The 45,596-nt window shown below is 35.7% G+C and carries 52 protein-coding genes and 1 pseudogene; 23 read left to right on the top strand and 30 right to left on the bottom strand.

The genetic code is table 11. The annotated features are described in order from the left end of the window. On the top strand, positions 1-2,284 hold a 2,284-nt coding region (locus tag CDA10_RS11890), incomplete at its 5' end, for a glucose/quinate/shikimate family membrane-bound PQQ-dependent dehydrogenase (RefSeq protein ID WP_089605810.1). A gap of 82 nt (positions 2,285-2,366) precedes the next feature. Here CDA10_RS11890 and CDA10_RS11885 read toward each other — a convergent pair. The 8 genes from CDA10_RS11885 to CDA10_RS11850 all read right to left on the bottom strand — a co-directional run bounded on the left by CDA10_RS11885 (position 2,367) and on the right by CDA10_RS11850 (position 7,695). Continuing rightward, positions 2,367-2,771: an NUDIX hydrolase gene (locus tag CDA10_RS11885; RefSeq protein ID WP_089605809.1), complete on the bottom strand. Its 405-nt coding sequence runs from the start codon at positions 2,769-2,771 to the stop codon at positions 2,367-2,369. A gap of 4 nt (positions 2,772-2,775) precedes the next feature. Beyond that, positions 2,776-3,945 carry a low temperature requirement protein A gene (locus CDA10_RS11880; RefSeq protein ID WP_089605808.1) on the bottom strand — a complete coding sequence of 390 codons (1,170 nt, stop codon included), beginning with the start codon at positions 3,943-3,945 and terminating at the stop codon, positions 2,776-2,778. Between the two features lie 196 nt (positions 3,946-4,141). Further along, complete coding sequence (locus CDA10_RS11875; RefSeq protein WP_089605807.1) at positions 4,142-4,606, bottom strand: YybH family protein; 465 nt, start codon at positions 4,604-4,606, stop codon at positions 4,142-4,144. A gap of 375 nt (positions 4,607-4,981) precedes the next feature. Then, the gene (locus tag CDA10_RS11870; RefSeq protein WP_089605806.1) at positions 4,982-5,323 is read right to left on the bottom strand and encodes a YegP family protein; all 342 of its coding nucleotides are present in this window, start codon (positions 5,321-5,323) and stop codon (positions 4,982-4,984) included. A gap of 285 nt (positions 5,324-5,608) precedes the next feature. Then, complete coding sequence (locus CDA10_RS11865; RefSeq protein WP_089605805.1) at positions 5,609-5,953, bottom strand: zinc ribbon domain-containing protein YjdM; 345 nt, start codon at positions 5,951-5,953, stop codon at positions 5,609-5,611. 87 nt (positions 5,954-6,040) lie between these two features. After that, the gene (locus tag CDA10_RS11860; protein WP_089605822.1) at positions 6,041-6,394 is read right to left on the bottom strand and encodes a DUF488 domain-containing protein; all 354 of its coding nucleotides are present in this window, start codon (positions 6,392-6,394) and stop codon (positions 6,041-6,043) included. Positions 6,395-6,537: 143 nt separating this feature from the next. Next, positions 6,538-6,990 carry an SRPBCC family protein gene (locus CDA10_RS11855; protein WP_171333990.1) on the bottom strand — a complete coding sequence of 151 codons (453 nt, stop codon included), beginning with the start codon at positions 6,988-6,990 and terminating at the stop codon, positions 6,538-6,540. 336 nt (positions 6,991-7,326) lie between these two features. Further along, positions 7,327-7,695, bottom strand: a complete 369-nt coding sequence (locus CDA10_RS11850; RefSeq protein WP_089605803.1) for a ribonuclease E inhibitor RraB — start codon at positions 7,693-7,695, stop codon at positions 7,327-7,329. A gap of 221 nt (positions 7,696-7,916) precedes the next feature. Here CDA10_RS11850 and CDA10_RS11845 point away from each other — a divergent pair, with 221 nt between their 5' ends. Then, positions 7,917-8,441 (top strand): ribosomal protein L7/L12, encoded by a 525-nt coding sequence (locus CDA10_RS11845; RefSeq protein WP_089605802.1) that lies wholly within the window; start codon positions 7,917-7,919, stop codon positions 8,439-8,441. Between the two features lie 10 nt (positions 8,442-8,451). Here the strand turns inward: CDA10_RS11845 and CDA10_RS11840 are convergent, their stop codons facing one another. Continuing rightward, complete coding sequence (locus tag CDA10_RS11840; protein WP_089605801.1) at positions 8,452-9,462, bottom strand: metallophosphoesterase; 1,011 nt, start codon at positions 9,460-9,462, stop codon at positions 8,452-8,454. A 103-nt stretch (positions 9,463-9,565) separates the two neighbouring features. On the opposite strand from CDA10_RS11840, the gene CDA10_RS11835 reads away from it, so the two are divergent. Then, positions 9,566-11,188 (top strand): phospholipase D family protein, encoded by a 1,623-nt coding sequence (locus CDA10_RS11835; RefSeq protein WP_407640376.1) that lies wholly within the window; start codon positions 9,566-9,568, stop codon positions 11,186-11,188. 24 nt (positions 11,189-11,212) lie between these two features. On the opposite strand, the gene CDA10_RS11830 is transcribed toward CDA10_RS11835, so the two are convergent. Next, on the bottom strand, positions 11,213-12,025 hold the full coding sequence (locus CDA10_RS11830; protein WP_089605799.1) for a lysophospholipid acyltransferase family protein: 813 nt from the start codon (positions 12,023-12,025) through the stop codon (positions 11,213-11,215). 486 nt (positions 12,026-12,511) lie between these two features. Between CDA10_RS11830 and hflX the strand changes: the two genes are divergently transcribed. The 5 genes from hflX to CDA10_RS11805 all read left to right on the top strand — a co-directional run bounded on the left by hflX (position 12,512) and on the right by CDA10_RS11805 (position 16,281). After that, positions 12,512-13,843: a ribosome rescue GTPase HflX gene (gene hflX / locus CDA10_RS11825; protein WP_089605798.1), complete on the top strand. Its 1,332-nt coding sequence runs from the start codon at positions 12,512-12,514 to the stop codon at positions 13,841-13,843. Positions 13,844-13,886: 43 nt separating this feature from the next. Continuing rightward, positions 13,887-14,258 (top strand): hypothetical protein, encoded by a 372-nt coding sequence (locus tag CDA10_RS11820; RefSeq protein ID WP_089605797.1) that lies wholly within the window; start codon positions 13,887-13,889, stop codon positions 14,256-14,258. 9 nt (positions 14,259-14,267) lie between these two features. Continuing rightward, a complete protein-coding gene (locus CDA10_RS11815; RefSeq protein WP_089605796.1) occupies positions 14,268-14,936 on the top strand; it encodes an LrgB family protein in 669 nt (222 codons plus the stop codon). 90 nt (positions 14,937-15,026) lie between these two features. After that, positions 15,027-15,473 (top strand): DUF2147 domain-containing protein, encoded by a 447-nt coding sequence (locus CDA10_RS11810; protein WP_089605795.1) that lies wholly within the window; start codon positions 15,027-15,029, stop codon positions 15,471-15,473. Between the two features lie 358 nt (positions 15,474-15,831). Then, positions 15,832-16,281, top strand: a complete 450-nt coding sequence (locus tag CDA10_RS11805; protein ID WP_089605794.1) for a DUF2147 domain-containing protein — start codon at positions 15,832-15,834, stop codon at positions 16,279-16,281. Between the two features lie 88 nt (positions 16,282-16,369). Here CDA10_RS11805 and CDA10_RS11800 read toward each other — a convergent pair whose 3' ends face one another. Continuing rightward, on the bottom strand, positions 16,370-17,221 hold the full coding sequence (locus tag CDA10_RS11800) for a glycosyltransferase family protein (protein WP_089605793.1): 852 nt from the start codon (positions 17,219-17,221) through the stop codon (positions 16,370-16,372). Between the two features lie 220 nt (positions 17,222-17,441). Here CDA10_RS11800 and CDA10_RS11795 point away from each other — a divergent pair, with 220 nt between their 5' ends. Next, on the top strand, positions 17,442-17,894 hold the full coding sequence (locus tag CDA10_RS11795) for a DUF2147 domain-containing protein (RefSeq protein ID WP_089605792.1): 453 nt from the start codon (positions 17,442-17,444) through the stop codon (positions 17,892-17,894). A gap of 217 nt (positions 17,895-18,111) precedes the next feature. Here the strand turns inward: CDA10_RS11795 and CDA10_RS11790 are convergent, their stop codons facing one another. The 3 genes from CDA10_RS11790 to pdxA are packed head-to-tail and all read right to left on the bottom strand — an operon-like array spanning position 18,112 to position 20,770. Continuing rightward, positions 18,112-18,969, bottom strand: a complete 858-nt coding sequence (locus tag CDA10_RS11790; RefSeq protein ID WP_089605791.1) for a symmetrical bis(5'-nucleosyl)-tetraphosphatase — start codon at positions 18,967-18,969, stop codon at positions 18,112-18,114. Then, on the bottom strand, positions 18,970-19,782 hold the full coding sequence (gene rsmA, locus CDA10_RS11785; protein WP_089605790.1) for a 16S rRNA (adenine(1518)-N(6)/adenine(1519)-N(6))-dimethyltransferase RsmA: 813 nt from the start codon (positions 19,780-19,782) through the stop codon (positions 18,970-18,972). A 19-nt stretch (positions 19,783-19,801) separates the two neighbouring features. Continuing rightward, complete coding sequence (pdxA, locus tag CDA10_RS11780; RefSeq protein ID WP_089605789.1) at positions 19,802-20,770, bottom strand: 4-hydroxythreonine-4-phosphate dehydrogenase PdxA; 969 nt, start codon at positions 20,768-20,770, stop codon at positions 19,802-19,804. Between the two features lie 551 nt (positions 20,771-21,321). Between pdxA and rplM the strand changes: the two genes are divergently transcribed. Both rplM and rpsI read left to right on the top strand, forming a co-directional pair. Further along, on the top strand, positions 21,322-21,750 hold the full coding sequence (gene rplM, locus CDA10_RS11775) for a 50S ribosomal protein L13 (protein WP_002117832.1): 429 nt from the start codon (positions 21,322-21,324) through the stop codon (positions 21,748-21,750). Positions 21,751-21,762: 12 nt separating this feature from the next. Next, positions 21,763-22,149 (top strand): 30S ribosomal protein S9, encoded by a 387-nt coding sequence (gene rpsI, locus CDA10_RS11770; protein ID WP_004829853.1) that lies wholly within the window; start codon positions 21,763-21,765, stop codon positions 22,147-22,149. A 124-nt stretch (positions 22,150-22,273) separates the two neighbouring features. On the opposite strand, the gene CDA10_RS11765 is transcribed toward rpsI, so the two are convergent. After that, entirely contained in the window at positions 22,274-22,714 is a 441-nt protein-coding gene (locus CDA10_RS11765; RefSeq protein WP_089605788.1) for a hypothetical protein, read from the bottom strand. A gap of 124 nt (positions 22,715-22,838) precedes the next feature. On the opposite strand from CDA10_RS11765, the gene CDA10_RS11760 reads away from it, so the two are divergent. From CDA10_RS11760 to CDA10_RS11735, 6 genes are all read left to right on the top strand, one after another. Then, on the top strand, positions 22,839-23,492 hold the full coding sequence (locus CDA10_RS11760; RefSeq protein ID WP_089605787.1) for a glutathione S-transferase N-terminal domain-containing protein: 654 nt from the start codon (positions 22,839-22,841) through the stop codon (positions 23,490-23,492). 26 nt (positions 23,493-23,518) lie between these two features. After that, the gene (locus tag CDA10_RS11755) at positions 23,519-23,959 is read left to right on the top strand and encodes a ClpXP protease specificity-enhancing factor (protein WP_089605786.1); all 441 of its coding nucleotides are present in this window, start codon (positions 23,519-23,521) and stop codon (positions 23,957-23,959) included. 15 nt (positions 23,960-23,974) lie between these two features. Continuing rightward, complete coding sequence (locus CDA10_RS11750; RefSeq protein ID WP_089605785.1) at positions 23,975-24,634, top strand: hypothetical protein; 660 nt, start codon at positions 23,975-23,977, stop codon at positions 24,632-24,634. Positions 24,635-25,092: 458 nt separating this feature from the next. After that, positions 25,093-26,076, top strand: coding sequence for a hypothetical protein (locus CDA10_RS11745; RefSeq protein WP_089605784.1), 984 nt, complete (start codon positions 25,093-25,095; stop codon positions 26,074-26,076). 14 nt (positions 26,077-26,090) lie between these two features. Then, a complete protein-coding gene (locus tag CDA10_RS11740) occupies positions 26,091-26,624 on the top strand; it encodes a GTP-binding protein (protein WP_089605783.1) in 534 nt (177 codons plus the stop codon). Between the two features lie 2 nt (positions 26,625-26,626). Beyond that, entirely contained in the window at positions 26,627-27,046 is a 420-nt protein-coding gene (locus tag CDA10_RS11735) for a roadblock/LC7 domain-containing protein (protein WP_171333991.1), read from the top strand. 55 nt (positions 27,047-27,101) lie between these two features. Here CDA10_RS11735 and CDA10_RS11730 read toward each other — a convergent pair whose 3' ends face one another. The 7 genes from CDA10_RS11730 to CDA10_RS11700 all read right to left on the bottom strand — a co-directional run bounded on the left by CDA10_RS11730 (position 27,102) and on the right by CDA10_RS11700 (position 31,720). Further along, entirely contained in the window at positions 27,102-27,953 is an 852-nt protein-coding gene (locus CDA10_RS11730) for a GGDEF domain-containing protein (RefSeq protein WP_089605781.1), read from the bottom strand. 683 nt (positions 27,954-28,636) lie between these two features. Further along, complete coding sequence (locus CDA10_RS11725) at positions 28,637-29,089, bottom strand: hypothetical protein (protein WP_089605780.1); 453 nt, start codon at positions 29,087-29,089, stop codon at positions 28,637-28,639. Positions 29,090-29,372: 283 nt separating this feature from the next. Next, a complete protein-coding gene (locus CDA10_RS11720; protein ID WP_089605779.1) occupies positions 29,373-29,834 on the bottom strand; it encodes a hypothetical protein in 462 nt (153 codons plus the stop codon). A 171-nt stretch (positions 29,835-30,005) separates the two neighbouring features. After that, on the bottom strand, positions 30,006-30,707 hold the full coding sequence (locus CDA10_RS11715; protein WP_089605778.1) for a hypothetical protein: 702 nt from the start codon (positions 30,705-30,707) through the stop codon (positions 30,006-30,008). Between the two features lie 65 nt (positions 30,708-30,772). Continuing rightward, positions 30,773-31,042: a hypothetical protein gene (locus tag CDA10_RS11710; RefSeq protein WP_089605777.1), complete on the bottom strand. Its 270-nt coding sequence runs from the start codon at positions 31,040-31,042 to the stop codon at positions 30,773-30,775. A gap of 42 nt (positions 31,043-31,084) precedes the next feature. Next, positions 31,085-31,375 (bottom strand): hypothetical protein, encoded by a 291-nt coding sequence (locus tag CDA10_RS11705; RefSeq protein WP_089605776.1) that lies wholly within the window; start codon positions 31,373-31,375, stop codon positions 31,085-31,087. Positions 31,376-31,417: 42 nt separating this feature from the next. Then, entirely contained in the window at positions 31,418-31,720 is a 303-nt protein-coding gene (locus tag CDA10_RS11700; protein ID WP_089605775.1) for a hypothetical protein, read from the bottom strand. A 305-nt stretch (positions 31,721-32,025) separates the two neighbouring features. Here CDA10_RS11700 and CDA10_RS11695 point away from each other — a divergent pair, with 305 nt between their 5' ends. Further along, complete coding sequence (locus tag CDA10_RS11695) at positions 32,026-32,379, top strand: hypothetical protein (RefSeq protein ID WP_089605774.1); 354 nt, start codon at positions 32,026-32,028, stop codon at positions 32,377-32,379. 73 nt (positions 32,380-32,452) lie between these two features. Here CDA10_RS11695 and CDA10_RS11690 read toward each other — a convergent pair whose 3' ends face one another. The 6 genes from CDA10_RS11690 to acnD all read right to left on the bottom strand — a co-directional run bounded on the left by CDA10_RS11690 (position 32,453) and on the right by acnD (position 38,309). Further along, positions 32,453-33,031 carry a DUF4126 domain-containing protein gene (locus CDA10_RS11690; RefSeq protein WP_089605773.1) on the bottom strand — a complete coding sequence of 193 codons (579 nt, stop codon included), beginning with the start codon at positions 33,029-33,031 and terminating at the stop codon, positions 32,453-32,455. Positions 33,032-33,151: 120 nt separating this feature from the next. Continuing rightward, positions 33,152-33,295 (bottom strand): zinc ribbon-containing protein, encoded by a 144-nt coding sequence (locus tag CDA10_RS11685; RefSeq protein ID WP_075316410.1) that lies wholly within the window; start codon positions 33,293-33,295, stop codon positions 33,152-33,154. A gap of 109 nt (positions 33,296-33,404) precedes the next feature. Continuing rightward, the gene (locus tag CDA10_RS16830; RefSeq protein WP_157909357.1) at positions 33,405-33,569 is read right to left on the bottom strand and encodes a hypothetical protein; all 165 of its coding nucleotides are present in this window, start codon (positions 33,567-33,569) and stop codon (positions 33,405-33,407) included. Between the two features lie 124 nt (positions 33,570-33,693). Then, positions 33,694-33,828 (bottom strand): hypothetical protein, encoded by a 135-nt coding sequence (locus CDA10_RS17110; RefSeq protein ID WP_267284019.1) that lies wholly within the window; start codon positions 33,826-33,828, stop codon positions 33,694-33,696. Positions 33,829-33,994: 166 nt separating this feature from the next. After that, positions 33,995-35,566 (bottom strand): hypothetical protein, encoded by a 1,572-nt coding sequence (locus CDA10_RS11675; protein WP_089605772.1) that lies wholly within the window; start codon positions 35,564-35,566, stop codon positions 33,995-33,997. Between the two features lie 136 nt (positions 35,567-35,702). Then, entirely contained in the window at positions 35,703-38,309 is a 2,607-nt protein-coding gene (acnD, locus tag CDA10_RS11670) for a Fe/S-dependent 2-methylisocitrate dehydratase AcnD (RefSeq protein ID WP_089605771.1), read from the bottom strand. A gap of 237 nt (positions 38,310-38,546) precedes the next feature. On the opposite strand from acnD, the gene ygfZ reads away from it, so the two are divergent. Beyond that, entirely contained in the window at positions 38,547-39,269 is a 723-nt protein-coding gene (gene ygfZ, locus CDA10_RS11665; protein ID WP_089605770.1) for a CAF17-like 4Fe-4S cluster assembly/insertion protein YgfZ, read from the top strand. A 69-nt stretch (positions 39,270-39,338) separates the two neighbouring features. Next, positions 39,339-41,369: an AAA family ATPase gene (locus CDA10_RS11660; protein ID WP_089605769.1), complete on the top strand. Its 2,031-nt coding sequence runs from the start codon at positions 39,339-39,341 to the stop codon at positions 41,367-41,369. 44 nt (positions 41,370-41,413) lie between these two features. Here the strand turns inward: CDA10_RS11660 and CDA10_RS11655 are convergent, their stop codons facing one another. Together CDA10_RS11655 and CDA10_RS11650 are read right to left on the bottom strand one after the other, a co-directional pair. Then, positions 41,414-42,592, bottom strand: coding sequence for a PQQ-dependent sugar dehydrogenase (locus CDA10_RS11655; RefSeq protein ID WP_089605768.1), 1,179 nt, complete (start codon positions 42,590-42,592; stop codon positions 41,414-41,416). A 375-nt stretch (positions 42,593-42,967) separates the two neighbouring features. Further along, positions 42,968-43,213 carry a hypothetical protein gene (locus CDA10_RS11650; RefSeq protein WP_089605767.1) on the bottom strand — a complete coding sequence of 82 codons (246 nt, stop codon included), beginning with the start codon at positions 43,211-43,213 and terminating at the stop codon, positions 42,968-42,970. A 152-nt stretch (positions 43,214-43,365) separates the two neighbouring features. On the opposite strand from CDA10_RS11650, the pseudogene CDA10_RS11645 reads away from it, so the two are divergent. The 3 genes and pseudogenes from CDA10_RS11645 to CDA10_RS11635 all read left to right on the top strand — a co-directional run bounded on the left by CDA10_RS11645 (position 43,366) and on the right by CDA10_RS11635 (position 45,570). Continuing rightward, positions 43,366-43,702, top strand: a pseudogene (locus CDA10_RS11645) (low molecular weight protein tyrosine phosphatase family protein). Between the two features lie 114 nt (positions 43,703-43,816). Then, complete coding sequence (locus tag CDA10_RS11640) at positions 43,817-44,524, top strand: DsbC family protein (protein WP_089605766.1); 708 nt, start codon at positions 43,817-43,819, stop codon at positions 44,522-44,524. A 227-nt stretch (positions 44,525-44,751) separates the two neighbouring features. Then, the gene (locus CDA10_RS11635) at positions 44,752-45,570 is read left to right on the top strand and encodes a tetratricopeptide repeat protein (protein ID WP_089605765.1); all 819 of its coding nucleotides are present in this window, start codon (positions 44,752-44,754) and stop codon (positions 45,568-45,570) included. The last annotated feature ends 26 nt before the right edge of the window (positions 45,571-45,596 follow it).

Here is a 45,596-nt window from a genome sequence, read left to right as displayed (position 1 = left end):
AGCATACTTTTTGATACACCACCCAGGTTTATTCTTCATTGCGACAGCAATTTTATTGCGTAAGTTAAACAGCACAGCGTTATTGGTCTATGCGGCATTGGTACTCGGAACAGTTGTTTGGGGACTCTGGGAAGTTGGTTCAGACTTCTTTGCACTCGCACCTCGTTTAGATATTTTAGGTGTGTTTGGCTTATGGTTACTCATTCCAGCAGTGACTCGTGGCTTCGATGCTAAAAATGCCAAAATTGCGTTATCTGGTACTTTGGCAATTACCATTGCTGTGATGGTGTATTCTATTTTCAATGATCCACAAGAAATTCGTGGGACATTATCAAGTAACCAACCTACACCTGCCGCAATTGAAGGTATCGCAGATGGTGACTGGCCTGCTTATGGTCGTACTCAATCAGGTTTACGTTATTCTCCATTGACTCAAATTAATGAAAAGAACGTAAAAGATTTGAAAGTGGCTTGGGAATATCACACCAAAGATTTTAAAACAGATAAAGACTCTGGTGAAACCACCAATCAGGTTACGCCGATTAAAATCGGTAATAATATGTACATTTGTACAACACACCAAAAACTGGTTTCACTTGATCCAGTAACAGGTAAAGAAAAATGGGTTTTTGATCCAAAATTAAAAGCAGATCATACTTTCCAGCATTTAACTTGTCGTGGTGTTTCATACTATGATGCAGCCAACACTGTTGGATTTGCAGCAAGCTTACAAGCTAAAAAATCAGCATCAGCAGAATGTCCACGTAAAGTTATTTTACCTGTGAATGATGGTCGTATCGTTGCAGTCAATGCCGATACAGGTAAAGCATGTAGTGACTTTGGTCGTAATGGGGAAGTAGATTTACAAAAAGATATGCCTTTCCCTTATCCGGGCGGTTATATCCCAACCTCTCCTCCTGTGGTTACAGGTACAACGATTATTATCGCGGGTTCAACCACTGACAACTATTCAACAGAAGAACCTTCAGGTGTTATCCGTGGTTATGATGTGAATACTGGTGCATTATTATGGGTATTTGATACAGGTGCGGAAGATCCAAATAAGATTCCTGCTCCGGGTCAAACTTATGTACAAAACTCACCCAATGCATGGGCTCCACTGGCTTATGATGCAAAACTTGATATCGTCTATGTTCCTACAGGTGTAGGTACACCCGATATTTGGGGTGGTAACCGTACAGAATTGCATGAACGTTATGCCAACTCTATGCTTGCGCTAAATGCAACAACAGGTAAATTGATTTGGAACTTCCAAACAACCCATCATGATTTATGGGATATGGATGTACCGTCACAACCGACCCTTGCAGATATTCAAGATAAGACTGGACAAACTGTTCCCGCAATTTATGTCTTAACTAAAACGGGTAATGCATTTGTTTTAGACCGTCGTAATGGTAAAGCCATTGTTCCAATCAATGAAAAACCAGTACCACAAACTGTAAAACTTGGCCCACAAACCAAAGGTGAACGTTATTCACCAACTCAACCTTTCTCAGATTTTGATTTAGCACCAAAAGAGAAATTGACAGATAAACAAATGTGGGGTGCAACCATGTTTGACCAATTGATCTGTCGTGTGTCATTCCATAAATTAAATTATGACGGTATTTATACGCCACCTTCTGAAAACGGTACGTTGGTTTTCCCAGGTAACTTAGGTGTGTTTGAATGGGGTGGTATGTCGGTCAATCCTGATCGTCAAATTGCCGTAATGAATCCAATTGGCTTGCCATTTGTATCTAAGTTGATTCCTGCCGATCCAAATCGTGCAAAAACAGCGAAAGGCGCAGGTACCGAAGCGGGCGTACAACCGATGTACGGCGTACCTTATGGTGTAGAAATCAGTGCTTTCTTGTCTCCATTTGGCTTGCCATGCAAACAACCTGCATGGGGTTATGTTGCTGGTGTAGATTTGAAAACACACAATGTGGCTTGGAAACGTCGTATCGGGACGATTCGTGACAGCTTACCGGGTATTCCATTACCTCCATTTAAAATGGGCGTTCCAATGTTAGGTGGTTCGATATCAACTGCAGGGAATGTGATGTTCGTTGGTGGTACACAAGATAATTATATCCGTGCTATCAATGTCAGCAATGGTGATGAACTTTGGAAAGGCAGATTACCTGCGGGCGGTCAAGCAACACCTATGACTTATGAAAGTAATGGCAAACAATATGTTGTCATTATGGCGGGTGGTCATGGTTCATTTGGGACGAAAATGGGTGACTCATTAGTTGCTTATGCATTGCCAGATTAATCATCAAACTGATCATTACAAAATAAAAAACAGGTCTTTATGACCTGTTTTTTATTGCTTCTATTTCAACAATGCATTCTAACTAAAATGCTCTACTCTGCACCTGTCCCTCAAAAGCCAAACAATCTTCAACTCGAATTCTTTGTACAGATGATAACTCTGCCAAATCAAACCAACAGTATTCAGAATGCTCATCACTCAATTGAATGATTTGCCCTTCTGTAATCTGACAGCGGAAAATAAAAGCATGTGAGTTCACAGTTGAATGAAAATAGACCCCTGATAAATATTCAATAGAAATATCACAACCCAACTCTTCAAAACATTCACGAACTAAAGCTTGGTGAATGGTTTCCCCTTGATCCAAACCACCACCGGGCAAGCCCCATGCACAATCTGCATAGGTTGCCTTCAAGTGTAGAACCTGGTTATTTGTATTGAAAATAACAGCATGCGAACTTAAACGATAAAAGTCGTGGAACCCCATCAGCTTACTTCGCTAAAAGACATTTTGAAAGAATTAGACGCAGTGCATAAACAACGGCAATTGCAAAAACACTATAACCTAAGCTATGAATAAACAGAGGAATACAGAGTACAATGGCCGCTGACACTGGATAAATCCATTTCCTAAATCCTGAAAGATGATAAATATCCTGCAATAACCACAAACATCCGCTATAAACAACGAGAGAAATCGCAATGAAATAAGCAACCAGTTCTGATGAAACTTCCGCTTTATGTGAAACAACATCGACTGCTGCTGCCAAACCTGCACCTAAAGCAGCAATACTCACAAAAATAAAAAAGTGACCGTAGCCCCAAATAAATGTACGTTTTTTACTATTTAAATGTTCGACAACACTATGGTCAAAATAAGCCCACCACATCGTAAACATTATTAGCAAGCCTCCTGCTGTCAGAAACCAGAGCTCTTTACCAAAGAGTGCATTATTCATGGCATCTGAAATTGCAGCAAAGCAACCAATGATGGATTCACCTAATACAATAATGGTTAATAAACCATAACGTTCTGCAATATGATGACGATGCCACGGCGTCATATCATTCGTTTCAGCAAAAACGGGAATACTTAGCTCTAGCAATGCTAGTAATGCAAATAAATAGATTGTGAAATTAATTGGACTAAATTGGAAAAATAACCACAAAATTTGAACAGCGATAATACCAAAGGCATATTTTAATGCGATCTGCTTGCGCTCAGGGTCATGCTTAGCGGCACGAAACCATTGTGTGACCAAAGCCAATCGCATAATCACATAACCAATGAAAATCATGTCAAAATTTTGTTGTTCGAAAACTCGTGGAATACCAGCAGCGACCACCAATGAACCCGAAATTTGGACAAAGGTCATGACACGATAAAGCGCATCATCATTATCATAAGCTGAGGCAAACCAAGTAAAATTCATCCAAGCCCACCACAGTGCAAAAAACACAGCAAAATACAGTGTTAAACCTTGTGATAGATGATTTTCAATAATGCTGTGATGTAATTGTTGTCCTGCTGTAGCAATCGCAACGACAAAAATTAAATCGAATAATAATTCTAGCGGTGTTGCAGCACGATGAGACTCTTGCGGATTTCTCGCATTTAATGGTCTAAGCCATCCGAGCTTTGAGAACTGTGAGTTTGGCATTTTGTTTTCTTTATGAGATTATTTTCATGATTTTTTCAAATCTTGGCGCTTCATACAAGCCCCTAACAGTGTTTAAATGACCTCATCTCTAAATTTTATTGTATTTATTTCAAATTCCCGTGATTTATACCCAATCCTCCACCTCAAAGACGTTTAGATTTTATCCTTGAGAGGAGAGTTAGTATTTGAATAAAATTTAAATCACCAGTCTCAATTTTGGACTATCTTTTAAAATAATGGCTTTTCCCGTCATCATATCAACGGGCATTGAAATATGTTGATGCACGACCAACCATTGACCTTGTTGCTTTTTCAAACATAGTGTCGTGCGACACCAAGGCATTTTTACTTTATCTTTCAATAGATTATTTTCAATTTTAGAGTGACAGTGTAGAACTGCTAATTCATCTGATGCATAAATTTTAATATCACGACGAACAATCTGCACATTTGCATTAAAATATGGGCTGAATTTTTCCCATTCTTGTTTATATGCACTTATACCATCTAATTGAGTACTCACATCAAACATGCTGATATCAGCAGCACAATGATCAAGCAAATGATCAACCTGCTGACCAATGATAGCATCATCCCATTGCTTAATTTGTGATAATACTTCGTCAACAATCTTTCGATTACCGTCAATTTTAATTTCCATTCAAAAGCCCATTCTTTTTATTTGTGATGCAATTAACATTATATTATCATTATGATAATTAATTTGTGCATTTTTTTAACGATATCCAACAAATGTTTTATTTGTTTAACCGATACATCTTCTCAAAACTTTTAAGTCGTGGCTTCATTTAAAGATGAAAAAACAACCACAATAATTTTATGATTGATTCAATTCTTTATAATTATTATCAAAGATTGTTGTCAAAAAATGGACAGAAATATTAGGCTTAGAAGCCTAAATCATTTTATAAGATGAAAGTAAAATGAACCTTTTCAAAACCTTTGCTTCAAAACCTTTGTGCTTCAAAACTAAAAAAGCATGTCAAATGACATGCTTTCGTTCTATAGATCTTAATTATACATCTAATGTTAGATCTTTAATTTTCTCTGATGGACCATTCTTCTTTACAGATTCAATGCCGTTATCTCGTGCAGCATCCCCTGAATAGAATTGGCTTGTCCCAATAATTTGATGGTTTGCAGCTTTTAAATTGAAATAAGGCTTTCCATTCTTCGCTTCTAGACGATCATATCTTGCATCATCTACGCTATTTTTTTGTACTGAAGCAATCCCATTCGTCGCTGAAGCTTTTGCTTTATATAGCTCGCTGGTCAGAATCACCTCTCCATTTCCAGCTTTTAACACAAAACGATATTGTTCGTCTTTTGCCTGACTAATTTCATACCATCCCGACATGTTCATTACCTCTTCATTATTTTCAGTTTTTGTATTTCACAGCGTTGTATTGGATATAAATTACGCCACTTGGTTAAAATATAAATGATTTGCTCAGCTTCTAAAGCATATTTTATTGTTTATAAATGTAATTTTAATAATGTGGATATTTTGGTCATTACTTCAATGGATTTTAGATTTACAGCGAAGAAAAAACAAATCTTTAAATATAGAGCTCAATAATTTGATTGTAAATCAAAGCTCAACATGATGAATCATTGAGCTAGAGATGATCAGCTACAAAAATTACGCTTTTTTAACAAACTCAGATTTCAATTTCATTGGGCCAATGCCTTCAATTTTACAATCGATATCATGTCCATCGCTTGAATCTACAAGTAATCGAATATTTTTTACTTTAGTACCCACTTTCACAACGGATGATGAGCCTTTTATTCTTAAATCTTTAATGACCGTAACAGTGTCGCCATCCAGTAAAATATTACCAACTGCATCTTTAATGATACTGGTTTCCTCAGCTAGTGCAGGCTCCCCCACTTTCCATTCATGTGCACATTCAGGACAAATCAAAACACCATGGTCTTCATAAGTATATTCAGAACTACATTTAGGGCAATTTGGGAAAGACATAAAAACCTCAAAAATAATCAAAACACCATCATAGCATTTTTATATTTTTCATAAAGTTAAATCACATATTTTTGTTAAGGGATTTTACTATTTATGCTGCTGTAAGACTTTGATCAGTACCGTTACATGGCTATGATCTATATTTTTCACTGCCGAAATTAAGGTCACCGTTTCTTTTTCTGAGATTGCTTTTAATTCTCCTAATGCAGTGGAATCATTGGAAAGTTCTGCTTGGTATTTTTGCTGGAATTCATCCCAACGCCCCTCCATGTCTTCGTGATACCATTTTCGAAGCTCATTTGACGGAGTAATGTCCTTCGCCCACCAATCAATTTGAGCTGTTTCTTTTTTAATTCCTCTTGGCCAAAGGCGATCTACAAGAACGCGCTTTCCATCCGACTCAGATATTGCCTCATAAATTCTCTTGGTTTGGATCGTCATGTTGACCTCACAATTACTTTTATTATCATTGAGCATCTAAACTGACTTTCCCCAAACAATTTACCCTTGTTGAGAAAAGTCTTATATCACTCTGTTTTAACTTTAATTAAATAGATCTCTATATCTATCCACTTTTATTCTGCTTACTGATCAGGAATCGTTGGATTGACCAATAAGCCCAATAACTGTAATGACTCTTGCCAACCTAAATAGCAAGCTTCGACAGGAATGACATCGGGAATACCAGACTGGGTAATATTCACTTCTGTTCCGACTAATACTGCTTTTAATTCAATAATAACTTCAATTTTCCCAGCTAATTCAGGGTTATCAAATTCATCAAAATAACGAATGCGCTGGTTAGGAACCAACTCTTCATAAGTCCCCCCAAATGAATGGGTTGTTCCTGTAGAAAAATTGGTGAACGACATTTTATAAGAACCGCCCACCGTAACATCACTATGATGTACTTTAGCCGTAAACCCATGTGGAGGCATCCATTTGACCAATGCATCAGGATCTAGAAATGCCCGATAAACACGTTCAGCAGGTGCACTAAAAACTCGATGTAATTTTACAGTACTCGTCATGTTCAAATCCTTGAATTTTATTTTTTTAACGAAGTTTCAGTGTACTGCTCGCTTAAATTTTATCTGTATATTTTTTATTTCATATTGCATTATTAGCTCTTAAATTTGAGTATAAAAACCATTAGATATTTTTATGATTTAAGTATTGCTATTTATCATTTTCTTTTAGCATCAGTAATAAGAAATTTACCATAATTTTAAATTTTTCAATGGTCTAAAACTTAGATGATAATGATTAAATCATTTATTTTTAGGATGGTATTGACCAATTTACAGTCAATACCATCCCTGTTATACCATCCAAAATCCGATTTAAAATTTTAAGGCAAATATACAAATGACCTATTCATCTTCGTCGTCAATATCAAATACATAAGCGGTACAACCCCAACCATCGTATTCACCTTCAAATTGTTCAGCGATTTTAGTAAACCATTGTTCTAAATCGGTAATATCTTCATGTTCTGGCATTAAATTGACATATGCTGTAATCACCCATTCATTCGGCTGAATTTCCTCATCTAAATATAAGGAAATTTTTTGCTCTTCGAGTAAGAGATGAATGGCACACTTTTCCGCAAGTTGTTGTGTTTTGAAATACATAGAAAATTCAATTTCATGAATTTCTTCTAAATCATCACCATCTTCTTGCATTTGCCAAAGTAAATTACCGTTATCGTCTTCAGGAAATTTTTCATAATCACGGGTCATAGCCTCGCCCTCTCTAGGTTTTGGTCGTTTGTTTTAGGTGTACTGAATTTAGACTAACAATGTTTCATGACAGTTTATGAATATTCATTATTCATAGACAAATTACTACTTTTATTTAGCCTAATTTTGTAATTATTATTGATTGAAACTCTACTCTACCTCTGATATATAACAAATTTGTTGTGAATCAGCCAAGACTAACCCAATTAAGAGTATTTGTGATGACATTATTTTCTGAAAGGCAAAAACAGGACATTCTTTTACTTATTCAGCAAAATCGTAAAATTGAAGCGATTAAATGGGTTGTAGATCATTCAGATCTTGGATTGAAAGAAGCAAAAGATTATGTAGAGAATTTAGCAGAGAATCCAAATCATACAACGACTCAAAGTTTAACAAACTCATCAATATCACCCATTCATGCTCAAGAGATTCATACACTCATTCAACAAAATCAAAAAATTGAAGCGATTAAGTTGGTAAAAAAATACTCAACTCTAGACTTAAAGGATGCTAAAGAATTTGTAGAAAATTTAATGACACAGCCAAATTTAGCAAATTTAAACAGCTTAGAGAATATCAATACACTTCATCCGCGTGCCACTGAATCTACAACTATACGGCATACAGCAACGACTCAACCCATGGGTATTGAAGATCAAAGTCGGAAAAAAAGATCACCTTTAATTATATTGCTCATCATCGCTGCTGTTGCAGTCATTATTTATCAAATGATTGGTCGTTAAAATAGTAAAATTAACTTAATTCAATAATATCAATGGTTGGTGGCACTCTAAAACGAAAAGGTACGCCTACCATACCTGTACCGACGCTAACAAATACATCTGCATTTTCATGCTGATACAGTCCTCGTTTATGTCCCAAAATAGACACTTTCTTCATCACATAATTGGTAAGCCAAGGCAGTTCAACTTGCCCACCATGAGTATGCCCTGACAGCATCAATGGACGGGTAGACAATTGTGGCACCATATCTACTGTATCGGGATTATGTGACAAAATTAACCATGGTTTATCTTGAGGAAGTTCAGGCATATAGCGCATATCAGCTTTACCTGCCCATAAATCGCCAATACCAATCAAACGAAATTCATCAAACTCTACAATTTTGCCTTCAATATCCATGACATCATTGATTTCTAATGCATGCGCTAATAATGTCTGAATAGGAGGTCCTGGATACTGTTCGTCATGATTACCATTCACTGAATAGACTGGTGCTTGGATTTCTTTTAGTACAGCTAATTCTTCTGCTAATTTATTTTCAGGTTCATAGGTCCAATCCCCTGCAACCACGACAAAATCTGGTTGTTCCAAATTTACTTTTTTGACAATTGTTTTCAGTTGGCGTTCATGTCCAGAAAAAAGCCCAATATGTAAGTCGGCAAGTAATACAACTTTGATTGGTTTCTGAAAGGGTTTGCTTCGATCAAATTGATATTCTAGGCGTTTTACATGTACTGTATGTGGCTCAATAAATCGAGCATAGATGAGTAAACCACTGAGTAAAAAAGTAAATATACTTTCGTGCAGAGAAAAGATTTCAATCCATCCTGCATAAATGCTAAAAAAGAACAACGGAATTAATAAATAAGATAGGTAAAATGCTAATAAATGGACAAAAGACTTGAAAGGATGAATGGTTTCGGTTCTTGACTGGCTTAACCATGCTTGAGAAATTCCCCAAATTGCAAGCAAGATAAAGCTCAAATAAAACATTGAGGTAGCATTAAAAGTCATGAACATATTCAATCTCTCAGGTATTTAACACCTGTCATCTCTTATTTATCTTTTCGGTCTTGCCAATTATACTCTTAGTCAGAGAATCGCAGAAAACATTATGGAACAAATGCTCAATCACAATACGCAAATACAGCAAAAGTATTACATAGGAAAGTTTCATTCCAAAGTTTTATTTACGCTGAGTACTTGTTTCATCTTAAGTTTATCTGCATGTACAACACTACCCAAACAACAAAATGTACAGCCTGAATATGCCTATGATATCGACACACACGATACCTCTCTTGCTCAAATCATTGCGCCATTAAAAGAACAGAACCCTGATTTGACAGGCTATCATGTACTTTATGATCCACTTGAAGCAATTGCAGCTCGAATTCACTTAATTGAAAAAGCCCAGAAAACTTTAGATTTACAATATTATATTTGGGACAATGACAAAATTGGTTCATTAGCGCTTTATAAAATGATTGAAGCGGCTGATCGAGGCGTAAAAATTCGATTGCTGATTGATGATAATAATGCAGGAAAAATGGAAGGTGTTTATTTAGCACTGGATCAGCATCCGAATATCGAAGTTAAACTCTTCAACCCGTATCGTTTTAGAAGTATGCGTCCCATAGACATGGTACTTGATTTAAAACGCATCAACCGACGTATGCATAACAAAACATTTACTGCCGACAATCAAATTTCCTTGATTGGTGGGCGTAATATGAGTAATCAATATTACAATGTAAGTGACAGTTACCAGTTTTCTGATGTAGACGTAATGTTAGTGGGACAAGCCGTAGATGACATTACGCATTCATTTGACGAGTATTGGAATCATAGCTACGCATATCCTGTTCGAAATATCGTCAATCATAATGCCTACACACTGCGTTATGACAATTTAAAAGAGCAATTAGCCAATCATTATCAAGAAATTACGACACAGAATTATTTAAATTTAAGCAATCGCACCCACGATTTTGACCAATGGTTGAATCATAATATTCAATTAGATTGGGTTAAAGCCGAAGTCGTTAAAGACTCTCCAGATAAAATTCAAGCAAAGGCAAAAAAGGAACAGCACCTTAACTTTCAAATGGTGAAACGGTTGGAAAATCCAACTGAAAATGTTGACCTTATTTCCGCTTATTTTGTGCCACAAAAAGAAGGTGAAAATAAACTGATTGAACTGGCAAAAGAAAAGGTAAAAGTTCGTGTATTAACCAATTCTTTTAAAGCCAATGACGTCGCTTTAGTTCATGCTTTTTATGCGAAATACCGAGATAATTTACTTAAAAATGGCGTCGAACTTTATGAGTTTTTACCTGCCGTTTCAGAGGAAAATTTATATGCCAATTCTAAAGAAATTTCTAAAAAAACCAAAGTCAGTTTAAAAGGGTTGAGTCGTTCAAGTTTGCATGCCAAACTCATGGCGATTGATAATAAACAAGTCTTTATTGGTTCTTTTAATTTTGACCCTCGCTCTGCCAATTTGAATACCGAGATCGGCGTCATTATTAACAGTCCGCCTTTAGCCAATGCTGTCCATAAGACGATGGATGAGAATCTGAAAAAGTATGCTTATAAGCTCGTTTTAGACTCACAAGATAATATCAATTGGCTTCGAACAACGCCGCAAGGCATCATTACATTAAAAAAAGAACCAAAAATGAAATGGTGGCAAAAAGCAGGGATCAAAGTTATTTCATGGCTACCGATAGAAGGCTTTATGTAAGCCTTCTTGATGGGAATTGGAGCATTAGTCCACTAAAACTTCTTTTTGTAAATCTTCCAAACCTGTTTGCATGGTTTCTTGTACCAGTTTAGTTAAGCTTTCTACACTATGTCCCTCAGTAGAAATCTCAGGAAAGGCTTTTAAATGTGCTGTTACTTTTGGCATTTCCAAAACTGCTTGGATATGTCCAACGAAAGTTGTATCTCCAATAAAAGGTACAACAGTGTCTAATTGGCCATTTTTATTGACATAACAAATCACACAGACCTGCACTGGTCGATTTGCTTCAATTGCAGCACCTAAAATCCGACCATGTACTTTTTTAATCTTTGTACCATCCGTTGTTGTCGCTTCGGGAAAGAATAAAACAGGAATATCTTTACTCAAAAATTCAGTAATTTGCTCACGAATACGAACAGAATCGCCTGAACCACGTTTAATGAATAAAGTCCCCCCACCTTTTGCAAGTTTTCCAAATATTGGCCATTTTTCAATTTCAGCTTTCGCCAAAAAGAATACACGTGCACCAGAACCTAGAACTGCAATATCTAACCAAGAAATATGATTACTCACCCACAATGCTGGTTCACGAGGAATGTCACCATGTAGACGTATTTCGACATTGAAAACATCACATAAACGTCGGCAAAAATATTGAACATAACGCGTATTATTCGGATTATTGGGGTCTTTATAAAGTTGATGGCGATAAACCAAATAAAAACCTTCAGAGATAGCCGTTGTACCTGTGATAATTTTCTTACTGTATAAAAAAAGTTTAGATAACACACTTAAGTTCGATGAATTTGACTTTTTGCTTGTTTGTTGTTGAGTCATAGACGCTCACTAAACTGACTATATTTCATATTAAACCGACACTATTGTATACGCATATACATAAAGTTGCATTGATCATAAAAACATAAGCAATAACTTACTCAACACCTATTTTATACGTTTGACGCAACCGATAAAATTGAATATAGAGCAACCTAATGGTCTCAATGATCAATGCAATTTTATGCATTTATTCATATTCTATCAAAAGTAATCTTCTCTGTAGATCAACTGTTATTTATCTTTGCTCAACAATAGGAGAAATATCATCATGTATTTAAAAAAGTATTAAGAACTTGGAATCGATTAAATTTTCAACCGCCTCGTTTCCAAGTCAGCACACTTCTTGGTTATGTGATTTTATATTGTGGCTTTTTGGTTTTAGTCTCCAAATTGTTTATTGCAATTCTTTAACAGTGAATGAGGATTTAAAGACGAATATACCTTAGAATGACACTTCGCTTACGCTTCTGAGTTTTAATATCTGTGGAATCTTTTGATCAGCGTCAAGGTGGTGAAAAAACCATTTTAATCAGTGTAAATGTACAAATGTTAGACGATTTGGACGCTGAAGAGTTTCGACTGTTGGCCAAATCTGCTGGCGCAGAAATTTTTGAACATTTAACAGTTCAACGTGTCAAACCCGATGCTAAGTTTTTTATTGGCACAGGTAAAGCAGAAGAAATCGCAGAGCGTGTAGAAAACGAAGAAATTGAACTGGTCATTTTTGACCAAGCACTCTCCCCTGCACAAGAGCGTAATTTAGAACGGATTTTAAAATGTCGTGTAATTGACCGTACAGGCTTAATTCTCGATATCTTTGCGCAACGCGCGCGCACCCACGAGGGCAAACTTCAAGTTGAACTTGCCCAATTAGATCATCTGTCTTCACGCCTAGTTCGTAGCCGTAGCAATTTAGATAGTCAAAAAGGTGGTATTGGATTACGTGGTCCAGGTGAGACACTGCTAGAAACGGATCGACGTTTATTACGTATCCGTATGGAACAACTTAAAGACCGTCTTGAAAAAGTCCGTAAAACACGTACCCAAGGACGTGCTGCTCGTCAAAAAGCCAATATTCCGACCGTATCCTTAGTTGGCTATACCAATGCTGGGAAATCAACTCTATTTAATATTTTAGCAAATAGTGATGTTTATGCTGCGGATCAGCTTTTTGCCACACTTGATCCCACACTTAGACGTTTAGATTGGGATGGTATTGGAACACTGGTTCTGGCTGACACTGTTGGTTTTGTGCGCAATCTCGCTCATTCTTTAGTCGAATCTTTTAAGGCAACTTTAGAGGAAACCCTAGAGGCAACATTACTCCTACATATCATTGATTCAAGTAGTCCTGAGATGATGGAGCAGATTGAAGCCGTAGAAACAGTATTAAATGAAATTGGTGCAGATATTCCAACCTTAAGGGTTTATAACAAAATTGATCAGTCTGGTGAAGAAGCTAAAATTATTTATGCAAAGCCACATCAACCTGAACGTGTTTATGTATCAGCCCATACAGGACAAGGCTTAGACTTACTTCGTAAAGCAGTACATGAATGCTTAATGGGGCGAATTCAAAATTTTGAACTGCTTTTAAAACCTGCTTATGGAAAATTGCGTACCCAACTTTATGCCTTAAATGTGATTCAATCTGAACATTATGATGATGAAGGAAACTTACATTTACAGGTTGCAATGGCACCACAAAAACTGGAACAACTGATTAAACAAGCACATTTACCTATTGATGAAATCCTTGGAACTCAATCACAGCAGTTTAAAAGACCTTTAGAAGAATTTGAAATCAAACGCTAAATCGGTTAAAACGTGAAAGGTCAAATTTTAAATATCAATACGCATGGATCAGTTAAAACGCATAGATTGGCAAGCATGGATCTTCACCATAGGAATCATTATCTTTTTTCGTGAAGCTTCAGTTTGGGTCATGTCACAATTTAATCATCCAGAATTGGGAAATTTAACAGGTTTATTAAGCCTTCTATTCTTTCTGATCGTATGGCGTAGATTCAAAAAAATCCCGCCTCGATTGGTCGATACCAATAATAAATTGATGAAAGAAAGCGGATTTGCTTTTTTACCCATCTGTGCGGGTTCACTGATTATGCTTGTCAGTATGGGAAAAGAAATTCCCTTATTTCTTACAGTGATGTTTATCAGTACGCTGATTCCTTTGTGGATTTACGCCAAAATGGCAAAAAAGTGGTTATAGGTGATTGATATGTTCAGTATTCTTGCCGGTTTTATCATTACCCTAATTGCTTATCTTGCAGCAAAACCAGTCAATAAAAGATTTCCACAAGTGCCATTATTGGTGATTGCGATGTTCTTCGTAATTGGGCTTTTGATGATTTTTAAAATCCCTTATGAAAAATATAATACTGCGATGAATGGTTTATTTAGCCACCTTTTAGGCTATGTTACAGTTGCATTAGCCATCCCTCTAGCTGCGATGCGCTATGATGATTTACCGCTTAAAGCTATGGTGGGAATCCTTGTATTTGCCAGCATAAGCGCAGTCGCTTTACCTATGAGCCTAGCCTACCTACTGCATATGTCTGAACCCACAATCATGGCATTTGCAACACGTGCTGTAACAACACCGATTGCGATTAATATTGCAAATTTATTGCACTCACCAGTCACTTTGGTGATTTTGATTGTCATCTTATCTGGTGTAATCGGCGCTGCATTTTCATCACTTATTTTACGGAATATTAATGATGAACGTGCATCAGGCTTAGCTTTGGGACTCGCTGCTCACGCAATTGGAACAGCACAGGCATGGCAACGTGGAGCCGTTGCAGGTCGTTATGCAGCCTTTGGTATGGCAGTCAATGCTGTATTCACTGCGATCTGGTTGCCAACCTTTATTCTTTTTATAAAATAAGTGTGATTTACTATACATTTCAAAGGATTGCATTGAATTGTTATTCAAATTAAGATAAATCTTTCCCCCATTTTGATAAGGAATGAATAAATGTGGTCGAATAGATTTATTTTAGGTGTTTTCTTTTCAGTGCTAAGCTGTGGCAGCATGGCTAAGGATATTACAGGCATTTGGAAAAATATCGATGATAAAACCGGTTCATCTAAAGCGGTTCTAGAAGTTCGTAAAGAATCCAATGGAACTTATACTGGGAAAATCATCAAAGTTACACCTTTACCAGGTTATACACCAAAAGAAACCTGTGTAAATTGCCCAGCACCTTATACAAATAAACCGATTTTAGGCATGGATGTCCTAAAAAATCTAAAACAAACGGGTGAAGAAAATTATTCTGGTGGCAAAATTATTGATCCGCTGTCAGGTAAAATTTACTCGATGAAAGCAAAATTAAGTGCCAATGGAAACCGCTTATCTTTACGTGGATATATCGGTGTTTCAGCACTTGGACGTAGCCAAATCTGGATTCGAGAAAACTGATTGAATTAAAGATTTTGACTAAATAGAAATTATTTAGTTTCCCCCTGAAAGCCCATAATTTATTTATGGGCTTTATCATTAGCCAGTTATCATTTTAATGGAGTAGAAAAAACTTCCTTTTATTATTTGAATAATTGCAGATAATCTGATTAGAACTTACACATTTTTAAATTGATATTTTATAAAGACTAGACAATTTTTAACCTTTCCTTTCAAACCAAAATCCTGTAAATATATTAGGCATGCATAAGAAGAAACTTGCTTATGTTTAATATTTCAGCTTACTCATATATAAGTGCTGAAATAACAATAGAAATAATAAGTTATATGTGATCACTTAAAAAAATTAGGGGAAAAAATGCGATCTAAATTTAAATTCTTAACATCAATAGCAATGCTGTGTTTGTGTCAATTGTCCTTTGCAGAAGATATATCTGGCTTATGGCAAAGTATCGATGACAAAACTGGCGCGCCTAAAGGTATTGTAAAAATTAGCAAAGATCCAAATGGCACCTATGTCGGCACCATTACAAAAGTGACACCACGTATTGGCTATAAACCAAAAGAATTTTGTGTGAATTGTCCTGCACCATACACCAATAAACCCATTATTGGCTTAAACGTTATTAATGGACTGAAACATAAAAATGGGGACAATTATGAAGGTGGTAAAATTCTAGATCCCAACTCAGGAAAAATTTATAGTTTAAAAGCCAAACTCTCTTCAAATGGCAAAAAGTTGGTACTCCGAGGTTATATTGGCATTACTGTATTAGGCCGCAGCCAAACGTGGATTAGAACATCTTAATTCACAGTAAGTTTCGGTAATATTCATAAAAAAGCTGTTCCCTAGAAGGTACAGCTTTTTTATTCTTTGAATCAATGAAAGTTTTATTCTAGCTGTCTTGAACTAGGTGATTTAAACCATTCAGTGTCATCGCTAGACCTTCTTTTGCAGGAATGGCTCGACTTAAATTGGTTTGCAAACTTTCAGCAAAATTTCCCTGATATATTTTCATGCCTTGATGAGTTAGGTTTGAAGTTGCGTCGATAAAAATCTTACCCCCAAGTTTTTCCCACAAGCGGCAGAAACCATAATCCTCAGATAAATAACGTCCTGTTTCAGGGTCAACCATCACATCAAATAAACGATAATGCAAACCTTTATTTTCAACGCCAACCGAGTCAGGGGTATATTTTAATTCAGGATAAGCCTGCATCATTTTTTCAAAGACAGCTCTTTTGATCACCATAAAACCTGTCGGCGCTTCACTCATCTCAATAAAGCCATTTTCCAAAACAGTGAGATTTAAATGATCTGCATCACCTTGCACTCGCGCATTAACAGTATATCTTTGATAATTCGCTAGAAACTCACTAAAAGTCATCCCTTGTGGTAAACCTTCCACTGGCCACTCTTCTCTTTTGAGTGGATATACACCCGCAGCAATATCGTAATCGGATTGTAATAGACGGAAAGCCGCATCTGGTGTAAAGCCAATATCCGAATCAATCCAAAATAAATGCGTCCATTCAGGGTTTTCTAGAAAAGTGGCTACACAATTATTTCTTGCACGGGTAATTAAACTTTCACCTTGCATCAATAAGTATTGTGTCGACATTCCGATTCGATTCGCTTCATGTAAAAAATTTAATAATGAAATGACATAATTATGAAAAAATTTACCATCATGGCTGGGCGTTACAATCAGTGGATAAATCATTTTTAATTGTTCGGTAGATAACATCTTTTCTCATTTTCCATGATTTTATATCCCACTGAATTTAATCTAAATCATTCAACGATTCAATATCATCTCAAACTAGTCTTTCAATAAGAGTTTGCAATTTTCCTCAAAACAACCATTTGTAAATCAAATTTAATAAAACATGCATTTTATCGTGATTTATTTTGCATTTTTAATAAAATGTGCTAATTTTTATACAAAAATCATAAGAGATACTTAAATGAATAATTATGCAAAAGTTATTTTTATTAATACGATATTTGGCTTATCTATACAAAATAGTTTTGCCCAAGATATTGTCGGCATTTGGCAAAGTATCGATGATAAAACCAACGCACCTAAAGCTTTAATTGAAATAAAAAAGGATTCATTGGGTGAATACTTTGGCACCATTATCAAAGTCACACCAAGTGCGGGTTACAAGCCACAAGAGTTTTGTACTAAATGCTCAGGTACACTGAAAAACAAACCTATTTTAGGCATGACCATTTTTTCTAAAGTAAAAGAAGTCAAACCAAATCAATTTGGGAATGGGCAAATTTTAGATCCACTTTCGGGTAAATTTTATAAAGTGAATATCAAATTGAGTTCAAATGGCAATAATATTCGAGTGCACGGGTATATTGGAATTCAAGCAATCGGTAGAACACAAACATGGGTTAGAGAAAAGTAACCAAAAAACGCTAAATGGGCATTAAAAATAGGTAAATACGGATGTTACGGCTTTAAACATTAGTTCAACTCACACTTAAAAAGTGTCATAAAAAACAATACAAATGGCTTAAAATAAGAGCACTATTCCGAGGGTGATCAATCGCATTTCGATCATCAAAATGCAAAATACCCAATGAATTCATTGGGTATTAATTTGCACGAGATATCGAATAATTTTAAAACGAGCTAAACATTGGATTATCGACACTGAAAATTTCTTTATTTTCAAGTCTGTAAGCAATCAATTGATGCCCCCAAACACAGCCACCATCTACATTTTGGATTTGAGCATTAATCGTTTTACCTTCTAAGGCAGCCCAATGTCCAAAAATAATTTGATGCGTTTTAGCTGTTTCAGATTCAAATTCAAACCAAGGTTTAAAACCTTCAGACATCGGCTCATCCAAAGCATCTTTAAAACTAAACTCCAAACGACCATACGCATCACTTAAACGCATCCGCGTCAGATAATTGGTAATACAACGCAATCGATCATTCCCAGTTAAATCTTCTGCCCATAACGCAGGCTCAGTGCCATACATCGCTTTTAAGAATTCATCTAAAATATCAAAATCATCACTTCTCAAAACAGCTTCAACTTCTTGAGCCAGTTCAGCAGTTTGCTTTGCATTCCAAATACATGGAACACCAGCATGAGTCAAAATAGTTTGATCATTTGGAAATAAACATAAAGGTTGCTTGCGTAACCAATCAATCAAATCATCACTTTCAAGTGCATGAATGACATCATCAATTTTGTCTTTATCTTTGGCTTTTTTGATACCACGTGCCACAGCCAATAGATTCAGATCATGATTGCCCAAAACCGTTGCTGCCACACCATGATCTACTAACTTTTTGATAAAGCGTAATGCCCCTACAGAATTTTCACCACGTGCCACTAAATCCCCTGCAAACCAAATAAAATCTTGATCTGCATCAAACTGGATTTTTTTGAGTAAGGCTTTAAGGGCTTCAAAACAACCTTGCACATCCCCAATGACATAATTATAGCGAATATTCTTATGGGTCATTTAAGCCACCATTTGATCAGACAATGCAACAAACTGAGCCAAACTTAAGGTTTCAGGGCGTGCCATTGGATCTACACCTGCTTTTTCAAAACCATCTTCTACCAACATTCCTTTTAAGCTATTACGCAAGGTTTTACGACGTTGAGTAAAGACATGTGAAACCAAACGCGCCAAAGCTTTTTCATTTTTAGCCACAATCGGTTTATCTGCATACGGTTCTAAGCGGAACACCGCAGAGGTGACTTTTGGAGGTGGGTTAAATGAACCCGGTGGTACTTCAAATAAGAAAGTAGGTTTACAGAAATATTGAATCATGACCGATAAACGACCATATTCTTTGCTATTTGGAGACGCCGTAATTCGATCTACAACTTCTTTTTGCAACATGAAGTGCATGTCTTTTACTTTTCCGCCAAATTCCAATAGATGGAATAACAATGGTGTAGAAATATTATAAGGTAAGTTACCTACAACACGTAAAGGACGGCCTTCTTGAAATAGTTCAGTAAAATCATATTTCAAAGCATCTGTTTCAATAATGGTTAAACGCTCAGGATGTGGTACACGACCTGGTAAGCCTGCCGCTAAGTCACGATCCAACTCAACCACGGTTAAAGCATCACATTCACCAATCAAAGGTGATGTTAATGCTGCCAAACCCGGGCCAATTTCAACAATATTATCGCCTGAACGTGGCGCAACAGAACGTACAATTTTGGCAATTACACGTTGGTCATGTAAAAAGTTTTGACCAAAACGCTTACGCGTATGATGCCCTTCATCTTTTGGGTTTAAGGCATTAATTTGATACATAAAAAAGTTCCAACGTGAATTAATTGCGAGCAAGATCAAGTGCTAAATCGACAGCAACATGCAAACTTGAACCTTTTGCAAGGCCAGTACCTGCGAGGGAGAGCGCTGTTCCATGATCGACTGATGTCCGAATAAATGGCAAACCTAAAGTAATGTTAATGGCTTCACCGAATCCTTGAGATTTTAACACAGGTAAACCTTGATCGTGATACATCGCTAAAACGGCATCTGCATTTTTCAAATTTTCAGGGGTAAATAAGGTATCTGCTGGCATACTCAAACTCATATCAATGCCTTGCGCACGATAATCTTCCAATACAGGATTGATGGTATCAATTTCCTCATATCCCAAATAACCACCCTCTCCCGCATGTGGATTTAAACCACAAACCAAAATGCGTGGATGGTTGATTTTAAATTTAGTTTTTAAATCATGAATTAGAATATCAATGACTTGATGCAATCGCTCTTTAGTGATCGCGTTTGCAACATCACGTAAAGGTAAATGTGTGGTCGCTAATGCAACTCTTAATGTTTTAGTTGCCAGCATCATCACAACACGATCTACACCAGCATACTCTTGATAATATTCAGTATGACCACTGAAATGAATTCCTGCATCATTAATCACTGACTTTTGTACAGGTGCCGTTGCAACACCGACACTTTTACCTGACATGGCATAATCAGCAGAACGGCGCAATTGCTCCAAAACATAAGCTGAATTTTGAGGATTTAATTCACCAAGAATGACATTTTGATTGACTGGCACATGCTCCACATAAAGTTCACCGTGGGCAGAAGATTCGTTTTGCCCGCTGTATTCAACAAACTCTATCTTCAGTTTTAAAATTTCTGCACGTTGTTTCAGCATCTCGAGATCGGCCAAAACCACGATTGGGCGCTCATCGATACGGTCAGCCAAACCTAAACAAATATCTGGGCCGATTCCTGCGGGTTCACCACTGGTGATATATAAAGGAAGCATGACTAACCTTTTAAATATGTTTCAAGATAACTAGTGTACCTAATCTAAGAAATTATTTTTGTACATTATCATTTTTAGCATCGAAATCGTTGTGAGAATAAGCCATTTAAATAAGCTATAAAAATCACAACATAAATTATAATCCAATTATAAAAAGCACAAAAACAGTGATTAGAAAACGTCGTGATAACCAAAGGAATAGCACAATAAAAGAAAGAGCCTTATCACTACTCTTATCTGTATTTATTCTAATCCCCCCACGCAAGGGCTATTGACCCGTGGTCTTTTACTCAACGTTAACCGAGAATATAAGCCATCGATGAAATATCAACAACGCCCAATCATTTGAAATTTCACGAATATCTTTTAATCAAAAAAATGATCATAACGCATAAATAAAGTACTAGTTAAATATTAAGCAGTCGTCTATAATTTAGCACCTGAAATTCTATATTTCGATTGTGATTCTATTCATTTTCAGATAGAATTTGCTCTCCTTTTTGTTTGGACAGCTTCCATAGTCCAAACCAACTATAATAGGTAGTGGTTTAATGAAAACTCTCAGCGCTAAGCCTGCTGAAGTTCAACACGACTGGTACGTTGTTGATGCTTCTGGCAAAACTTTAGGTCGCCTTGCGACTGAAATCGCTCGTCGTTTACGCGGTAAGCACAAAACTTCTTATACTCCGCACGTTGACACTGGTGACTACATCGTTGTTATCAATGCAGAGCAAGTTCAAGTGACTGGTAAAAAATCACTTGATAAGAAATACTATCGCCATACTGGTTTCCCTGGTGGTATCCGTGAGACTAACTTCGAGAAGTTAATTGCTCATAAACCTGAAGCTGTTCTTGAAAAAGCAGTTAAAGGTATGTTGCCAAAAGGTCCTCTTGGTTATGCAATGATCAAAAAAATGAAAGTGTATGCTGGTACTGAGCATCCGCATGCTGCGCAACAGCCACAAGTTTTGGACATCTAAGGGATACTGCACATGGCTACTAATTATGGTACAGGTCGCCGTAAGACCGCAACTGCACGTGTTTTCCTATCAGCTGGTACTGGTAAACTCGTAATCAACAATCGTACTCTTGAACAGTACTTCGGTCGTGAAACTGCTCGTATGGTTGTTCGTCAACCACTTGAGCTTTTAGACGTAACTGAAAAGTACGACCTTTACATCACTGTTGCTGGTGGTGGTATTGGTGGTCAAGCAGGCGCAATCCGTCACGGTATTACTCGTGCATTGATCGCTTCTGATGAGACTTTAAAACCTGCTCTTCGTCAAGCTGGTTTCGTTACTCGTGATGCTCGTGAAGTTGAACGTAAGAAACTTGGTTTACGTAAAGCTCGTAAACGTCCTCAATTCTCTAAACGTTAATTCGTTTACCGAATCGGACAAAAACCTCGGAATTTTCCGAGGTTTTTTTATATCTTATTTTTCTTCAGAATTATTTATCAATATTTTAGTCGCATCGATTACTTTTTAGTTTTAAACGTTATTTCTATTGATCTCTGTTTGAACAATCCATTGTCGCATCAGCAGCACTATCCATACCGATCTGTTCGGTGATGATGCAATCATTTTCTTGATATGTACCTACCTCTTTCGATTTAGAGAATTGATGATCTTTCGGAAGTGGTGCATCGCACGGCTCATCTGTCTTTTCATCAACCATTTTCACGGGCCCATCATTATAAATTGTGACCTTACATCCCTTCACTATGTATTCTTGTTTTATTCCCCCATACATTTCATCCTCTGGCACTGCTGCTGCAACATCACAAGCTTGATCAGCTATACATGCAGCATCTACAGTAGAAACAGCAGCTTGAGCTTCTTCTACATGATCAGCTGATTGCTGCTTTTTCGCATAGGCATTTGAAATATTCATCATTAAAAATACAATAACGATTGATTTCATTAAATTTTTCACTGAACTCATGATTACACCCCAATTTTGAATTCTATTTTTAGATTGATACTTATCATAAACATATTAAAGTTAAGATGATTTTATTGTCTATTTTTAGTATTCTACTCTATTCACTTAACCAAGTTTTTGGAATATGTCAGTCGAAAATGCACCTCAGCAAGGGATTACGTTGTATAGCCACGAGGATGACTTTCGTTCACACTGGATTAGATTTCTACTCACCGAAAAACAGATTAAACATCATTTAATTATTGTTGAAGAAGATGATGAGGATTTAGCAAGTTTAAATCCATACAATCAACTCCCAATGCTCATTGAAAATGACTTAAAGCTTTTTAATACTGCAATTATTTCTGAATATATCGATGATCGTTATCGACAAAATAAGTTATATGCGGATGCTCCTGCTCCACGAGCAGAACAAAGGCAATATATTTGGCGTTTAGAACAAGACTGGTTAAGACTTGCAGATATTATGCTACGCCATCCCGATACTTTAGATGTCGCTGCAAGTAAAAAGGCACAAAAGCAATTAAGAGATACCTTAATCTCGCTCACACCACTTTTTCAGCACTATCCTTATTTTATGTCTGAAAACTTTACAATTTTAGATTGCATGTTAGCGCCAATTTTCATACGGTTAAAGCATATGGGTATTGAGTTGCCTAAACAGCAATGCCGTCCAATTTTTTTGTATTGTCAGCGGATTTTTGCCCGACCGGCTTTTTCAAAGTCAATGACTTTGCGAGAGAAGAACCGATATAGTGAATTTTTGACAACGCCTTAGATTGCAAATCAATAGAGTATTTTCGAATGTCTGAACAAGAGTTAAATGTAACCCCCACTCGACCATATCTTGTACGTGCAATTTATGAATGGATTTGTGATAACAATTTAACACCTTACCTGTTGGTCGATGCGACCAAACCCTATACCGATGTGCCACAACAGTTCGTACAAGATGGACAAATCGTTTTAAATATTGTCCCTCATGCTGTACACATGTTAAATATGAGCAATGAGGCGGTAACTTTCTCTGCTCGTTTTGGTGGAGCATCTAAAGATATTTATGTACCTCTGAATGCTGTATTAGGATTATATGCACGTGAAAATGGACAAGGTTTATTCTTTGATCCTGACGAATATGCCAATGTGCAAATGGATGAAGATGCTTTAAAATCAAATAGTAGTGAACCATCAGAAACCACTACAGATACACCCAAGAAAAAACCAAGTTTAAGAATTTTAGAATAGAAAAAGGAAAATCAGATGGCTTTTGATCTCGTACAATACTTTGCTGAGCAGATTAAGATTCAAAAGCCTCAGCTCTTATCTCAATTGGAGCCTGAGCAACGTAAGATTCATATTGAAGAAATCAATGCGTTGACTCTAGGAAAACTGATCAGTTTGTGGCGTCAAAATGATGATGCGTTGTATCAAGAAATCCTATCGCAAGATCATCTTCATACCCAAGAAATTGCTCGGCATCTTACAACATCCAAACAAAATCTATCCAGTTTAGATAAGTCTCTACTTGAATCAGCTACGACTGAAATTCTCGAATTACAAATCGCTGAATTGAAACAATTAGATACAGCAGGAAGTTTAGGTAAAAGAGGCTTACGAGAACTGGTCATTGGTCAAATCGAACACTTGTCAGGGCAAGCTAAAGATTGGGTTTGGTCAACAAATGAACTTGTAGAACTGATTGGCTCTCAACCTGTCCTCGAAGAAGAGGTATCATTAGAGGAAACGATGAAAGAGTTTAATCAAATGGTCAATGTTCAAAAAACTGATGCTCACACAGATCACCATGATGCTGTTAATGTACAAACAGTTCATCCAACTTGGGCAAAAATTGCAGAACCAATCGTTGCATTGGTCGTTTTATATATTCTTTATGAAGCAGCAACCAAGATTTTTGCTTAAAACTAAAGTTTTAATCGATAAACTATTAAAAGCGGTCTCTATGATCGCTTTTTTTCATTAAGAAACTACTTAAGTAAATATAACTATTACACGTGATTAAAATCACCAATATAATCAGAATATAGAGTTTTAATACAAAATTTTCATCAAAAATTAAAGCATACTTAATTTGTATTTTATTATATCAAATAACTAATCAATTTAATGTCAACAGCTTGTAGATTTCTGATAATAAGCAATGTTAATTTAAGACAAGAAAAAAGATAAACTATTAATATTGCATTAATAATTTATTTAAAAAAATAATGGTGGAGGTAATAAAATAGTCATATTTACCAATATTTGAACAAAAACCGTATAAGTTAATTTTATTAAAAAGAGCAAATTTGCAATTAATTTTACTAAACAATTTTAGTTAACATACACCTTGGAATTTTTAATCAAAGATAAGTGGTATTATGAACAATCAATGTATCAATATCGCAATCTCGGGCTTAGGTTTAACCACCTCAGATGAACTCAAAATAAGGTTGAGAAAACTCTTGCCCAATAATATTGGTATAAATTGGACAAATATTTCCGATCAAAACATAAACTGCATTTTAATTAATGAGCATTTCTTTGAACATGATAATATTCAAAATATTATTCAGAGTAAAAAAATACCTTATTTAAAAATTTCAAAACATAGTGATCAAGATGGAAGCACTGACGAAAATTTGCTGTGCTTTCCCATCAATGATGAACTTACACTCAAAGATTGGGTCAATATTAAATTACTCAATCACTCCTCCAACCAACCTGAACAAAAACCAGCGCTTATACTTGATCATATTGATACTGATTTGAAAGTTGCTGTGGATGCTAAAGAAATAGATTTTTTTACTAATATTTACCAACAAGACATTCGTAAAATCCTGATTAATGATCAATTTGGTACTTTGGCCATTATTGATCATCATGCACATTTAGCATGGTTGGAGCCAACACGTGAGGCTTATAGAACTGATCTTTCCATACAATATACAGCAGCGAATACTACAGACTTTATTAAAGTATCTCGTAAACAACATCACAATTTAGAAAACTGGTTATTTAATTTAATTTGGCAAAACCCAAATATAATCACGATTCCGTCACAAGATAAATCTTATCGTTTAAAGTTTTGGCCTCAACCGAATATGGCTGATAAAAAAATATTATTGCAACTTTCTGGATGTTTTATTTTAGGTGCAGAAATACAACACGTTGCGAATAAGTTAAATATTTCGGTTCAAACTGTACAACATTTTATTGCTGCAAATTTCGCCATCAATAATGTTGAAATAATTCCAACTAAAGATTGTCAGTTTAATAAACCCTCTGAAACAGAAAATCAAACTGAGAACCAAGGTTTTTTAAAAAGTTTTTTTGGAAAATTAAAAAGTAGATTTAAATTCTAATATTGAGGCTCATCATGATTATTCAAAAATATAAAATTGTTTTTGCTGGCTCAATGGGAGCTGGTAAAACGGAAGCCATAAAATCATTATCCGAAGTTCCAGTCCTTGCAACAGAGGCATTTAATACGGATGACCATAGCCACAAAAAACTCAACACGACGGTTGGAATCGATTATGGTGAAATTACTTTAGACGATGGCAATAAAGTTGGACTCTATGGCACGCCAGGTCAAGGTCGTTTTGATTTTATGTGGGGTGTGATTTGCAAAGGTGCAATTGGAACCATCGTACTGATTGATCACAGTTTGGAAACACCATTAGAGGAATTAAATTATTATCTAGATACCTTTAGGCAATACAGTGAAAATATTGTGATTGGGATTACCCATATTGATGAAGCTATAAGCATATCAACACATCAATATAGACAATCACTCATGGATAGAAATTTAAATTTTCCTATTTTCTTTATCGATGCACGTAAAAAAGCTGACGTTTTATTACTACTAGAAACACTCATTATCTCTTTAGAAACAAAGTATTTATAGGAATCTTTATGATCAATGCACTTGAAACACGTACAGCCCCAGCTACTTTGGTTGCATTTGCCAAAACACAGATTCAACACATCCTAAGCAATGTGAATAATATTGAATTCATCATGATCTGTTCAACGGATGGTTTTGAATTAGCGTCAATCAGTAAACGTCACCAGTTCCACTCCAGCAAACTTGCTGCTGTGAGTAGTTCAATTTTGGCAATGGTCAGCGCTTTTTTAGGGGAAATTAATTTAACAGGTTGTCAAAGTGTGACTTTAGATGCTGAAAATGGTAAAGCCATTTTGACCTCAGTCCCTTGTGTAAAACACCCGATGATCATCGTTACACTCAGCTCAAGAGATGTATTGCTCGGGCAACTTTTGTATCATTTAAAAGAAGCAAGCCAAGCAATTGTGCAGCAAGATATTTAGTATTCAGGCACTATAAATTTTAGGATATTTTAAATATGATCATTTATGATCGTATTTAAATCTGTGCGAAAATAGTTGTTTGTGACTTACCCCGAGCTTTTGACTGATACATCAATTGGTCTGCTTGATGCGTTGCTTCATCTAAGTTATCTGGCAACTCCGCATAAACCTGAATTCCCATACTAAAATCAACGCCATACTGTTGTTTTAAACCACTGAGCAAGAATTTATTTCTTAATCTTTTTGCATAGTCTTCAATGCCTTGTGAGTTTGTATCTTGTAAAATCACCACAAATTCATCTCCACCCATGCGCGCCACGACATCATTCATACGTGTAGTTTCTTTTAATACATGTGCAAACTCTACTAATACATCGTCACCCTTACTGTGCCCATAGGTATCATTAACCGATTTAAAACCATCAAGGTCAATGATCCCTACTGCAAGAGTTTGATCTTTTTTAGAATGTCTTCTCTTAAGCATCTGATATTCAATATTAAAAGCACGAGTATTATTCAATAAAGTTAAAGAGTCTTTCATTGCCATTAACGTCATTTCTGACAAACTTCTTTTTATTTTAAACAATAAGAAAGCAACAACACTGAAAAAGCCCAACCGAGCACAGGCATTCCAATAAGGAATAATTGAATTTGAATAATGATGTCCAGCACTATAGTCTGCATAAAGCCAAGTCAATGCAGATAAAATAATCGTGAGCATCGTGATGTATTTATTATCATACCAAGCAGCAATTGAAACAGGGATAAGATAGAACACTGAGAATGAATATTCATAGCCTGTTGCAAGATCGATCATTCCCCACACGGCGATAATAAGCAATAAAATTATACGACGTAGAAATACATTATTTGAGAGTATGTTTTCAAATTGAGTGATCAAATTCATTATTTCCCCCGCTCGTAAATCCATTTACTTAACATCACTGTAATATTTTAAGCTGGACTTGTCTTGTCCAAACTGTATCAATATTTATATGTTTTTTGTTTTGCTATGTTTTTGTTTTCTTATACTTTAAAAATTTTTGGGGGTGTCAGGGAAAACATGTGTTGGTTTACTTCAACTATTAAAACTTTGTAAGTTCTAACCCTATTGCCTATAAACTTTTGATCTATAGCGTCCTAAGCCGAATCGAGACCTTTTGGGTAAGTACTACACTCACGTTATACGCAACTGGTAGCAATCTGCTCTTTTCGATCCCTATCACACCCTTGAAACATACTTTAACCAAAGTGCCTCGGGATTATTTCCCTAAGATTTACCAATTACAGCCATTTTCAGAAAAATTTTTCTCAAAAACAGCAAAACTTAGGATTTTTTATCTTTGAGGCTAAAATAGTGATTTTTTATTTCATAAAAGCCACCAAAAATGGAAAATTTATTGAGACTTCTTAAATTTTATTTCCAGATCAGCATTCAAAAATAAAAATGACAATGCGAACATGACTGAGATAGATTGAAACCAATTACAAGCAAACCGATTACATGCAAATTGATTACAAGTAACCACTTAAATCCTTCACCTAATTTTTAAAAACTACATGTACAAATGCAAAAACATAACATCAAGTTTAAGATGCTTCTAAAACAGATTTCTCTTTACTCTTCAAATAGATATTTTCTAATTGCTGCTTATCTTGATTTACAAAAGCTTGCAAACTTTGTTGAGCTTGCTCAAGGCTGCCTTGTTTAATTAAAAACGATTCTTTATGTTTCCGAGTCATAAGCCCAAATAATTCACGTTGCGGAAAGATCAGTTGAATATTACTTTCGATCTTGAATTCGAATTGTTCTGACTTAGAAAAAGCATTTAAAGTGATTTTTAAATATTGATCAGATGCTTGATGCACAACATTAAAAACCGAGTTTTTACCATTCATTTGAAGTTGTAAAACACGTTGTTGACGCCAATTTATCTTTTCAAATTTTTCAAGAATAGATGCAATATCAAGATCATGACTTTCTTGCATTTCATCATTTAGACTTGCATTGGGTGATTGGATTTGAAGATTAAATGTACTCATTTTTTTTATGACTCATGTCCTTATGGCCTCGTCCTAGTTTAACAAGACTCATCATAATTCATAGTAATTTTAAGAAAAAATTTAAAATTACTCATTGATTTTAAATACATATTTGTGATTCATTTATCCAAATGTTATATTTTAACGACTTGCTTTATATTTTCAGTTTTTGTTGTTTATTCCACTTCATTGCTTGATCCAACAATATCCGCTTTGCTTGAAATAAGGAGGCTTTTAACCCCCTTATCGATCAGAAATCTCAACTTATTCAATGAAAAAATAGTTAAGTCATACGGTGCTCTTGCAACATTTTCTTATGCAGCAATTGCTTATATTGTTCAGTCATTCGTTCAATATTTCCTTTTAGAAATAAGTCTAATTGTTCGGAAACTTGACTTTGAGTCAAATTTTTATAAATCAATTCATATTGTTTTTTACGAGTAAACATTCCAAAAAATTCTTTGTTTTCCACAACCATTTGAATATTACTGTCGATTTCAAAGACAGGTTCCGCCTTGGTGGATTGTGTGTTCAATTGAATCGCTAAATACTGTTGAGTATCGACATCCACTACGGCAAATGAAACTTCTGCACTTTCTAATTGAAGTTGCGTGAGGAAAATGCGTCGCCATTGGATGCTATAAAATTTAGCCTGAATCTGAGTAACATCACTTGTTTCAAAGGATTCTGTTCTTGGAAAATGACCTTGCGCAGGTAAGCTGATTTCGACTTCAAATGTTTTCATTATTTCACCTACTCCGTGTGTTTTTAATATTATGAGTAATTATTAACACTGATTTTATTATAATTAAATATTCACATATACGACTTTGGTCGTATTTTAATCAAAAATTAAATCACAAAAGTCTCAACATTTGAATAATTTGTGATCAAATCTAACTATTTCAAAATTGAGCTATGGCATATTCAATTCATCAAAATCTTTTATCTCTGAAAGAAAAATCGGTTTAAGCTTAATTTTCGTCCAAGTCTCTTTAAATCGTGGCTCACCTTCAGGGTCTTGATTGAGATTTTCCCGAACTAATTTTTTAGCGGTTGAAAAATTGATACTGGTTTGACTCTCGACATAAGGGCCATGATTATCACTGTCCTCATAACCAATTAAACGCATATCATTATTTTCTAATCTAAAGCTATACCCCCAAGCACCGTATCGACCATGTGCATAGTTAATATTTAAGACGTTATTTTTAATCTCAAACCATAAGTCAGGTGCGAAATACACGCCACCTTCTTCGTTCTCAGAACTAAAGCATGATAAATTTTGAACGACTTTTTTATATGATCCTTTTTGATTGAATAAGACAATAATACCTCGTCGATTTCGATCCAGCTTTCCTCGATACTCATGATTTACCCATTGGCTCGGATCAGTCGCTTTTACAATAAGTACTAAATCGTTGAGTCCATCTTGATTTAAATCGCCTTCGATCGCTTCAAATAAATGATATGTTTTAGGAACATAAGCTTTATATTTGATTTTATCTTTTTGCAGTTTGATTTGTTCAGCTGTCAACGGCTCAGCGCAAACCGTTTCTGAAACAAAAAATAGAGAAGACCATACAAGGCATAAGCTGAGAAGTTCTGATTTCATCATTTTCTTATTCTCAAAATATTTAACTTAGATTAGCTAAAAACAATCGCTGAAACCACAGCAAATGTTCACTGTTGAAAATATACACGTATAGAAATAGCGATCAGAAACCACACGATCATTGCTGTGATTCCTGTCAGAATGTTTAAAATAACTTTATAAGCATTTGATAAATTAGATTTATAAATTTTCAGATTGATATAGTACGCTAAAGCAGCTAAACCACCACCGATTGCTCCACCCACAAATACTAAAATGAATGGCCAGCCACACATCAAATATGCCGATGTAGATAAACCCTGATTAAAGAAACCTTTTTTAGTTGCTTGATTTTCCATTCTCTATCCTTTTTAAATTTTTCTTTTGTTAAACGATGACCTTTATTCAAACTTTTCATTTGTTGCTTTTACATTCTTATTCCACTTAAAACCGCATCTCGTATTGTATTCAAGCTCAATTCGAAGCTGCTCAAGTTTTTCAACAATAAAAGCACCAACTTCCTCTGCGTAAGGGCTTATTTCTTTCTGCTTTAGCATTCCACTAAATCGCAATACTTCTGCAAAGGACGCTAATATTGATTGATAATTCAAATGAAATGGCTCATCAAAACTCTGAGATTGCTGTACTGCAAGTAAGGAGAACATAAATCTTTTATTGGGTGCATGGATCATCAATGTACCAAAACCATCTGTCTCAATTCGTTGAATTTCTTGCTATTTGATTACTCTATGGGTAGAACCATTTTTGTATTGCAAGCCCTCGCTATCGATACGATATTTTCCTGCACCCGTTAAAAAGCAATAAATAGCACAGAATAAGAAAAAACCAATTACTATTCCTGAAAATACTAGAAGTACTAAATTTTTCTGAATATATTCAGCTACTCCCATTCCATTATGCTCGTGAAGAAATGTCAGAATGGTAAGAAGAACAAGACCTATTGCCATCAAAGTAAACAAAAAGCCTCCCCCCATAGTAAATCGAATAGATTCACTGACATAGTATATTTTTCGCATCAAAATCCATTTAAAATGAGTTGAGTTTTATCACGACTATTTTATAAAATTAGAATAATTTATAGATAACATCAATCTTTTTTAGCACACTTTTCATTCATTTTTTACTTAACGATATATTAAAAAGTCCATAAACCTTATCCAATCAAAACGATTCAAATCATCTTATGATTTTATTTGTTCTTTGAAGAATTTACCGAATATGACCTTTAGATTGATTATTTTGCGCTCATGCTATGAAGTCTTACTGGTTTTAGTCGTTTTACTGTAAAGTATTCTAAATGTTTAAATAAAATAGCTTGGCAATGAAAACAAAAACTGTTCTGTTGATTTTATTCACCACCTTATGTCTTAGTTCATGCAAACTCTTAAAAACGCATATTGTAAAATTAACCAGTTCAAGTGAGTTGCAAGCCAATGATGTTTTATTGAGAACCACCAAAGGCTATGTATATCTTTCGACTCAACAAATAACTGATAAGCAAAAAGAAATTTTGAAAAATTTGCGTCCTTTTCAATGTTTAGAAATCAAAACCCCTGAACAATTTGCGATGCAAAATCGAGAAGTTCGTTTTTATGATTTTAAAATCAGAAGTTTAGTGGAAGGCGATAGAGAGTGTAGAAAAATCAAAGTCACTACACGAATTGAGATTCATTAATTTTTGAATTTATTATGAGCATTGAACTATTTTTCATCTAAATAAATCTGAAAAATAGTTCAATTTTATGTGATTAAGACAGAGGGCTGACTGCATTTTCCTGTCGTTTTATACGAATCCAGCGTATTGCAAGTACAATCATAATCAGTACCGCTATAGCAACAAATACAGGTACAACCATTGCCATAATTGAGAGTAATACCGCGCTAATCAACTCACCTGTAGCGACGACAAAATTACCTAATCCACCTGTTGTTGCAGTCGATACGCCACGTGCAGCCACTGTACTCATTTGGACGGCTGTTGCAGTTCCACCACCGACAATAATGGCAGCCGCCCAACCTGCAAATTGTGACATTTCTCCAGTACTCACTGCCATGGTTGTCAATGTTCCTGCAACCATCGCAGCAGGTGTCGCAATGGTGTCTAAGGCATTATCCACCCATGGTATGTAATATGCGCCGACTTCACAGAGTGTCGCGACTGCTAGACCAATACATACAGATGGCATAGCCAACCATTCAAAGCCTTGCATCGGTTCAAACCATCCCGTAAGTGATGCAATACTCATGACAAATAGCGGGACAAATACACGAAAGCCACATGCTGCACTTAAACCGATACCAATACATAAGCTCAGGATTATTTCCATAATCATTTCCCTGCCTTCATTTTCTTTTATATTTTGAAACTATTTCTAAATTAACAAAAAGCCCTATCAAGTGATAGGGCTTTTATTTAAAACAGAGGATAACTGTTTTATCTGTGCTGCTTAGGCAATTTTGCTGTTAAATTGGTTGCCAAGGCATTTGGTACACGGGGGTAAACGATCTGTACCAATTTCTAAGTAAACGCGATGTCCGCATTGGACACAAAAATAGAAGCCTGTTCCGGGTTTTTCGCCAGCAGTAACCATTTTTGTTCTCCATAGGTTTTAGAAATGGTGAACAAAGTATAGCCTAATTTTGATGTATGTCTACTGTCTATTTTGAAAAATGATGGTGTCATTTTTGTAAGAAATGGTGTTAAAGTTCTTCTCGCTCTTGCGGTGATTGATCTACTCTTTCTTCGGAATAGAAATCAGAAGGCCTTTCAGAAAGTGATTTAAATAACTTTTCTACTTTTTTGATTGTTATTTCTTGAATATTATTTTTTTCAATTGCTGGAAGTATTCTTTTTTCTATAGGCATTTGTGACTCCTAATTTTGTATGATTTTTGTTCCATCATTATAGAATGGAGCTAGGTAATTGACATACCATCTTCACCAAATACTACACCTCGCTCGACCAATTTTTCATGCGCGGCATGATGTACTACGCCCCGTTACTGAGTTTAAGTTCTAGTAATCTGCGTAATGTCGCTTCACTGACATTGGGATGACCCACCACTTCTATACGTACGCCCCAGAATTTATCGTTTGCAAAACGGTCTAGATTCTGCACCCGCATCAGGATTCATGGCTGCAATGACACGAATTGCTTGGTTTGGGTCAGTTAAAATGGTTCAAGTTCTTCTGTATTTGAAGCTCCACATGCTAAAACATATCGGCGTTCTTCTTCGACTTTTTGTTCGGGAGATTTTTTTGGCATGGGTTGTTCGTTTTATATAAACTTTTTAGATAGCCTGCAATTCTCTAAATAACTCAACTAATCCTATTAAAAACTTATCAAAACTATCTCTATAGTTTTCTTCATTAATTTCATATTTATTCATCTGCTTAGCATATTCCGAACCTTTACGATGAGCAACACCAGTTGATCTGATAGATTGAAGCCCTCTAAGCAAGTCTGTAAATTCTCTATATCTTTCTGAATTTTCAACTAACATTAAAATTAAAGTAATTGATTTACTTTCTTCACTATTTAAAAATGTGCTAATTGCTTTTACATTTACAGAATCTATTGTGGTTTTTGCTAAAGCTAAAATTTGAGCATCAAATTCTGCTTGTTCATTTGAAAGTAACGTTCTAATGGAATTAAAAAAATGTTGATCTTTCTCAGCTAATGGTAAGAAAAAATACCAACTATTTTTATTGAACCAGTATTCTTGAAAATTTTTAAACTCTGCTTTAAAAATATGTTCAGCTTTTTCTGAATCAAAAAAATTCCCTAAAAAACTCCTTTCATAATTTGCCTTGCTGATTTGTCTACCATCTGGAATTAAATTAAAACTTTTCCAATACAATTGTTCTTTTTCAGGTAAATCACGCCCTAAATCACCTAAGAAAACAGAGACATGCTCATTTGAATTATTATCAAACCTTAAGCGCCATAATCCATTTCTAATTAAATACCCATCTTCGATTGTATAGTCTGAATTCCCATAATACTTATTCATTACTTCATTTTTAAAAAAGACAGGTGTTAAATAATGTGGGGATTGAGAATTTTTACCGAAATAATTTGCTAACTCGTCTGGGTTAGAAGTAAATGCAATTAATTTATCTTCATCACCGCCAATGATATATGACTGATACTGTTTTTCTTTCTCAAATGGCCAAATATTACAACTATCTATATTTTCACATGTTATTAATTTTTTCCCACAAATTCTTATGAACCTTGAATAGCCTTCTACATAACTATCCCCAGAATAGACTGTATACGTTAAGTTTTCTTCTTTAACATCATATTCCAACGAAATAGACTCTGTAGTATGCCATGTAGACTCAAAGTACAATAATAAATCCATTTGTTTGACAGCTATAAAAGATTTTAAATACCTTCTCCGTATTTTTATTTCTTTTGTTTCCAATTTTATAACTTCTATGGGTTCTCCCGATTCATCAAAATCTAAATAGCGATTATTTTTTGCATCATAATATAAATTATATAACAGTCTAAATTCTTCTAAAACTTCTATCGAATTATCAACTACACCATTAAAATCCATGACTAAAATGAGTCTCAAAAACGGCGCATCAATATTCAAAAGATATTTGACTAATTCCTCACCATTTTCGTAAGTACAACTAAAGCCAGAGCCCCCCTTACCTATTGATACATCCCAACCATAACTTTGCATTGCATTATTCGTTTCATCTTTTGAAACTAAGGCGCAATACATTCCTGCATCATTATCATTCTCACTAATAGGTAATGATTTATAAACAATCACCCAATTATCATTTCCATGATTATTTTTAATAAAGTCTTTATATTCTTCTAATTTTTTTAAAACTGGCACAAAATTTCCTAAATTAAAAACCCACACATAAATGTAGGGTCTTTTTACTACAATTTCAATAATTTTAATCTCCCCTTGCCCCTCTTTGAAAAAGGTGAGGAATATATTCCGTAAGGGGAGGATTTAAAGAATTACATCAAGCTACATTCCCTTCCAAGAAATCCTGTGCAAAGCGTTGCAATACACCACCCGCTTCATACACAGACACTTCTTCCTCGGTATCCAAACGACAGGTTACAGGCACTTTAATGATCTGCTCTTTACCATCATCGGTAGAACGCTCAATCACTAAAGTTAAAGTCGAACGAGGCGCAATATTACCAATCACGCTATACAGCTCCGTACCATCCAGTTTCAAAGTTTTACGGTCAGTCCCTGCTTTAAACTCAAGCGGTAACACGCCCATACCCACCAAGTTAGTACGGTGAATACGCTCAAAACCTTCTGCCACAATCGCTTCAACACCTGCAAGACGAACACCTTTAGCAGCCCAGTCACGGCTAGAACCCTGACCATAGTCCTTACCTGCAATGATAATCAGCGGTTGCTTACGATTCATATAGGTTTCAATCGCTTCCCACATACGCATCACTTCGCCTTCAGGCTCAACACGTGCTTTCGAACCTTGTTTAATCGTGCCATCAGAACGAACCACCATTTCATTAAACAATTTCGGATTGGCAAATGTCGCACGTTGTGCAGTCAAATGGTCACCTCGATGGGTTGCATAGGAGTTAAAGTCTTCCTCAGGTACACCCATTTTATGTAGGTATTCACCTGCTGCCGAATCCATCATAATTGCATTCGATGGTGATAAATGATCCGTGGTGATGTTGTCAGGCAAGATTGCAAGAGGACGCATGTTTGACAATGTACGTGGTGCAGCCAAAGCCCCTTCCCAATACGGTGGACGGCGGATATAAGTACTTTGCGGACGCCAATCATATAATGGACTTGCCGCTTTTTCTGTTACACCCAAATCAAACATTGGAATATACACTTTACGGAACTGTTCAGGTTTTACCGCTTCTTTGACCAAAGCATCAATTTCTTCATCCGATGGCCAAATGTCTTTCAGGTAAATTGGATTACCCTCTTTGTCGTTTCCTAATGCATCTTTTTCAATGTCAAAACGAATGGTTCCTGCAATCGCATACGCAACAACCAGCGGAGGAGAAGCCAAGAACGCTTGTTTTGCATAAGGATGAATACGACCATCGAAGTTACGGTTACCTGAAAGTACTGCAGTTGCATACAAGTCACGGTCAATAATTTCTTGTTGTAGTTTAGGATCTAAAGCACCTGACATACCGTTACACGTGGTACATGCATAAGCCACGATGCCAAAACCTAATTTTTCTAAATCATCCAATACACCTGCTTCTTCGAGATAAAGCGCAGCTGCTTTCGAACCTGGTGCAAAAGATGATTTCACCCAAGGCTTACGGGTTAAACCCAATTCATTGGCTTTACGTGCCAATAGACCTGCGGCAACGGTATTACGTGGGTTTGATGTATTGGTACATGACGTAATTGCAGCGATAATCACAGCACCATCTGGCATTAAGCCATCGCTACGATTTTCAACCACACCTGCAATGCCTTTTTCTTTTAAATCGGCAGTTGATACACGTGCATGTGGGTTTGATGGGCCTGCAATATTACGCGTAACTGTTGAAAGATCGAAACGCAATACACGTGGGTATTCCGCTTGTTTCATATCCGATGCCCAAAGACCAATTTCTTTGGCATAGTTTTCAACCAGTGCAACTTGCTCAGCTTCACGACCTGTCAGGGTTAAATAATCAATCGTGTTTTGGTCAATATAGAACATTGCCGCAGTTGCACCATATTCAGGTGTCATATTGGAAATCGTGGCACGATCACCCACAGACATGCTGTCTGCACCTTCACCAAAGAACTCTAAATATGCACCAACGACACGTTCTTTACGCAAGAATTCAGTCAAAGCTAAAACGATATCCGTTGCAGTAATCCCCGCTTGACGTTGTCCAACAAACTCCACACCGATAATGTCTGGAAGACGCATCCAAGATGCACGACCGAGCATCACATTTTCAGCTTCTAAACCGCCTACACCGATAGAAATCACACCCAATGCATCGGTATGAGGTGTATGAGAATCTGTACCGACACAAGTATCTGGGAATGCTAAGCCATCACGGTTTTGCACCACTGGAGACATTTTCTCCAAGTTGATTTGATGCATGATGCCGTTACCCGCAGGAATCACATCAACATTTTCAAAGGCTGTTTTTGTCCATTCGATGAAGTGAAAACGGTCTTCGTTACGACGGTCTTCAATAGCACGGTTTTTCTCAAATGCATCTGGGTCAAAACCACCGTATTCCACAGCAAGTGAATGGTCTACGATCAACTGAGTCGGTACAACAGGATTGACTTTAGATGGGTCACCACCTTGGTCTGCAATCGCATCACGTAAACCTGCAAGGTCTACAAGTGCTGTTTGTCCAAGAATGTCATGGCAGACAACACGTGCAGGATACCAAGGAAAATCATGGTCTTGCTTACGATAGATCAATTCTTTTAAAGATTGTTCGAGAATGGCCGGGTCACAACGGCGGACTAACTGTTCAGCCAATACTTTTGAGGTATATGGAAGTTTCGTATAAGCGCCTGGCTGGATGTCTTCTACGGCTTGACGCACATCGAAGTATTCGAGCTGGGTATTTTGCAGTGGTTTGCGATAGTTGTTATTCATGGGGGTGTGCCTCTTGCATCATTTTGTACTGCGTGTCTATTGGGTTGAATAGTACACTGTCGAAAACCCATTTCCCAAATCGTTTATATTTCATGTATTTACATATAAAAACAGGGGTTTTGGAAACATTTAGTAACAATTACATGAAAATATTTTCACTAAACCTTCTCTTTTTTGAAAAATAGCGGAGAATAAGGGTCATTCTTTAGTATTAGATTTAAGACAAGCGAGCATTTCATGAGCGATTTAGCTTTCTCTTCTTTCACATTAATTGGTGTAGATGCACTCAAATTTCTTCAAGGGCAAGTGACTGTAAATGTTGAAGCTTTGGCTGAAAATGTTTCCCAATACACAGCGATTTGTGATTTAAAAGGTCGTATTCATTTTGGGCTTTGGTTAAAAAAACTGAATCCTGAACATTTCGAAATCGTGACCACACAAGACCAAGCGGAAGAGTTTGCCAAACACATCAAAAAATTTGGTGCCTTTTCAAAAATGAAGCTTGAACAAACAGCTCAAGTTTTTCCTATTTTGAATGGTGCAACCACTGACTTTTCAACGACTGAAACGGATGTGAATGCATGGCAGTTAAAAGCTATTGATGCAGGTCAGGCATGGATTTCAGCCGCAACTGAGCACCTGTTTCAACCTCAGGAATTACGTTTACATCAACGTGAAGGCGTGCATTACGACAAAGGCTGTTATTTAGGTCAGGAAATCATCGCACGCTTGTGGTTTAAGGCAAAACCTAAAAGTTGGTTACATTTGGTTTTAGGTGGTGGACATGCCCCTGCGCCTGCGACCTTGTTGAACAGTAGTACACAGATCGTCAACAGCATTGAATTAGATGACACTTACAAAGCTTTAGTGGTTGCAAAACCTGCTGCTTTGGCAGAATTAAGTTTAGATATTTTAGACTTGCCTGAAAGCTTAAATGGTGATGTGGCTAGACCGCAATAACTTTATATTTTTTAGAATGTTGTGATAAATTAGCCTCTAAAACTTATTCTTAGTTTTGGGGGCTTTTTAATGACTGAAAAATTATACTATTGGGCGGAAAACTTAGAAGGCTATAGCTCTGATAATGAAAAAGATTATGATCAAATTATAGAAATAAAACGACTGAACTTTTTTATTGGTAAAAATAATGCGGGGAAAAGTCGTTTTTTGAGAAATCTTTTTATTACAAAATATAATCCAGAAAATTTTTATATATTTAATTTGAAAAATAGAGTATTTACCAGTTTCTTTGAATTATTAAATAAAGCCCAATTTATTAAGAAAACAAAAGATACATATTCTTCAATAAGCCACAGCCTTCAACCAATAGATTCAAGATCAAACTTAAGTAAAATAGAATGGATTAAAAACAATCAAAATAAATCAATAATAGACTCTCCTTTTTTTAAATCCAATGAAATAGAAATTCTGTCTAATATTTTAAGTTACTCCCATCATAGTCAACTTAGTCAAGACTACGAACAAAATACTGATATTAAAAGTGAGTATTATCAAGCAAAAAAATCTTTTATCTCAGATCTAAAATTTGTTTCGAAATCTTATATTCCTATTCTACGAGGTATGCGCCCCGTTACAGAAACAGAAAATAAGCAACCTTACATTGAACGTGCTCAAAAAGACTATTTCAGTGATAAAGAAAAATATAATTCATCAAATATTATTACAGGTGAGTGTCTTTATCACGAACTGAAAATTCACTTGCTTGGAGAACCGGAACAACGTGAAATTATCAAACAATATGAAGAAAAATTAAGCCAATATTTTTTTGACAATGAACCTATTACACTTATCCCAAAACATGACCAAGATGTTGTAAATATTAAAATCGGAAGTGATAAACAATTCTCTATTTCTGAACTCGGTGATGGATTACAACAAGTCATTATTCTAACTTATGAAGCTTTTATCAAAAAAGATAAAATTCATGCATTCTTTATCGAAGAACCTGAACTGCATATGCATGCTGGTATGGTTCGTCAACTCATGAATTTCTATCTAAATGAAACTAAACACTATTATTTCTTTACCACACACTCCAACCATCTACTAGATATGGCAGATGAATCGGATCAAGTGATTATTCAAAAGTTTGTGAAAGATCCTAAAGATGGCTTCGATTTTAGAATTCATCGTTGTGATAGAGATCGTGACCTACTCGCTTCCTTGGGTGTAAAGCCTTCTTCTGTTTATTTAGCCAATTGCACCATTTGGGTAGAAGGTGTTACAGACAGAATGTATATAGCCCAATATATGAAAAAATACTTACTAGAGCTTTTACAAACAAATAATAAAACACAAGAAGAAATTGATGAGGACTTAAAAAAGCATAAAAAATATCTAGGATTTATGCCTAACTTTCATTATGCCTTTGTTGAATATGCAGGTGGAAATATCACACATTGGAGTTTTATGGATGACTTCGCAACAAAAGAAGAAGCACTTGATTTTTTAGAAAATAATCAAGGATTAACAGCTAAGGCAATTACCCAAAATATTCTACTTTTAGCAGATGGAGATAATGAACCAAAAGCTGATAGATTAAATGAGTGGAAAACTGAACTTAAAGAAGAAAATGTCTATATCTTACCTTGTAAAGAAATAGAAAATACACTTGATCCATCTATCATTTACAAAACAAGTTTAATTAAGTTTCAAGGCATAAGTAGAACACATCAACAAATTACACTACATGCAGATACGAATTCGAATTTAAGTACAAAAGGGTTTAATGCAAGAACTGATACTTCAGAATTTGATATTAATCAGTTAACTGACTCTATAAATTACATCAGCGATTTTGGTATTGGAAAAATTATCGATGACGTTATCCGTATAGATAATACACCTAAATTAAATGCCCAAAATGAGCAAATTGCCTTACCTCGTTTACTTTCTGATAAATCTGGAACTATTGATGACAAAGTTAGCTTTTGTGAAATTTCAAAAGTATTAATGAGATATGAAAACTGGCAACTAACACCAACAGCAAAAGAACTTTGTGAACGTATTTTTCAACATATAGAAAAATGTAATAGATAAAACAATCATCACTTCAAGCCAAAGTTTTAAAAACTTTGGCTTTTCTATTCTCTCCGCCTCACATAATAAACCACACCACCCTTATCATCTGAAAAATAAAAGGAATTTGCATCTATACGGTAAATATCCGCAGGGCGACCATTCACCTTATTCCTCACTAAAAAACCATCCATAAAGGTTTCAAGTTTTTGCCCTTTACGCATAATCACAATTTTATAGCCATGACCAATTGTGGCATCCCTAGAACCATGCAAAGCAACTAAAAAAGAATTTTTAATAGTCTCATCCATATTCGGATCATCAAAATAGTCAAAGCCAAGTGCAGATGAATGCGATGGGAAATAGGCATAAGGAGTTGGTACATTTTTACATCCTGTTGGACGTTTAAATTTTGGGTCTGCATAAATTTTTCCATTCGACGAATAACAAGATGGCCAGCCATAATCTGCATCACGTTTGAGTGCATAAAAAGTTTCATCAGGCTTATTTTTACCCAAATGGTCTGCGCCTTGATTGGTGGCAAATAAAAATTTACCCACCCATTTCAAACCGACTGCATTGCGTAAACCTGTGGCATAAACTTTTTGTTCTGAACCGTCGGGGTTCATTTCTAAAACTGTTGCTCGAACTTTTTCTTTCTCAACACAAGCGTTGCAACTTGAGCCAACGGAAACATAAATTTTCCCGTTTCCACCCACTGCAATAGTTCGTGTTAAATGCCAACCACCATATTTATAACTTAAACCATAATCAGGAAAAGTCGCTAAAACTTCAGCTTTTGCCGTGGGTTTAATTTCACCTTGGGTAAATTTTCGTCGGGTGAGCTGATGAGTTTCAGCCAAATACAACCAGTCTTGTCCAGAAGAATCGGTATAAAATTGAACTGAATTTGGATTCTTCAACCCCGTCATATAAGGAATGATTTTGCCGAATTTCCCAGTTTCAGCATTCCATTCATCCAAAATATAAACGACGCCTTTTTCATTGTCGGACAAATCGTGCATATCCGTTACAAACATTCTCCCATCGGGCGCTTTGCTAAAAAAACGAACTCGTTTTAAACCTTCAGCCGCTGGAATGATTTCGTAATTTGCTGGAAGATTTAAAGAAAAACGCTTCCCATTTTTTAAGTTGATTTGATGAGGAACAAGGTTTGGCTGTTGGGCTAAAACAACCATTGGGCAAATTAAGTATATGAATAAGATTGAGAATACTTTCATCATTTTAGATCGGTCTCGATTCATCTTATGAAAAACAGCTTATTTTTATATTATATAACTTGAATGACCAGTACATAGTCAAATGCTTTTGCTCGCAAAGCAGGTAGGCTCCCTAGATACAAACTTTTATTTTATATTCATTTTGAGCCCAACCACTCCAAGCGTCTTTACAGTGGGTGATGACATTTACACTTATGCTGTGAATACAAATAGAATATCAAAAACAGAGTTTAAACAAAATTAAATACTTACAATAAAAAAAGGGATTACCTTAGAAATCCCTTACAATAATCAATACTTAGACAAAAGGCTCATCTAATTAATTAAACCGTTTTCCAGTTCGTTAACTGCTCTCTCATTTTCAATGAATATTAAAGATCAAAACCCATGAAATAATTTATTCATGTCTTTACAAACATAGTCTTTAAAATGAAATGCACGTGCATGTTTTGCATCAAATTTTGCAGTCTGCCCGTCTTTTTCAAAAATATAAACACGGTCATCTTTACTGACTAAAAATTCAGCACCAAGTTTCATCAATAACGCATCAATTTTATCTTCATCGGCAATACTGTCATCTTGACTAATTTTGTCATAATTACGTTTAATGCCTTTAATAAACATCGGTCTTCTCACAATTTCATTTAAGGGCAGATTTAACCAAAAGCTGAGCGAAAAGCAAATCTCTTTTCATCTTTTTTTGAATAAACTTCGTGCTTAGATTATTTTATTGATTAGCACTAAAATTCTCTAAATATAAATAGGAAAATCACTGATTGAACATTCTTTTTATTTGTAGTCGTAATCAATGGAGAAGTCCTGAGCAGCACTGCTGCACAAGGGAGCGATTGTTTTGCGGTAGGTTATGGTGTCTCTACCCGTTCTGCTGGAACCAGTAAACATGCTAAACATACCGTTTCTAGCAAAGATATCGCTTGGGCAGACTTCATTTTTGTGATGGAACAAAAACATAAACAAAATATCAAAGAGAAATTTCCAAACCAGTTACTACACAAGCAGGTCATTGTTTTGGATATTCCAGATGATTACCAATATATGGATGAAGAATTAATTGAAATATTAAAAGAAACTGTACAGCCTTATTTGGATTAACATGTGCTCATCAAGTATTAAACTATTTCATATGGATGATAATTACATGATCTCAATATATTTTCGATTAAGCTTTGAAGCAAAATAAGCTAGATTATTTTATTGAGTTCAACCATGAAAGCTTGGCTATCAACACTCACATTAAGCCTAATAACATTAAGCTCAGCTCATGCTGATATCAAAACACTTGAACAAAATTTAAAAACTAAATATCCTGAAATTTCAGTAAAATCAGTGCATAACACCCCTGTTAAAGATATGTATGAAGTCTATATGGGAGGACGTATTGTCTATACCAATGAAGATGCGCAATATTTCTTTGTCGGTAATTTGATTGATTTAAAACAACAACAAAATTTAACGGAAGCACGTGAACAAGTTTTAAATAGCATTGATGTTAAAGCTTTGCCTTTAAAACAAGCCATTAAACATGTGAAAGGCAATGGTGAACGTGTCATTTACTTATTTAGTGACCCTGATTGTCCATATTGCCAACATCTTGAAAAAGAATTTAAAAATATAGATAACGTCACTATTTATTTATTTTTATATCCAATTACTCGATTACACCCAAATGCCGCAACTGTTGCCGATCAAATCTGGTGCGCTAAAGACCAATACCAAACTTGGCAAGACTATATGATTGATAAAAAACAACCTGCCAAAGTTAAAGCATGTAAAACGCCGATTGAAAAAAATATTCAACTTGCTAAAAAACTCGAAATTGATGGTACACCAACATTTTTCTTAAAAGATGGTCGCCGTATTTCAGGATCGCTTGAATCAGGTGAAATTGAGTTATTATTAAAAGCGGTGAAATAAAAAGTTTTTAGTTCTGATTGGCAGATTTAAAATTTGGATCTGCCTTTTCTAACTTAATATTTGATTAATTATTTCTATTTTATAAACAATTTAGACAGAAATACATCAACTTATACAATTGATATGTTTACATTTACAATTTTCAATTTATGATAAAACACATATTCAACAGTGTCCTAAACACCACAATGGGATGATGTTGAGACTAAAAAAGGTATCCTCTCACAATGAAAAAAATTCTCTTAGCAACACTACTCAGCTTATCGACCTGTGCAACTGTATTTGCCGCAGATGCTCCAAAAAGTAATATAGATCCAGCATTTGCGAAAGCTCAGGAATTAATCCAAGCTAAAAACTACACTGCTGCTTATCAAGAGTTGGACAAACTTGCTAAAACTGGAAATGCGCAAGCACTATACAATATCGGATACTTGACTCAAACAGGCCAAGGCACAGCAAAAGACGATAAAAAAGCATTAAAATATTATCAAGACTCATCTGCCAAAGGTTATCCAGTGGCGAGTTATGTATTGGCTCAAAGTTATGCAACTGGACAATTAGGCTTAGCGAAAGACCCTAAAAAAGTTCGCGAATACTTAGAAAAAGCATCTTCACAAGGTTTTGATGATGCGACTGTGGAATTGGCAGTTCTGTTATTTTCAGAAGGAAAACCCGCTTCTGACAAATTAGCAGTACAAAAACTTGACCCATTACTAAAGAAAGGCTTTCCACCAGCCATTCATGCCAAAGCACTGTATGACATTACCGATGGTCTAAAAACTAAAAATGCAGTCACAGTCAATCAAGGTTTAAAAGCGATCCAAGAGTTGGCACAAAAAGGTTATATCCCTGCGCTCATGGCTGTTGCAAACATGATGACCAATGGCAATTTGATTAACCAAAACTTACCTGAAGCTCAGAAGATTTTTGGCGAGTTAGCGAAGCAAAACGTCCCTAGAGCGAAAGAATCTTTAGAAGTTGTGAATAAACTTATTGCTGAAAAAGCGAAGACCCCTGCGCCAGCAGCAGCGACACCTAAAAAGTAAGTATTTTCTTTCAAACTGCACACTAC

Source organism: Acinetobacter piscicola (assembly GCF_002233755.1).
Classification (GTDB): Bacteria; Pseudomonadota; Gammaproteobacteria; order Pseudomonadales; family Moraxellaceae; genus Acinetobacter; species Acinetobacter piscicola.
The sequence above is the reverse complement of the archived record's forward strand: the minus strand, read 5'-3'. Positions and strand labels throughout refer to the sequence as shown.

Coding starts and splice junctions, on each gene's coding strand:
- CDA10_RS11885 (WP_089605809.1), bottom strand. CDS start 2,771: ATGGGGTTCCACGACTTTTATCGTTTAAGTTCGCATGCTGTTATTTTC.
- CDA10_RS11880 (WP_089605808.1), bottom strand. CDS start 3,945: ATGCCAAACTCACAGTTCTCAAAGCTCGGATGGCTTAGACCATTAAAT.
- CDA10_RS11875 (WP_089605807.1), bottom strand. CDS start 4,606: ATGGAAATTAAAATTGACGGTAATCGAAAGATTGTTGACGAAGTATTA.
- CDA10_RS11870 (WP_089605806.1), bottom strand. CDS start 5,323: ATGTCGGGATGGTATGAAATTAGTCAGGCAAAAGACGAACAATATCGT.
- CDA10_RS11865 (WP_089605805.1), bottom strand. CDS start 5,953: ATGTCTTTCCCAAATTGCCCTAAATGTAGTTCTGAATATACTTATGAA.
- CDA10_RS11860 (WP_089605822.1), bottom strand. CDS start 6,394: ATGACGATCCAAACCAAGAGAATTTATGAGGCAATATCTGAGTCGGAT.
- CDA10_RS11850 (WP_089605803.1), bottom strand. CDS start 7,695: ATGACCCGTGATTATGAAAAATTTCCTGAAGACGATAACGGTAATTTA.
- CDA10_RS11845 (WP_089605802.1), top strand. CDS start 7,917: ATGACATTATTTTCTGAAAGGCAAAAACAGGACATTCTTTTACTTATT.
- CDA10_RS11840 (WP_089605801.1), bottom strand. CDS start 9,462: ATGTTCATGACTTTTAATGCTACCTCAATGTTTTATTTGAGCTTTATC.
- CDA10_RS11835 (WP_407640376.1), top strand. CDS start 9,566: ATGCTCAATCACAATACGCAAATACAGCAAAAGTATTACATAGGAAAG.
- CDA10_RS11830 (WP_089605799.1), bottom strand. CDS start 12,025: ATGACTCAACAACAAACAAGCAAAAAGTCAAATTCATCGAACTTAAGT.
- CDA10_RS11820 (WP_089605797.1), top strand. CDS start 13,887: ATGGATCAGTTAAAACGCATAGATTGGCAAGCATGGATCTTCACCATA.
- CDA10_RS11815 (WP_089605796.1), top strand. CDS start 14,268: ATGTTCAGTATTCTTGCCGGTTTTATCATTACCCTAATTGCTTATCTT.
- CDA10_RS11810 (WP_089605795.1), top strand. CDS start 15,027: ATGTGGTCGAATAGATTTATTTTAGGTGTTTTCTTTTCAGTGCTAAGC.
- CDA10_RS11805 (WP_089605794.1), top strand. CDS start 15,832: ATGCGATCTAAATTTAAATTCTTAACATCAATAGCAATGCTGTGTTTG.
- CDA10_RS11800 (WP_089605793.1), bottom strand. CDS start 17,221: ATGTTATCTACCGAACAATTAAAAATGATTTATCCACTGATTGTAACG.
- CDA10_RS11795 (WP_089605792.1), top strand. CDS start 17,442: ATGAATAATTATGCAAAAGTTATTTTTATTAATACGATATTTGGCTTA.
- CDA10_RS11790 (WP_089605791.1), bottom strand. CDS start 18,969: ATGACCCATAAGAATATTCGCTATAATTATGTCATTGGGGATGTGCAA.
- rsmA (WP_089605790.1), bottom strand. CDS start 19,782: ATGTATCAAATTAATGCCTTAAACCCAAAAGATGAAGGGCATCATACG.
- pdxA (WP_089605789.1), bottom strand. CDS start 20,770: ATGCTTCCTTTATATATCACCAGTGGTGAACCCGCAGGAATCGGCCCA.
- rplM (WP_002117832.1), top strand. CDS start 21,322: ATGAAAACTCTCAGCGCTAAGCCTGCTGAAGTTCAACACGACTGGTAC.
- rpsI (WP_004829853.1), top strand. CDS start 21,763: ATGGCTACTAATTATGGTACAGGTCGCCGTAAGACCGCAACTGCACGT.
- CDA10_RS11765 (WP_089605788.1), bottom strand. CDS start 22,714: ATGAGTTCAGTGAAAAATTTAATGAAATCAATCGTTATTGTATTTTTA.
- CDA10_RS11760 (WP_089605787.1), top strand. CDS start 22,839: ATGTCAGTCGAAAATGCACCTCAGCAAGGGATTACGTTGTATAGCCAC.
- CDA10_RS11755 (WP_089605786.1), top strand. CDS start 23,519: ATGTCTGAACAAGAGTTAAATGTAACCCCCACTCGACCATATCTTGTA.
- CDA10_RS11750 (WP_089605785.1), top strand. CDS start 23,975: ATGGCTTTTGATCTCGTACAATACTTTGCTGAGCAGATTAAGATTCAA.
- CDA10_RS11745 (WP_089605784.1), top strand. CDS start 25,093: ATGAACAATCAATGTATCAATATCGCAATCTCGGGCTTAGGTTTAACC.
- CDA10_RS11740 (WP_089605783.1), top strand. CDS start 26,091: ATGATTATTCAAAAATATAAAATTGTTTTTGCTGGCTCAATGGGAGCT.
- CDA10_RS11730 (WP_089605781.1), bottom strand. CDS start 27,953: ATGAATTTGATCACTCAATTTGAAAACATACTCTCAAATAATGTATTT.
- CDA10_RS11725 (WP_089605780.1), bottom strand. CDS start 29,089: ATGAGTACATTTAATCTTCAAATCCAATCACCCAATGCAAGTCTAAAT.
- CDA10_RS11720 (WP_089605779.1), bottom strand. CDS start 29,834: ATGAAAACATTTGAAGTCGAAATCAGCTTACCTGCGCAAGGTCATTTT.
- CDA10_RS11715 (WP_089605778.1), bottom strand. CDS start 30,707: ATGATGAAATCAGAACTTCTCAGCTTATGCCTTGTATGGTCTTCTCTA.
- CDA10_RS11710 (WP_089605777.1), bottom strand. CDS start 31,042: ATGGAAAATCAAGCAACTAAAAAAGGTTTCTTTAATCAGGGTTTATCT.
- CDA10_RS11705 (WP_089605776.1), bottom strand. CDS start 31,375: ATGATCCATGCACCCAATAAAAGATTTATGTTCTCCTTACTTGCAGTA.
- CDA10_RS11700 (WP_089605775.1), bottom strand. CDS start 31,720: ATGCGAAAAATATACTATGTCAGTGAATCTATTCGATTTACTATGGGG.
- CDA10_RS11695 (WP_089605774.1), top strand. CDS start 32,026: ATGAAAACAAAAACTGTTCTGTTGATTTTATTCACCACCTTATGTCTT.
- CDA10_RS11690 (WP_089605773.1), bottom strand. CDS start 33,031: ATGGAAATAATCCTGAGCTTATGTATTGGTATCGGTTTAAGTGCAGCA.
- CDA10_RS11685 (WP_075316410.1), bottom strand. CDS start 33,295: ATGGTTACTGCTGGCGAAAAACCCGGAACAGGCTTCTATTTTTGTGTC.
- CDA10_RS16830 (WP_157909357.1), bottom strand. CDS start 33,569: ATGCCTATAGAAAAAAGAATACTTCCAGCAATTGAAAAAAATAATATT.
- CDA10_RS17110 (WP_267284019.1), bottom strand. CDS start 33,828: ATGCGGGTGCAGAATCTAGACCGTTTTGCAAACGATAAATTCTGGGGC.
- acnD (WP_089605771.1), bottom strand. CDS start 38,309: ATGAATAACAACTATCGCAAACCACTGCAAAATACCCAGCTCGAATAC.
- ygfZ (WP_089605770.1), top strand. CDS start 38,547: ATGAGCGATTTAGCTTTCTCTTCTTTCACATTAATTGGTGTAGATGCA.
- CDA10_RS11660 (WP_089605769.1), top strand. CDS start 39,339: ATGACTGAAAAATTATACTATTGGGCGGAAAACTTAGAAGGCTATAGC.
- CDA10_RS11655 (WP_089605768.1), bottom strand. CDS start 42,592: ATGATGAAAGTATTCTCAATCTTATTCATATACTTAATTTGCCCAATG.
- CDA10_RS11650 (WP_089605767.1), bottom strand. CDS start 43,213: ATGTTTATTAAAGGCATTAAACGTAATTATGACAAAATTAGTCAAGAT.
- CDA10_RS11640 (WP_089605766.1), top strand. CDS start 43,817: ATGAAAGCTTGGCTATCAACACTCACATTAAGCCTAATAACATTAAGC.
- CDA10_RS11635 (WP_089605765.1), top strand. CDS start 44,752: ATGAAAAAAATTCTCTTAGCAACACTACTCAGCTTATCGACCTGTGCA.